Raw genomic sequence first — 57,547 nt, 5'->3', positions numbered from 1 at the left:
GGGCCGGAGGACGGGCGCTGCCGCTGGCGGGCTTGGCCGGCTCGGGCGCGAAGCGCCGGAGGGTCAGCGACATGAGGGTCGTGGTGATCACCAGCACGGTAAGAAAAACAAAAACAAACCCCATGCCGAGACCCATCAGGGCCAGGCCCTCGTGTAGAAGCTCGATATCCTGCATCCAGCGGTCTCCTGATTCTTGTCGCCACCTTGCGCCGATCGTTCAGCAACAGGGTGGATTGCGCATTTTTTCGGATGGTATAACCTGCCACATTCACGACAGATTGCAATGGGGACATGGTGGAAGTCAGAGTTGTTAATTTACTACAAGGAGCACCGGGTCGCATCGGCCTCGCCCCGATGGAGGGGGTCATCGACGCCCATACCCGGGCGCTGCTGACCCGCCTGCCGGGCTTCGACTGGGCGGTCACCGAGTTCGTGCGCGTCGTCGATGCCCGGCTGCCGCCCCGCGTCTTCCACAAGCACTGCCCCGAGCTGACACTGCCCGAAGTCGCCACCCCCAGCGGCGTGCCGGTGCACCTGCAGCTGCTCGGCTCCGACCCCGAGGCGCTGGCCGCCAACGCCCGCCAGGCGCTGCGCCTGGGCGCCGTGAGCCTCGACCTCAACTTCGGCTGCCCCGCCAAGCTGGTCAACCGCCACGACGGCGGCGCCTCGCTGCTGCGCGACCCTGGCCGCGTGCATGACGCCGTGGCAGCGGTCCATGACGCCGTGGGCCAGGCGATCCCGGTGACGGCCAAGGTTCGCCTGGGCTTCGCGGATCGCCGCCTGGCGCTGGCCTGCGCCCTGGCGGCCCAGGAGGCCGGCGCCCGTCAGCTGGTCGTGCATGGGCGCACCCGCGACGAGGGCTACCGCCCGCCCGCCCACTGGGAGTGGATCGGCCGCATCCGCCGGCGCCTCTCGATTCCGGTCGTCGCCAATGGCGATATCTGGAGCCTGGAGGACTACTGGCGTGCCCGCACCCTCTCGGGGTGCGACGACGTGATGCTGGGGCGCGGGGCCCTGGCCGACCCCTGGCTCGCCCACCGCATCCGCCACTGGCAGGCCACCGGCGAGACCCTGCCCGCGACGCCCTGGCGGGCACGGGCCGAGATCCTCGCCCGCTTTGCTGCATTGCAGCGTAGCACACTTCCCGAGCGCGTGGTCGCCTCGCTGGTCAAGCAGTGGCTCAACCAGATGCGCGCCCGGGATGCCGAGGCGGCACGCCGCTTCGCCTCGCTGAAGCGTCTCACCCGGCTGGACGACCTGCTGCTCGGCCTGGCGGCCGATGACGCGCGCCAGGCAAACGCTGCGCAGCCCGCCTGAGCCGGGGCGCTGGGAGACGATGAAGAAAAAAAAGAGGCGCACGTCACGGAAGTGACGGCGCCTCAAACGATCGCGGAATCGACCCGTGCGCTCGCACGCCGTCGATCCAGCTAGCAGAAAGGGGTGGGCCCGGCTCGAGCCCGAAAGCAGAAGACCCGCCCTCGCGAGGAGGACGGGTCGAAATCTGGCGCGCCCGGGAGGATTCGAACCTCCGACCACCTGATTCGTAGTCAGGTACTCTATCCAGCTGAGCTACGGGCGCGTAGAGCGAGGGTTAGCGTGAATCGCCATCACGTGGAACCTGGAGGAAGATGGCGCGCCCGGGAGGATTCGAACCTCCGACCACCTGATTCGTAGTCAGGTACTCTATCCAGCTGAGCTACGGGCGCTTGATCTTCATGCGTCGAAAATGGCGGAGAGGGAGGGATTCGAACCCTCGATGAGGCTATAAACCCCATACTCCCTTAGCAGGGGAGCGCCTTCAGCCACTCGGCCACCTCTCCCTCATCGACACGGCGCATATCTTACCGTTTCTGAAGGCCTTTGTCCAGCGACCCCGGCGTCTTTTTTCAGCAGGGCCGTTGCGCCGGCAGGACATTCACCCTTCCTGGCCGCCGCTGCCCTCCTCGGCCTTCTCGCGCTGGATGCGCTGGTAGATCTCCTCGCGATGCACGGCGACGTCCTTGGGGGCGTTGACGCCGATACGGACCTGGTTTCCCTTCACACCCAGGACCGTAACGGTGATGTCATCTCCGATCATCAGGGTCTCGCCGACTCGGCGGGTCAGGATGAGCATGGCTGATCTCCTTCTCAGGCTTGTTCTAAGGCTTTCCGGCAACGGGATACACGCCGATGGAACCGCGCCGCCTCATTATGTGGCATGACGTCCTCCGTGACCAATGCATCGGAGCCATGACACACCGGCGCCCCTGCAGAAGGGAAGCGCCGTGCACGGCGCGTCACGGGTTTCCCTGTCAGCGTAGATGGTGCCGGCGCCCCGGGGCAGGCCTTATTCGCTTTCGATATCGCTCTTGTCGAGGCCGAAGGCCTTGTGCAGCGCCTTGACCGCCAGCTCCATGTGCTTCTCGTCGATCACCACGGAGATCTTGATCTCGGAGGTGGAGACCATGCGGATGTTGATGTTCTCGTCGGCCAGCACGCGGAAGAACTTCGAGGCGACCCCGGCATGGGAACGCATGCCCACCCCCACCAGGGAGACCTTGGCGATGTTGTCGTCGCCACGCAGTTCGCCGCCGCCCAGGTCGGGAATCACCTGCTCCTGGAGGATCTTCATGGTCTGCTTGTAGTCGCCCTTGGCGACGGTGAAGGTGAAGTCGGTGTAGTCACCGGCCGGCGCCACGTTCTGGACGATCATGTCGATCTCGATGTTGGCATCGGCGATCGGCCCGAGGATGCGCGAGGCCACGCCCGGCACGTCGGGGGTGTTGAGCAGGGTCAGCTTGGCTTCGTTGGCGGTGAAGGCGATGCCGGAGATCAGCGGTTCTTCCATGGAGTCCTCGTCTTGGTCGGAGTCTGCAACGATCAGGGTGCCGGGGCCATCCTCGAAGCTGGACAGCACGCGCAGCGCGACATTGTACTTGCCGGCAAATTCGACGGCGCGAATCTGCAGGACCTTGGAGCCCAGGCTCGCCAGCTCCAGCATCTCCTCGACGGTGATGGTGTCGAGGCGCTGGGCCTTGGAGCAGACGCGGGGGTCGGTGGTGTAGACGCCATCCACATCGGTGTAGATCTGGCACTCGTCGGCGCCCAGGGCCGCGGCCAGGGCCACGCCGGTGGTATCGGAACCGCCACGGCCGAGGGTGGTGATGTTGCCCTCCTCATCCACCCCCTGGAAGCCGGCCACCACCACCACCTTGCCCTCGTCCAGGTCCTCGCGCATCTCGTCGGTCTCGATACGCTGGATACGCGCCTTGGTGTGGGCGCTGTCGGTGAGGATGCCCACCTGGGAACCGGTATAGGAGGTAGCCGGCACGCCGAGCTTGTGCAGGGCCATGGCCAGCAGCGAGATGGTGACCTGCTCGCCGGTAGAGACCAGCATGTCCATCTCCCGCGGCGTCGGCTCGTCGTTGATCTCGTTGGCCATGCCGATCAGGCGGTTGGTCTCGCCGCTCATGGCGGAGACCACGACCACGACCTGGTGGCCGTTGTCGCGGAAGCCCTTGACCTTCTCGGCCACGGCCTTGATGCGCTCCACGGAGCCCACCGAGGTGCCGCCGAATTTCTGTACGTATAGTGCCATCTGCGATTTTTCCCTCGTGAGTCGGGCGCGTGCGCCCGGATGAGTGAAAGGTGACTCTCTACGAACAGGGCCGGCGCCCTGCGGCGACCGGCCCTGCAACATCTCTTACGCGAGGCGCTCCTCGACCCAGCCGGGAACGCTCTCCAGGGCCCCCGGCAGGGCCGCCACGTCGCTGCCACCGGCCTGGGCCATGTCGGCACGGCCGCCGCCCTTGCCGCCGACCTGGGAGGCCACGTGGTTGACCAGCTCGCCGGCCTTGACCCGGCCGGTGAGGTCGTCGGTGACGCCGGCGATCAGGCTGACCTTGCCGGCCTCGGCGTCCGCCACGCCGAGCACCACGATGCCGGAGCCCAGCTTGTTCTTGAGCTGGTCCAGGACGTTGCGCAGTTCCTTGCCGGAGACGCCCTCCAGGCGGGTGGCCAGCACCTTGACCCCGGCGACCTCGCGGGCCTGGCTCAGCATGTCGCTGCCGGCGGCGCTGGCCAGCTTGGCCTTGAGCCGCTCGAGCTCCTTCTCCAGGCCGCGGTTGCGCTCCACCAGCGACTCGACGCGCTCCTCGACCTGCTCGGGCTTGGCCTTGAGGCGCTCGCCGATGCGGGCGAGCCGGGCCTCCTGCTCGCGGAACCAGGCCAGCGCCCCCTCGCCGGTGATCGCCTCGACGCGACGCACGCCGGAGGCGATGCCCTGCTCGCTGACGATATGGAAGCAGCCGATGTCGCCGCTGCGAGCCACGTGGGTGCCGCCGCACAGCTCGATGGAGAAGTCGTCGGCGCCGATGGTCAGCACTCGCACATTGTCGGCGTACTTGGCCTCGAAGAGGGCCGCCGCTCCCTTGGCCTTGGCCTGGTCCAGGCTCATCTGCTCGATCTTCGTGGCCGCATTGGCCAGGATCTGCTCGTTGACCAGGCGCTCCACCTCGGCGAGCTGCTCCGGGGTCATCGGCTCGAAGTGGCTGAAGTCGAAGCGCAGGCGCTCCGGGGTCACCAGCGAGCCCTTCTGGGCCACGTGGTCGCCCAGCACCAGGCGCAGCGCCTTGTGCATCAGGTGGGTGGCGGAGTGATTGCGGATGGTGGCACCGCGCAGCTCGGCGTTGACCTCGGGACGCACCTCGTCGCCCATGGCAAGCGTGCCCTCGAGCAGCACGCCGTGGTGCAGGTGGTGCCCGGACTGCTTCTGGGTGTCAGTGACCAGGAAGCGGCCACCGCCCGACAGGTGCAGGTAGCCGGTGTCGCCCACCTGGCCGCCGGACTCGCCATAGAAGGGGGTGCGGTCGAGCACCACGATGCCGCGCTGCTCGGGCGCCAGCCCCTCCAGGGCGTGGCCGTCGCGGTCGACGAGGGCCGTCACGCTGGCACGGTCCTCGAGGCGGTCGTAGCCGGTGAAGGTGGTCTCGCCCTCGAGCTCGAGTGCCGCCCCGTAGTCGGCGCCGAACTGGCTGGCGGCCCGGGCACGCTCGCGCTGGGCCTCCAGGGCACGCTCGAAGCCGATCTCGTCAAGGGTCACGCCGCGTTCGCGGCAGACGTCGGCGGTCAGGTCATAGGGGAAGCCGTAGGTGTCGTAGAGCTTGAACACCGTCTCGCCGGGCAGCACCTCGCCATCCAGGCCGGCCAGGGCCTCCTCGAGCAGGCCCATGCCGTGCTCCAGGGTGCGGGCGAACTGCTCCTCCTCCTTGAGCAGCACCCGCTCGATCTGCTGGCGCGCCTCGCGCAGCTCGGGATAGGCGGCGCCCATCTCGGCGTCCAGGGCCCCCACCAGCCGGTGGAAGAAGTTGCCCTGGGCGCCCAGCTTGTGGCCGTGCCGGATGGCGCGGCGGATGATCCGGCGCAGCACGTAGCCGCGCCCCTCGTTGGAGGGCAGTACGCCATCGGCAACCAGGAAGGCGCAGGAGCGGATATGGTCGGCGATGACCCGCAGCGACGGGTTGCGGGTGTCGGCGTGGCCGGTATGACGCGCCGCGGCCTCGAGCAGGTTCTGGAACAGGTCGATCTCGTAGTTCGAGTGCACACCCTGCATCACCGCGGCGATGCGCTCCAGGCCCATGCCGGTATCGATGGAGGGCTTGGGCAGCGGATGCAGGGTGCCTGCGGCATCGCGATCGAACTGCATGAACACCAGGTTCCAGATCTCGATGTAGCGATCGCCGTCCTCCTCGGGGCTGCCCGGAGGACCGCCCCACACCTCGGGGCCGTGGTCATAGAAGATCTCGGAGCTCGGGCCGCAGGGGCCGGTGTCGCCCATCTGCCAGAAGTTGTCCTCGTCGAGCTTCGAGAAGCGCGCCGGGTCAATGCCCATCTCCTCCTTCCAGATCGCCTCGGCCTCGTCGTCGCTGACGTGGACCGTGACCCACAGCTTCTCCCTGGGCAGGCCCAGGGTCTCGGTGAGGAAGGTCCAGGCGAAGCGGATGGCGTCGCGCTTGAAGTAGTCGCCGAAGCTGAAGTTGCCCAGCATCTCGAAGAAGGTGTGGTGGCGGGCGGTGTAGCCGACGTTGTCCAGGTCGTTGTGCTTGCCGCCGGCGCGCACGCAGCGCTGGGACGAGGTTGCCCGCACGTAGGGACGCGGGTCACGGCCCAGGAAGACGTCCTTGAACGGCACCATGCCGGCGTTGGTGAACAGCAGGGTCGGGTCGTTGCCCGGTACCAGGGAGCTGGAGGGCACGACGGTGTGGCCGTGCTCCTCGAAGTAACTCAGAAAGGCCTGTCTGATGTCTGCGCTTTTCATGGGGTATCCGTGGCGATGGGCGGGGTGGCCGTCGCAACGAGGCCACCCGGGGCGTCCGCAAAGGGACCCATTATAGCGCAGCTGTCAAGGGACTGAAGAGGCAACACCCGCAAGAACGGGGCGGATCGTGCAACTAGCCGAGATCCGGCGCCGAGTCCCAGGCGTGATCCAGGGCGTGGCGCACCTGCTCGAAGTCGAAGCCGCGACCGGCCAGGAAGCGCTCGCGGCGGGCGCGCTCGCGGGGGGTGTCGCCGGGGCCGGAGAAGCGCCGGGCGAGGGTCTCACAGGCCAGGGCGTGCCAGTCGGCCTCGCCCGCCGCCTCGGGCGCCGCGGCGGCCTCGTCGAGGGCGGCGCGGATGAGCTCGCGGTCGATGCCGCGCCGCTCGAGCTCGGCACGGATCTTCAGCGGCCCCTGGCCGCGCAGGAGGCGCGAGCGCAGGAAGCCCTCGGCGAAGCGGGCGTCGGACTGCAGGCCCTGGTCGGCCAGGGCATCGAGGCACTCGGCGATGGCCGCCGCCTCGTGCCCCCTTGCCGCGAGCCGGGCGGCCAGCTCGGCGCGGGAGTACTCGCGCCGGGCCAGCAGGCGAATGGCGTCATCCCGCGGCGTGGCATCGTGGTTGGCGACCCTGTCGAACATGGCTTACAGCAGGTCGTCCTCGCGGTCGCTCCCGGCGGGGACCGCTTCCTCGGCCTCCTCCTTCGGGGCCGGGGCGGCGAGCAGCTGGGCGCGGATCTGGCTCTCGATCTCTTCCATGATGGCCGGGTTGTCCTCGAGGAACTGGGCGGCGTTGGCCTTGCCCTGGCCGATCTTGTTGCCCTGGTAGCTGTACCAGGCGCCCGCCTTGTCGACCAGGTTGCACTGCACGCCCAGGTCGATCACCTCGCCGGCGTGGTAGATGCCCTTGCCGTAGAGGATCTGGAACTCGGCCTGGCGGAACGGCGGGGCCACCTTGTTCTTGACCACCTTGACGCGGGTCTCGTTGCCGGTGACCTCGTCGCCCTGCTTGACCGAGCCGGTGCGGCGGATGTCCAGGCGCACGCTGGAGTAGAACTTGAGGGCGTTGCCGCCGGTGGTGGTCTCCGGGCTGCCGAACATCACGCCGATCTTCATGCGAATCTGGTTGATGAACACCACCAGGCAGTTGGCGTTCTTGATGTGGCCGGTGATCTTGCGCAGCGCCTGGGACATCAGGCGCGCCTGCAGGCCGACGTGGGAGTCGCCCATCTCGCCCTCGATCTCGGCCCTGGGCGTCAGCGCCGCCACCGAGTCGATGATGATCACGTCGACGCCGCCGGAGCGCACCAGCATGTCGCAGATCTCCAGGGCCTGCTCGCCGGTGTCCGGCTGGGAGACCAGCAGGTCGTCGAGGTTGACGCCGAGCTTCTCGGCGTAGCTGGGGTCCAGGGCATGCTCGGCGTCGATGAAGGCGCAGGTCTTGCCCTGCTTCTGGGCCTGGGCGATCACCGACAGGGTCAGCGTCGTCTTGCCCGAGGACTCCGGGCCGAATATCTCGACCACCCGGCCGAAGGGCAGGCCGCCGATGCCCAGCGCGATGTCGAGCCCCAGCGAGCCGGTGGAGACCGAGGGCATGACCACCCGCGGCGCATCGCCGAGGCGCATCACGGTGCCCTTGCCGAACTGGCGCTCGATCTGGGAAAGCGCGGCGCTCAGCGCCTTGGAGCGGTTGTCGTCCTGAGCCATCACGGGCCTCCTGATCAGGTCGTTGGGGTGTCTATGTACTGTATGACTGCACAGTAGTATGGCGAAAAAAATCGCGCTCGCCTAGGGAGAAGAGAGGAAAGTCACCGCCCCCCCCCCGGGTCAGTGCGCCTCGAGCCGGCGCAGCAGCCCCACCAGGGCCTCGCGCACCGCCTGCTCGCGCACGGCGCGGCGGTCCCCCGGATAGCGGTGGCGCTCCGCCTGCTGGCCCTCGGCATCGCCCCAGGCGAGCCACACGGTGCCGACCGGCTTCTCGGCACTGCCGCCGCCCGGGCCGGCCACGCCGCTGATGGCCACGCCGAGCCCGGCACCGCTGTCGCGGCAGGCGCCGGCCACCATGGCCTCGACGACCTCGCGACTCACCGCGCCATGGGCCTCGAGCAGCGCCTCGGGCACGCCCAGCAGGCGGCGCTTGGCGGCGTCGGAGTAGGTGACATAGCCGGTCTCGAAGTAGTCGGAGCTGCCGGCCACCGCGGTGATGGCGCTGGCCACCCCGCCGCCGGTGCAGGATTCGGCGCAGGTGATCGTCACGCCCTGCTCGCGGCAGCGGCGTCCCAGGCGCTCGGCCAGGGTGGCCAGGTCGAGGTTGGCAAGGCTGGCGGGGGAATGGGGCATGGGCAAGACCTCCTGAGTCATCTGCAATCGCTCCTGACGGAGCCGCTGCCTGGACGCTAGAATACTGGCTTTTGCCAGCGAGTGCAGAGCCCCAACAGGATCCCCGATGTCACAGGCCGCCAGCCCCCAACACACGCCGATGATGGCCCAGTACCTGACGATCAAGCGCGAGCACCCCGAGGTGCTGCTCTTCTATCGCATGGGCGACTTCTACGAGCTGTTCTTCGACGATGCCAGGCGCGCCGCGGCGCTGCTCGACATCACCCTGACCCAGCGCGGCCAGTCCGCCGGCAAGCCGATTCCCATGGCCGGCGTGCCCTATCACAGCGCCGAGGGGTACCTGGCGCGCCTGGTGGCCGCCGGCGAGTCGGTGGCGATCTGCGAGCAGATCGGCGACCCGGCCACCAGCAAGGGGCCGGTGGAGCGGCGCGTGGTGCGCATCGTCACCCCGGGCACCCTCTATGACGAGGCGCTGCTCGATGCCCGGCGCGACAACCTGCTGGTGGCGATCCACCCGACCGCGGAGCGCTGGGGACTGGCCTGGCTGGAGCTCTCCAGCGGCCGCTTCAGCGTGCTCGAGGTCGAGGGCGAGAGCGAGATGCTCGCCGAGCTCCAGCGCCTCGACCCCGCCGAGCTGCTGGTCCCCGAGAGCCTGGCCCTGCCGGCCCCCCTGGAGGGCCGGCGCGGACTGCGCCGCCAGAGCGACTGGCTGTTCGATCTGGAAACCGCCACGCGCCTGCTGTGCGACCAGTTCGAGGTCCAGGACCTGCGCGGCTTCGGCTGCGCCCACCTCACCGTCGCCATCACCGCCGCCGGGGTGCTGGTCGAGTACGCCCGGGACACCCAGCGCTCGCGGCTGCCCCATGTCACCGCCATCGGCGTGGAGAGCCGCGACGACGCCGTGGTGATCGACGCCGCCAGCCGCCGCAACCTGGAGATCGACGTCAACCTCGGCGGCACGGGGGACAACACCCTGGCCAGCGTCCTCGACACCACCGCGACGGCCATGGGCTCGCGGCTGCTCAAGCGCTGGCTCAACCGGCCGCTGCGCGACCGCGAGCAGGTCGGGGCCCGTCAGGCCGCCGTGGCCCTGCTGCTGGAGGACGAGGGTTTCGCGGCACTGCGCGACGCGCTCAAGGCGATCGGCGACGTGGAGCGCATCCTGGCCCGGGTGGCCCTCTACAGCGCCCGTCCGCGGGACCTGGCCCGGCTGCGCGATGCCTTCAATGCCCTGCCCGAGCTCGAGGCCGCGATCGCCCCCTACCCCGCAGGGACGACGCTGGACGAGCTGCGCCGCCATGTCCGCCCCTATCCGGCACTCGCGGATACCCTGACCCGCGCCCTGGTGGAGAACCCGCCGGTGGTGATCCGCGACGGCGGCGTGATCGCCGAGGGATTCGACGCCGAGCTGGACGAGCACCGCGGGCTCGCCGAGCACGCCGGCGACTACCTGGTGAAGCTGGAGGCCCGGGAGCGCGAGCGCACCGGCCTGCCCGGCCTGAAGGTGGGCTACAACCGGGTCCACGGCTACTACATCGAGATCCCCCGCGCCCAGGCACGGGACGCACCGGTGGACTACGTCCGCCGCCAGACCCTGAAGAACGCCGAACGCTTCATCATTCCCGAACTCAAGGAGTTCGAGGACAAGGCGCTGTCCGCCAGGTCGCGAGCCCTCGCCCGGGAGAAGCTGCTCTACGACGGGCTGCTCGACACCCTGAATGCCGAGCTTCCGGCGCTGCAGGCCACCGGCCGGGCGCTGGCGGCGCTGGACGTGCTGTGCGCCTTCGCCGAGCGCGCCCAGGCCCTGGACTTCGTGCGTCCGCGGCTGGCCGAGGCGCCGGGCATCGCCATCCGCGGCGGCCGTCATCCGGTGGTGGAGCGGGTCTCCGATGCTCCCTTCGTGCCCAACGACCTGGTCATGGGCGATGAGCGGCGCATGCTGGTGATCACCGGCCCCAACATGGGCGGCAAGTCCACCTACATGCGCCAGGCGGCACTGATCACCCTGCTCGCCCACACCGGCTGCTTCGTGCCGGCGGACGAGGCCGAGATCGGGCCGGTGGACCGCATCTTCACCCGCATCGGCTCCTCGGACGACCTGGCCGGCGGGCGCTCCACCTTCATGGTGGAGATGACCGAGACCGCCAACATCCTGCACAACGCCACCGACCACAGCCTGGTGCTGATGGACGAGATCGGCCGCGGCACCAGCACCTTCGACGGCCTCTCGCTGGCCTGGGCCAGCGCCGAGCACCTGACCCGTAGCCGTGCCTTCACGCTGTTCGCCACCCACTACTTCGAGATGACCGCCCTGGCCGAACAGGCCGAGGGGGTGGCCAACGTGCACCTGACGGCCGCCGAGCACCGCGACGGCATCGTCTTCATGCACCGGGTGGAAGAAGGCCCGGCCAGCCAGAGCTATGGCCTGCAGGTGGCGCAGCTGGCCGGCGTGCCCCAGGGGGTGATCGCCCGGGCCCGGGAGAAACTCGCCCAGCTGGAGCAGCAGGAGATCGACCAGGGCAGCCGACCGGCCTCGGGCGCCGCCCCGGCACCGCTGCAGAGCGACCTCTTCGCCAGCGCTCCCCACCCGCTGGTGGAGGAGCTCGGCGGCCTGGCCCTGGACGACCTGACCCCGCGCCAGGCCCTGGCGCTGCTCTACCGCTGGCGGGAATCCTTATAGTTAGGCGTATCACGAGGCGCTCCGGGGGCAGGCTGAAGAGGAGGTACTATGCCAGGGATGGCATCGGTAGCGCCCAGGGATGGGTCCACAGCGCCTCCTCGCAGGCCTGCCGACGGATCAGCGCCGAGACGGAGCCCAGCACCGCTTGCGGGGCCATGGGGCCACGACTAGAATGGTCTGATTCACCGCCGCCTTAGCATAAGAAACTCGGCTTTTATAACCGTTTCATCAACTATCCACAGTGGCCGAGCGACGCCGGCCCGAGGAAGGGAGAGTGGCATGACGTTCGTCGTCACCGAGAACTGCATCAAGTGCAAGTACACCGACTGTGTCGAGGTCTGCCCGGTGGACTGCTTCTACGAGGGCCCCAACTTCCTGGTCATCCACCCCGACGAGTGCATCGACTGCGCCCTCTGCGAGCCGGAGTGCCCCGCCGAGGCGATCTTCTCGGAGGACGAGCTGCCCGAGGGCCAGGAGCCCTTCATCGAGATCAACGCGGAGCTCGCCGAGGTGTGGCCCAATATCAGCGAGAAGAAGGATCCGCTGCCCGACGCCGAGGAGTGGGATGGCAAGCCGGGCAAGCTGGAACAGCTCGAGCGCTGAAGCGACTTCACCCACGGGCAAACGACAGCGCCGAATGTCGAGAGACATTCGGCGCTGTCGTTTCTGACCGTGCGAAGAAGGAGAACACCGGGTCAAAAAAGGCGGCCCGCAGGCCGCCCGCTCCCAGCCATTCCTTGAGCGGATCCTTCCGCCCGACTCCCGTGATGTCTTCCCTGCCCGGAAGCGGCCTCCTGCCGCACCGGACGCATCACTTCAAGCATCCCGTTGCATCCTGCCGGAGGTCCATCGCTGCACCTCCTTGTCCCGAGTCCATTGTGGCAGAGCTGCATTGCAACACAAGCGCGCCACGCGGCGAGTCGTCGTCAGTCGCCCCTTCAGGTCGCATGGAAGAAATAAAATAAAACACTTTAAAAACAATGATATAAAAAAAGACCGACGCCATAAGCATCGGTCTTCTCGGCTGACACGAGCCAATATCGTCGGCCAGATGTCAGCAATTTCCTACAAGGGTTCCCGCGAAAGACAACAGTGTTCGCTTACTGGCCCTTGATGGCCGAGAGCCCCGGATAGGCCACGCGGTCACCCAGCTCCTGCTCGATCACCAGCAGGCGGTTGTACTTCGCGACCCGGTCGGAGCGGCAGAGCGAGCCGGTCTTGATCTGGCCGGCACAGGTGCCCACCGCGAGGTCGGCAATGGTCGTGTCCTCGGTCTCGCCGCTGCGGTGGGAGATCACCGCGGTGAAGCCGGCATCCTGGGCCATGCGGATGGCATCGAGGGTCTCGGAGAGCGAACCGATCTGGTTGAACTTGATCAGGATCGAGTTGCCGATCTGCTCGTCGATGCCGCGCTTGAGGATCCGGGTATTGGTGACGAAGAGGTCGTCGCCGACCAGCTGCACGCGGTCGCCCAGCTTGTCGGTCAGCGCCTTCCAGCCGTCCCAGTCGGACTCGTCCATGCCGTCCTCGATGGAGACGATGGGATAGTCGTCGCACAGGCCGGCCAGGTAGTCGGCGAAGCCGGCGGCGTCATACTGCTTGCCCTCGCCGGCGAGGTCGTACTGGCCATCCTTGAAGAACTCCGAGGAGGCGCAGTCCAGGGCCAGGGTCACGTCGCTGCCCAGCTGGTAGCCGGCATCCGACACGGCCTGCTTGATCACCGCCAGGGCCTCGGCGTTGGACTCGAGGTTGGGCGCGAAGCCCCCCTCGTCGCCCACCGAGGTGGAGAGGCCGCGGGCGGAGAGCACCTTCTTCAGGGCGTGGAAGATCTCCGCCCCCATGCGCAGGCCCTCGCGGAAGTTCGGCGCGCCCACCGGCTGGACCATGAACTCCTGGATGTCGACGTTGTTGTCGGCATGCTCGCCACCGTTGAGGATGTTCATCATCGGCACCGGCATGCGGTACTGGCCCGGCTGGCCATAGAGCTCGGCGATATGGGCGTAGAGCGGCATGCCCTTGGCATTGGCCGCGGCCTTGGCGGCGGCCAGGGACACCGCCAGGATGGCATTGGCGCCGAGCTTGGCCTTGTTGTCGGTGCCGTCGAGCGCCAGCATGGCGTCGTCGAGGCCCCGCTGGTCGCGGGCATCCATGCCGACCAGGCGCTCGCGAATGGCGCCGTTGACGGCCTCGACGGCCTTCAGCACGCCCTTGCCGAGATAGCGGCTCTTGTCGCCATCGCGCAGCTCCAGGGCCTCGCGGGAGCCGGTGGAGGCTCCGCTGGGCGCGCAGGCCACGCCCACCGCACCACTCTCCAGACGCACCTCGGCCTGCACGGTCGGGTTGCCGCGGGAGTCGAGCACCTCGAGGGCGCGAATGTCGACGATCTTGGTCATGCGAGTTTCCTTTTGTCGTGTCAGCGTGAAGAGTCGTTATTGGATCTCGAGCGGCGCGAAGCCCTTGACCAGCCGGTCGATGGCCTGGAGCTGCGCCAGGAAGGGCTCGAGCCGGTCAAGGGGCAGCGCGCAGGGGCCGTCGCACAGGGCGGCATCCGGGTCCGGGTGGGCCTCCAGGAAGAGGCCCGCCAGCCCCACGGCCACGCCGGCCCGGGCCAGCTCGGCCACCTGGGCGCGCCGACCGTCGGCGCTGTCGGAGCGTCCGCCCGGGCGCTGCAGCGAGTGGGTGACGTCGAAGAACAGCGGATAGCCGGTCTGCTTCATCTCGCCGAAGCCGAGCATGTCCACCACCAGATTGTTGTAGCCGAAGCTTGCGCCCCGCTCGCAGAGGATCAGGCGGTCGTTGCCGGCCTCCTCGCACTTGCGGATGATGTGGCGCATCTCGTGGGGGGCCAGGAACTGCGGCTTCTTGATGTTGATCACCGCACCGGTGCGGGCCATGGCCACCACCAGGTCGGTCTGGCGCGCCAGGAAGGCCGGCAGCTGGATCACGTCGGCCACCTCGGCCACCGGGGCGGCCTGCCAGGGCTCGTGGACGTCGGTGATGATCGGCACGTTGAGGCGCGACTTCACCTCGGCCAGGATCTCGAGCCCCTTCTCCAGCCCCGGGCCGCGGAACGAGTGGATGGAGCTGCGGTTGGCCTTGTCGAAGCTCGCCTTGAAGACATAGGGCATGCCGAGGCGGCCGGTCACCTCGACGTAGGCCTCGGCGACCTCGAGGGCCATCTCGCGGGACTCCAGCACGTTCATGCCGCCGAACAGCACCAGGGGCAGCGAGTTGCCGATGGTGAGGTCGGCCACCTCGATATAGCGCTCGGGCACGGTCGGGGTCGTGGCTGACATGGGCCTCACTCCTGGTGGGAGGACTGCGCGCGGGTGCGCGCCGCCTTGTGCTCCAGCGCCGCGTTGACGAAGCCGGTGAACAGCGGGTGGCCGTCACGGGGCGTGGAGGTGAACTCCGGGTGGAACTGGCAGGCCACGTACCAGGGGTGGTCGGGCAGCTCGATCATCTCCACCAGGGAGTTGTCGACGCTGCGGCCGGAGACCACCAGGCCCGCCTGCTCGAGCTGCTCGACGAACTGGTCGTTGACCTCGTAGCGGTGGCGGTGGCGCTCGACGATCTCGTCGCTGCCGTAGGCCTCGCGGGCCTTGCTGCCGGCCTTCAGCTGGCAGACCTGGCCACCCAGGCGCATGGTGCCGCCCAGGTCTGAGGCCGCATCGCGCAGCTCGATCTTGCCCTCGGGGGTGATCCACTCGGTGATCAGGCCCACCACCGGGTGCTGGGTGTCGTGGGTGAACTCGGTGGAGTCGGCGTCCTCCCAGCCGGCCACGTGGCGGGCGAACTCGATCACCGCGACCTGCATACCGAGGCAGATGCCGAGATACGGAATGCCGTTCTCGCGGGCGAAGCGCGCGGTGGCGATCTTGCCCTCCACGCCGCGCTCGCCGAAGCCGCCGGGGACCAGGATGGCGTCCTTGCCGGCCAGCCGCTCGGTGCCGTGGCGCTCGATGTCCTCGGAGTCGATGTAGTCGACGTTGACCTTGACCCGGGTCTGGATGCCGGCATGGATCAGCGCCTCGTTGAGGGACTTGTAGGCGTCGAGCAGCTCCATGTACTTGCCGACCATGGCGATGTTGATCGACTTGAGCGGGTTGAGCTTGGCATCGAGCACCTTGACCCACTCCGAGAGGTCGGCCTCGTCGGCCGTGAGGCGCAGCTTGTCGCAGACGATCTCGTCCAGGCCGTGCTCGTGGAGCATCAGCGGAATGCGATAGATGGTGTCGGCATCCTGCAGCGGAATGACCGCGCGCTCTTCCACGTTGGTGAACAGGGCAATCTTGCGGCGCTCGGTCTCCTCGAGTTCCACCTCGCTGCGGCAGATCAGGATGTCCGGCTGGATGCCGATGGAGCGCAGCTCCTTGACGCTGTGCTGGGTCGGCTTGGTCTTGGTCTCGCCGGCGGTCTTGATATAGGGCACCAGCGTCAGGTGCATGAAGATCGCCCGGTTGGCCCCGAGCTCGCTCCTGATCTGGCGGATCGACTCCAGGAAGGGCAGCGACTCGATGTCGCCCACGGTGCCGCCGATCTCCACCAGGGCCACGTCGAAGCCCTCGCCACCGGCATAGACCCGGCGCTTGATCTCGTCGGTGATGTGCGGGATCACCTGCACGGTGCCGCCCAGGTAGTCGCCGCGGCGCTCCTTGCGCAGCACGTGCTCGTAGACCCGGCCGGTGGTGAAGTTGTTGCCCTGGGTCATCTTGGTGCGGATGAAACGCTCGTAGTGGCCCAGGTCGAGGTCGGTCTCGGCGCCATCTTCGGTGACGAACACCTCGCCATGCTGGAAGGGGCTCATGGTTCCCGGGTCCACGTTGATGTACGGGTCGAGCTTGAGCATGGTGACCTTGAGGCCGCGCGCCTCGAGAATCGCCGCCAGCGAGGCCGACGCGATGCCCTTGCCGAGGGAGGACACAACGCCGCCGGTCACGAAGATATATCGTGTCATGGAGAACCTGTCGAAACGTGATCATGAGGCTCGGCAGGAAGCCGCGCCAGGATGGGACGACAGACTAGCAGAATACGACCAATGGCTCAATTTCAGGTCGGCGGCCTGATCCGCGGCCTACCCGGCGACAGGCCTGTTCGGTAAGTTCAACGTTGACGACGCTCTAACCCGGGCCACTGTAGGAGGGAGGCTCTGCCTCGCGACTGGAGGCCGAAGGCCTCCCATCGGCAGCCCAACCAGGACAACACCGCCGGGCGCCTGACGGCGCCAGTCGCGCAGCAGAGCTGCCCTCCTACTGGCTCTCAGCGTCCCCCGTCCTTACACCCCCAGGTAATCGAGGATTCCCTCGGCGGCCTGGCGACCCTCGTAGATGGCGGTGACCACCAGGTCGGAGCCGCGCACCATGTCGCCGCCGGCGAAGATCTTCTCGTGGCTGGTCTGGAAGGGGAAATCGCCCTGATCCGGCGCCTTGACCCGGTCGCGCTCGTCGAGCTCGATGCCGGCATCGGCAAACCAGGGGGCCGGGCTCGGCTGGAAGCCGAAGGCCACCACCACGGCATCGGCCGGAATCACCTCCTCGGAGCCCGGCACCACCTCGGGGCGGCGGCGGCCGTTGTCGTCGGGCTCGCCCAGGCGGGTGCGCACCACCTTCACCCCCTCGACCTTGCCCTCGCCCACCACGGCCACCGGCTGGCGGTTGAACAGGAACTCCACGCCCTCCTCCCGGGCGTTGGCCACCTCGCGGCGCGAGCCCGGCATGTTCTCCTCGTCGCGGCGGTAGGCGCAGGTCACACCGGTCGCCCCCTGGCGGATCGCGGTGCGGTTGCAGTCCATGGCGGTATCACCGCCGCCCAGCACCACCACGCGCTGCCCCTTGAAGGAGATGTAGTCGCCGGGATCCTTCTCGAAGCCCAGGCAGTGGTTGACGTTGGCGATCAGGTAGTCGAGGGCCTTGTGAACTCCCGGGAGGTTCTCGCCGGGGAAGCCGCCCTCCATGTACTTGTAGGTGCCCATGCCCATGAAGACCGCATCGTACTCCTCGAGCAGGCGCTCGAAGTCGATGTCGCGACCGATCTCCACGTTGAGGCGGAACTCCACGCCCATCTCCTCGAAGACCGCGCGACGGCGTTCCATGACGGTCTTCTCGAGCTTGAACTCGGGGATGCCGAAGGTCAGCAGGCCGCCGATCTCCGGATTGCGATCGAACACCACCGGCTTCACGCCGTTGCGCACCAGGATGTCCGCGCAGCCCAGGCCCGCCGGGCCGGCCCCGATGACGGCCACCTTCCTGTCGGTCCAGGTGACCCGGGACATGTCCGGGCGCCAGCCCATGGCGAAGGCGGTATCGGTGATGTACTTCTCCACCGAGCCGATGGTGACGGCCCCGAAGCCGTCGTTGAGGGTGCAGTCGCCCTCGCAGAGGCGGTCCTGGGGACAGACCCGCCCGCACACCTCGGGCAGCGAGTTGGTCTTGTGGGAAAGCTCGGCGGCCTCGAGGATGTTGCCCTCGCTGACCAGCTGCAGCCAGTTGGGAATGTAGTTGTGGACCGGGCACTTCCACTCGCAGTAGGGGTTGCCGCAGTGCAGGCAGCGGTGCGCCTGGCTGGCCGCCTCCTGGGGCTTGTAGGGCTCGTAGATCTCGGCGAACTGCCGCGCACGGGTGCGGGCGTCCTTCTTCTGCGGGTCCTGGCGACCCACGTCGATGAACTGGAAGTCGTTGCTCAGACGGTTGGCCATGGTGTCTCTCCTGGAATCCTGTTGGCGGCCCCGGTGCGGGCCGGGATCCGCCGGGGCGATGCTCACCTGTTGTCGAGGGCGTCAGTCCGGCTGCCGCCGGGGCTCACTCCTTCCGGCTGACGCCGCCGCTGTCTCTATTCCGGCTGACGCCGCCTCTTATTCCGGCTGACGCCGGGATTGGGCCAACAGGCTGTTCAGGCTTGCCGCCTTGGGCTTCACCAGCCAGAAGTGGCGAATGAAGTCGCTGAAGTCCTCGAGAATCGCGTGGCCACGCGGGGAGTCGGTCTCGGCGACGAACTCCTCGATGACCTCGCGCAGGTGGCGCCGGTAGGCCTCCATGGATTCGGTGTTCACCCGGTGGATCTCCACCAGCTCGTGGTTGTACTTGTCGACGAAGGAGCGGTCCTCGTCGAGCACGTAGGCGAAGCCGCCGGTCATGCCCGCCCCGAAGTTGACGCCGGTCTCGCCGAGCACGCAGACCATGCCGCCGGTCATGTACTCGCAGCAGTGGTCGCCGGCGCCCTCGATCACCGCGTGGGCGCCGGAGTTGCGCACCCCGAAGCGCTCGCCGGCGGTGCCCGCGGCAAAAAGCTTGCCGCCGGTGGCGCCGTAGAGGCAGGTGTTGCCGACGATGGCGGTCTCGTGGCTGGCGAAGCGGCTGGCCCTGGGCGGCGTGATCACCACCTTGCCGCCGTTCATGCCCTTGCCGACGTAGTCGTTGGCGTCGCCCTCCAGGTAGAGGTGCAGGCCGCGGGCGTTCCACACGCCGAAGCTCTGGCCCGCCACGCCGGTAAACCGCGCCGTCACCGGGGCGTCCTCGAGCCCCGCCTCGCCGTAGCGCTTGGCGATGGCGCCGGAGGTCAGCGCGCCCACGCTGCGGTCGCAGTTGGTGATGGTGAAGGCGAACTCCCCGCCGGACTTCGCCTCGATGGCATCCGCCAGCGCCGCCAGCACCTCCTGGTTCTTGGCGCCCGGGTCGTGGGGCACGTTGCGGCTCACCTGGCAGAACTGCGGCGCGTCCGCCGGCACGAAGTCGTTGGCCAGCAGCGGGGTGAGGTCGAGCCTGCGCTGGGAGGCGGTGACGCCCTCGAGCACCTCGAGCAGGTCGGTGCGGCCGATCAGGTCGGTGAGCTGGCGCACGCCCAGCATGGCCATCAGCTCGCGCACCTCCTCGGCGATGAAGCGGAAGTAGTGCTTGACCATGTCCACGGTGCCGCGGAAGTGCTCGCCCCGCAGGTAGTCATCCTGGGTAGCGACCCCGGTGGCACAGTTGTTGAGGTGACAGATGCGCAGGTACTTGCAGCCCAGGGCGACCATCGGCGCGGTACCGAAGCCGAAGCTCTCGGCACCGAGGATCGCCGCCTTGACCACGTCGAGGCCGGTCTTCAGGCCGCCGTCGGTCTGCAGGCGGATCTTGTCGCGCAGACCGTTGATACGCAGCGCCTGGTGCACCTCAGGCAGGCCCAGTTCCCAGGGGCTGCCGGCATGCTTGATGGAGGTGATGGGGCTCGCCGCGGTGCCGCCGTCATAGCCGGAGACGGTGATCAGGTCGGCATAGGCCTTGGCCACGCCGGTGGCGATGGTGCCGATGCCGGGCTCCGAGACCAGCTTCACCGAGACCTGGGCGTCCGGGTTGACCTGCTTGAGGTCGAAGATCAGCTGGGCCAGGTCCTCGATGGAGTAGATGTCGTGGTGCGGCGGCGGCGAGATCAGGGTCACGCCGGGCACCGAGTAGCGCAGCCGGGCGATCAGCTCGTTGACCTTGCCGCCGGGCAGCTGGCCGCCCTCGCCGGGCTTGGCGCCCTGGGCGACCTTGATCTGCAGCACCTCGGCGTTGACCAGGTAGGCCGGGGTCACGCCGAAGCGCCCCGAGGCGATCTGCTTGATCTTGGAGGAGCGGATGGTCCCGTAGCGGGCGGGATCCTCGCCGCCCTCGCCCGAGTTGGAGCGCCCACCGGCCTCGTTCATGGCCTGAGCAAGGGCCTCGTGGGCCTCCGGCGACAGCGCCCCCAGCGACATGCCGGCGCTGTCGAAGCGCGGGATCAGGTCCTCGACCGCCTCGATCTCCTCCATCGGCAGCGGCTCGGCGGCGGGCTTGAGCCTGAGCAGGTCGCGGATGGTGGCCGGCGGACGCTCGTTGACCAGCGCCGCAAGCTTCTTCCACTTGGCGTAGTCGCCCTCCTGCACGGCCTCCTGCAGCGCCATGACCACGTCGGGGTTGTAGGCGTGGTACTCGTGACCGTGCACGTACTTGACCAGGCCGCCCTGGCTGATGCCCTTGCGGGGGGTCCAGGCGTCGCGGGCCAGCCACTCCTGCTGCAGCTGAAGCTCGCTGAAGCCGGTGCCCTGGATGCGCGAGGCCATGCCGGTGAAGCAGAGCTCCATCACCTCGTCGGCCAGGCCCACCGCCTCGAACAGCTGGGAGCCACGGTAGGAGGCCAGGGTCGAGATCCCCATCTTGGAGAGGATCTTGAAGAGCCCCTTCTGCAGGCCCTTGCGGTAGTTCTCGCGGGCGTCGGCCGGGTTGCCGACCAGCTCGCCGGTGTGGTGCATGTCGGCCATCACCTGGTAGGCGAGCCACGGGAAGACCGCGGTGGCCCCCACGCCGAACAGCACCGCCATCTGGTGGGCGTCGCGAGCGTAGCCGGTCTCCACCACGATATTGGCCCGGGGGCGCAGCGCCAGCCTGCCCAGGTGGTGGTGCACGGCGCCCACGGCCAGGGCAGCGTGGATCGGCAGCTCGCCCCGTTCGAGGTCGGCATCCGACAGCACCAGCACCACCTTGCCGTCGTTCACGGCCTGCTCGGCCTGGCGGCAGAGCTCACGGATCGCCGCCTGGAGCCCCAGGCTCTCCGGGTCGTAGGCCATGCGCAGGCGATGGGACGCGAAGGCCGGATCCTCCTGCTCCACCAGGGCGGTGAACTTTCGCGGAGAAAGCACCGGCGTGGTGAGGATGATGCGGTGGGCGTGCTCCGGGGTCGCCTTGAAGACATTGCGCTCGGCGCCGATACAGGTCTCCAGCGACATCACGATCGCCTCGCGCAGCGGATCGATGGCCGGGTTGGTGACCTGGGCGAACTTCTGGCGGAAATAGTCGGTCAGCAGGCGCTGCTTGCCGGAGAGCACCGCCATGGGGGTATCGTCACCCATGGAGCCCACCGCCTCCTGGCCGCTCTCGGCCAGCGGGCGCAGCAGCTGGTCGCGCTCCTCGAAGCTAACCTGGAACATCTTCTGGGCCACCGCCAGGTCGTCGGCGTCCATGTTGTGGAAGCTGGCCAGCTCCGTAAGCGCCGACTCCAGGTAGTGGGCCTCCTGCTTCAGCCAGCGCTTGTAGGGGTAGGCGGACTTGAGCCGCTCGTCGATGTCACCGGTATGCAGCACCTCGCCGGTCTCGGTGTCGACGGCCAGCACCTGGCCCGGGCCGACGCGACCCTTGGCCACCACGTCCTCGGGCTGGTAGGCATAGGTGCCGATCTCCGAGGCGAGGGTGATGAAGCCGTTCTTGGTGATCACCCAGCGCGCCGGGCGCAGGCCGTTGCGGTCGAGCATGCAGAGCGCCTGGCGGCCGTCGGTCATCACCACGCCGGCGGGGCCATCCCAGGGCTCCATGTGCATGGAGTTGTATTCGTAGAAGGCGCGCAGGTCGCCATCCATCAGCTCCACGTTCTGCCAGGCCGGCGGCACCATCATGCGCACGGCGCGATGCAGCTCCATGCCCCCGGTGAGCAGCACCTCGAGCATGTTGTCCATGCTCGAGGAGTCGGAGCCCACGGTGTTGACGATCTCGTCGAGCTCGACGATCTCGGGCAGGCGCTCGCAGACGAAGTTCTCCTTGCGCGAGTTGGCCCAGCCGCGGTTGGCCTCGATGGTATTGATCTCGCCGTTGTGGGCCAGCAGCCGGAACGGCTGGGCCAGCGGCCAGCGCGGCGCGGTGTTGGTGGAGAAGCGCTGGTGGAAGACGCAGATGGCGGTCTCCAGGCGCTCGTCACCCAGGTCCCGGTAGAAGGCCGGCAGGTCCACCGGCATCACCAGCCCCTTGTAGGAGATCACCTTCTCGGAGAGCGAGCAGACGTAGAAGTCCTCCTCGTCGCGCAGGGCCTGCTCGGCCAGGCGACGCGCCATGAACAGGTCGACCTCGAAGGTCTCGACGCTGCCGTTCTTGCCCGGCTCGACGAACAGGTGACGGATCCGCGGCAGGCATGCCAGCGCCATGGGCCCGCAGACACTCGGGTCCACCGGCACGTCGCGCCAGCCGCGGATCACCAGGCCGCGGGCGCGCAGCTCGCCCTCGAGGGTGTCGCACGCCTTGCCGGCACGAGCATCGTCGTCGGGCAGGAACACCGCCCCCACCGCGAAGCGCTCGCCCAGGCTGACGCCCAGCGCCTCCTCGGCCACCTGACGCATAAAGGCCTCGGGCATCTTCAGCAGCAGGCCGCAGCCGTCGCCGGTCTTGCCATCGGCGGCGATGCCGCCGCGGTGGGTCATGCAGGTGAGCGACTCGATCGCGGTCTTGAGCAGCTCGTGGCTGGCCCGCCCCTCCATGTGGGCAATCAGGCCGAAGCCACAGTTGTCACGGAACTCGCCGGGCTGGTGGAGACCTCTGTTCATGGGCGTGCCTCGAAATGTGGGGTATTTTTTCTGCAGCCGATTCATGTTATTTTAGTCGGTTTACTTATTTTTATGGATCACCCGACGGGGCGGCTCGGCTGCGCGACAAAAGGCCGCCCAGCATAGCCAGCCCCCCGGTATCACGCAACGCCACTCCTGCCCATCGAAACAAAAACCCTCGTCAAATCCGTGACTTGCAAAATCTTCCGCGGCAAAAAAAGCCCGTAACTCAACGACTTGCACACCGCATTGACGGTGGTTCAACGAACCCCGTCGAGTACTAGACCTTGGTCTATAAACATGCCAGCACCCCATGCCGATACGGCATGGGACATGCAAATTGCCCGGACAAGAGGGCCTCGCGCCAGACCCCCGGTGCCACATCCCCACCAACGACGACGCCCGCACCAGGGTGCGGGCGTCGGAAGCCGGGAGCGCGGCGGGCAGGGTCAGGCTCGCGGGAAGCTGGCCAGCAGGTCACCTAGCAGCTCGGGAGGGGTGGCGTCATGGACGCAGGCCTCTCCCAGCTCGCGCAGCAGGATCAGGCGCAGACGGCTGTTGATGTTCTTCTTGTCCAGGCGCATGCGAACCAGGAAGTCCTCCGCCGACATGTCGGCCGGGGCAGTCAGCGGCAGCGCCGCGGCCTCGATGATCGCCCGGGTGCGCGCCACCTGCTCGGCACTCAGCCAGCCCAGCCGGGCGGAGAGTTCGGCGGCCATCAGCATCCCGGCGCCCACCGCCTCGCCGTGCAGCCAGATCCCGTAGCCCTGGTGGGCCTCGATGGCATGCCCGAAGGTGTGGCCCAGGTTGAGCAGCGCCCGCACCCCCTGCTCGGTTTCGTCCTCGGCGACGATCTCGGCCTTGAGCGCGCAGCTGCGTTCGATGGCGCGGGTCAACGACGGGGTCTCCAGGGCGCGTAGGGCGGGCATCGATTCTTCCAGCCAGGCCAGGAACTCGGCATCGCGGATCAGCCCGTACTTGATCACCTCGGCAAGCCCCGCCGAGAGCTCACGGGGTGGCAGGGTGGCCAGCGTATCGGTATCCACCAGCACCGCACGGGGCTGCCAGAAGGCCCCGATCATGTTCTTGCCCAGCGGGTGATTGACCCCGGTCTTGCCGCCCACCGAGGAGTCCACCTGGGCGAGCAGGGTGGTGGGCACCTGGATGAAGGCCACGCCGCGCTGGTAGCAGGCCGCGGCGAAGCCGACCATGTCGCCGATCACCCCGCCCCCCAGGGCGATCAGGGTACAGCGGCGATTGAAGCCGGCCTCGAGCAGGGCATCCCAGATCCGCTCGACGCTGGCCAGGCTCTTGGTGGCCTCGCCGTCCGGCAGCACCAGCTCGCGCACCTCGAGGCCGGCCGGCAGGCCGGCCCGGCAGCGCTCGAGGTAGAGCGGCGCCACCGTCTCGTTGGTGACGATCATCACCTGCTGACCGGCCAGGTAGGGCGTCAGCCGGCCGGGATCTCCCAGCAGGCCGGGGCCGATATGGATGGGATAGCTGCGGCTGCCCAGCGCCACCTCGAGGGAGCGCGGGTCTGTCAGAGTCTCGCTCATGGGCCTCATGCCTTGCATTGCAGGGGGTCGACCAGCCGGGTGACGCGCCGCACGATATCGTTGACCACGGCCCGCGGGCCGCGGCGATCGGTGCGCACGGTGACGTCGGCAGTGGCCCGATAGAGGGGGTCGCGCACGCCGAACATCTCGCGCAGCACCGCCTCCCTGTCCGGCCGCTGCAAAAGCGGCCGGTTGCGATCCTTGGCGGTGCGCCTGAGCTGCTGCTCGACGGTAGTGTAGAGGTAGATGACGGTGCCGCGCTCGCGCAGCATGCGGCGGTTCTCCTCACGCAGCACGGCGCCGCCACCGGTGGCGATCACCACGCCCTCGCGGCGGGTCAGCTCGTCGATCATCTGGGTCTCGCGATCGCGGAAGCCCGCCTCGCCCTCGACGTCGAAGATCCAGGGAATGTCGGCGCCGCAGCGCGCCTGGATCTCGTGGTCGCTATCAAAGAAGTCACGAGAAAGCTCGGCCGCCAGGAGGCGGCCGATGGTGCTCTTGCCGGCCCCCATGGGGCCGATCAGTATCAGGTTGGGTAGTGCCTGCATCAGCGAAGGGCCACGCCGTCGTCCAGTATTCGGGGAGTGATGAATACCAGCAACTCTACCTTCTCGTTGCTCTGTTGGGTATAGCGGAAGAGGTGGCCGAGCACAGGCAGGTCACCCAGGAAGGGGGTCTTGACCAGGTTCTGCAGCTCCTCGGTCTGCAGGATACCGCCCAGCACCACGGTCTCGCCGTTGTCCACCAGCACCTGGGTCTCGATCTCGTTCTTGTTGATCGGCGGCTCCTCGCCCGGGTTGAATTCGCCGAAGGTGTCGTTGGTGATGGCCACGTCCATGATGATGCGGTTGTCCGGGGTGATCTGCGGGGTCACCTCCAGCGACAGCACCGCCTCCTTGAAGTCGACGGCCGAGGCACCGCTGGCCGCCGCCTCGCGGAAGGCGCGCTCCTGGCCCTGCTTGATCACCGCGGTGCGCTGGTTGGCGGTGATCACCCGCGGCTGGGAGATGGTATAGCTCTTGCCCTCGCTCTCCATGGCGCGCAGCTCCAGGTCCAGCAGCACGTCGCCGGAGAGGTAGCCGAAGGCGAAGCTGGTCATGCCGCCCACGCCGCGGTCGGTGGAGCCGAAGTCCACCGCCAGGCCGCCCAGCCCGGAGATGGGGGTCCCGTCCGAGGCGCCGCCGAGATCCAGGCGCCCGCCGGCACGACGATCCGGCGAGGAGACCCCCCAGTTGACCCCCAGCTCGCGGGAGGCGCTGTCGCTGGCAATGACGATGCGCGCCTCGATCTGCACCTGGCGCACCGCCACGTCGAGGCGCTCCAGGGTGCGCATGATCTCGTCGATCTGGTCGGCGGTGTCCTGGATCAGCAGGGTGTTGGTGCGCTGGTCGATGGCCACCCGGCCGCGATCGGAGAGCAGGCCGAACCCCTGGCCGCCGCGCAGCAGGGCCGCCAGGTCCGAGGCCCGCGCATAGCGCACCTGGATGTACTCCGTGACCAGCGGGGCCAGGGTCTCCATCTGCTCGCGGGCCTCGAGCTCCTGGCGCTCGATGTTGGCCAGCTCGCTGGCGGGCGCCACCACGATCACGTTGCCCTCCTGGCGGCTGGCCAGGCCGTGGCTCTTGAGCACCAGGTCCAGCGCCTGGTCCCAGGGAACGTCCTCGAGGTTGAGGGTCACCCGCCCCTGGACGCTGTCGCTGGCGACCAGGTTGAGCCCGGTGAAGTCGGCGATGATCGCCAGCACCGAGCGCACCTCGATGTCCTGGAAGTTGAGGGTGATGCGCTCGCCGGTGTAGGGGAACTGTTCGCGGACCCGCTGCTCGCGCTCCTGCTGGGTCACCGGCTGGGCCTCGATGGTCAGCTGGCGACCGCTCTGGGTGGAGACCATCGCGTACTCGCCGGCGCCTTCGATGTCCAGGGTCACGCCGTCTCGACCCAGCCGCGGGGTGACGCGCCGCAGCGGGGTGCCGAAGTCGCTGACGTCGTAGACCTGGTCCAGGGAGGCGGGGAGTTCCACGCCGCGCAGCTCGGCGGTGATGCGGTTGCGGCCGCTCTCGCGCACCCGGGCATCCACGCCGGCGCGGTCGAAGGTGACCACCAGCCGCCCGGCGCCCGCCTCGCCGCGGCGGAAGTCGATGTTCTCGACGCTGGGACCGCTGCTGGCCACCCGGGTCGGGGCCGGCTGCGCTGCCGGGGAGGTCGCCGCCGGGGCGGCCTGGGCGGCCTGAGCCACTCCGGTATCGGCGGCGCCGCCGCCGATGGCCAGGCGCAGGCGGTTGCCCTGTTCACGGGTGTTGTAGGGCAGCGGCCCCTCGAGGTCGAAGACCAGGCGGGTGCGCGAGCCGGCCTCCAGGGCGGTCACCTGCTGGACGCCGCCGATGCCCAGCGCGTAGCGCCGCTGGTCGAGGCGGTTGGCGGTCTCCATCAGGTCGATGGTCAGCCGCGCCGGGTCATCCATGCGATAGCCCCTCACCTCCGGCACCGGGCCATCGAAGCCCAGGTCCACCTCCAGCTCGCCGCCGCTGCCCTGGCGGAAGCTCAGCTCGTCGAGGCTCGACGCCGCCAGGGCCGCCGACGAGACGGCCAGCAGCAAGAGTGTCGCGATTCCACGCTTCATGATCGGTAGCATTGTTCCCTTCCCCCGCTTGACGCCGCGCCGCCCCTGCCGACGGCACGGCGATTCGCTTTCTAGTCGTCCAGCGTCAGCTGCGTCGTGCGTTCGATCCAGCCGCCTCGCCCGGTGGGCACCACCTCGACCAGCTGCACCGACGACGCGGTGATGCTGACGATGCGGCCGAAATCCGTTCCCATGTGATTGCCGACCCGCAGCCGGTGCACCTGGCCATCCGGCGAGCGCACCAGCGCCGAGGGCTGTCCGCCGTGGGTGAGAGTCCCCACCAGGTCGAGCTGGCCGAGCCCGAAGGCCTCGAGCGTCTCACGCGGGCGGGTCAGATCCGGCGCCAGCTCCTCCGAGCCCTGCGGCGGCTGCTCGGTCTCGGGCAGCCGGGCGATGAACGGGCTGCGCCGGTCGGCCTCGTCGTAGGGCACCGGCTGGTACTCCGGAATGTCGGGGAGCTCGACGCTGGGCGTCGGCCCCGGGTTGCTGCGGATCGAGGCCAGCTCTCGGTCCAGCGCCCCCAGCTGCGGATCGGCACAGCCGGCCAGCCCCAGCAGCAGCGCAGCACCGGCCATGCCGAGAGTCCTGCGTGTCGGCATCATGGCACGCCCTCCTCGCTCGGCCGGTAGCTGTAGGTCCGCGCCAGCATCGACAGACGCAGCCGCTGGCCGCTGCCGCCCTCGGGCGACAGGGTCATGTCATGCAGGGTGACGATGCGTGGCAGCCCGGCCACCCCGGCCAGGAAGGCGGCAATGCGGTGGTAGTCCCCCTGGACCTGGATATCGAAGGGCTGCTCGATATAGTGCTCGCGGGTCGCCGGGCTGCGCAGCCGGATGAAGTCGATGGAGAGCTGGTTGTCGATGGCGGTCTCGCTGATGTTGTCGATCAGCGACGGCACCTCGGCACCGGTGGGCAGCATCTCGCGCAGCTCGCCCATGCGACCCTCCAGCACGCTCATCTGCTCGCGCATCACCTCCAGGTTGGCGGCCTGGGCGGCCTTGCTGCGGTAGTCACGGACCAGCCCGTCCTCCTGGCCCCGCACCCGGTCCAGCTCCTCCTTGGCCGGGGCAGCCAGGTACCAGTGCATCCCGGCGAAGGTCAGCCCCAGCACCAGCAGGCAGCTGAACAGCTGCAGTGACCAGGGCCAGCCGCCCGCCTCCTTGATATCCAGCTCGCGCCAGTCCAGCTCGCGCAGGCGGCGCATCTCTCCCTTGAGACTCATGTTCCCTCCCCTGCCGACTCGCTCCCCGACGCGTTCTCCTCGACGCTCTCCGGCAGCCGCTGGCTCATGCTCAGGCTGAACCGGCGACGCTCGCCGCCGCCTTCGGCCTCCACCTCGGAGAGCACCGGCACCGTGAACGACCCCGCCGCGGCCAGCGCCCGCAGCTGGTCGGAGACCTGGCGGTTGTCCTCCGCCTGTCCGGCCAGGCGCAGGCTGTCGCCCTGACGGCTGAACTGGGTGTAGTGCACGCCGTCGACCAAGCTGGTGGTGAGATCGCTGAACACGTGGACGGTCTGGGTCCGCCCCATCTGCAGCTCGGTGAAGATCCGGACCTGCTCGAGCATCTGCTCGCGGATCGCCTCGAGCTCGCTGATCTCGCGGATCGCCGCATCGAGTTGGCGGCTCTGGGCCTGGATATGGGCGTTGCGCTGCTGCTGCGCCTCGCGCTCCTGCTCGTAGTACCAGGTCATCCCGTAGCCGCCGCCCAGGCCGACCACGGCGGCCAGGGCCAGGGCCAGGTAGAAGCGCTTGCTGCGACGTGCCCGCAGCTCCTCTCGCCAGGGCAGCAGGTTGATCTCGATCGTCATGAGCGGGACCTCATTGCCAGGCCGCAGGCCGTGAGCATGGCCGGCGCGTCACCGGACAGCGTCTGCACGTCGATGCGGGTATTGACCTTCATGCGCTGCAGGGGGTTGGCGATCGACACCTCCATGCCGCTCTCCCGGGCCAGGCGCTCTGCCAGGCCGGGGATGACGCTGGAGCCGCCGGCCAGCACCATGTGCCGCACCTCCTGCTTGCGACCGGCCGTATAGTAGAGCTGCAGCGAGCGTCCCACCTGCTGCACCAGGGTATCGAGGAAGGGGTCGAGCACGCTGCGCTGGTAGTCCTCGGGCAGCCCGCCGCGCTTCTTGGCCAGGCCCGCCTCGTCGAGGCTCAGCCCGTAGCGGTTGCGGATCTCATCGGTGAGCTGGCGCCCGCCGAAGACGGTGTCGCGGCTGTAGACCACGCGCCCTTCCCTCAGCACGTGGAAGGTGTTCATGGTGGCCCCGATATCCACCAGGGCCACGCAGTCCTGCTCGTCGCTGAGCGGCGGCAGCTGATGGCGCACCTCGGTGAAGGCCCGCTCCATGGCGAAGGTCTCCACGTCGACGGCCTCGGGCGACAGCCCGGCCTGCAGGACCGCGTCGGTCAGCTGGCTGACGTCCTGCTGCCGGCAGGCCACCAGCAGCACATCCTGCTGGTCGGCATAGCGCGCGTTGAGGCCCAGTCGCTGGAAGTCGAAGGCGACCTCGTTGAACGGAAACGGGATGTGCTTGTCGGAGTCGAGTTGAATGCGCGCCTCGATCTCGTCGTCGGTAAGCGAGGCGGGCAGCGTAAGGGTCTTGGTGATGGCCGCGCTGGCCGGCACCGCCACCACCACGCGCCTGGAGTGTGGCTTGGCCTGCTGCACGGCGCGGGAAATGGCGTCGACCACCTCGCCCATGTCATGGATGCGCCGCTCGACCACGGCGCCCTCGCGCAGCGGCCGGACGGCGTAGCTCTCGACCTGGTAGCTGGCGCCAGCGCGCCGGAGTTCCACGAGCTTGACGGTGGCCGAGGTGATATCGACACCGATCAGTCCCTTGCTGGATGCCCTGAGTCGCATCTCGGTCATGCCCCTGCCTGATCCATGCGGCTTGCCGCTTGTTATATCGCCCATCCTCCTCGACCGAGGAGCCTGAGCCTCGGGGTTGATCCCCACCCTGTAAGCAGAGGTTACATGATATTGCTGGATCTCACACGGCAATCCTCATACCTGCACGGTCAACGCTGGTGACCACCCGCCGGGCTTCCTATAATGGCGGCGCAACCGGACGTGACCTCCATCGCCCCCGTTCCGCTCCAGTTCCCTGCATGGATACCGCGATTTCATGACGTTTCTCAGAACACTCCTCTTTTCCATCGCCTGGCTGCTGGTCTCGTTGACGGCGGCCACGGCGCTGGGGGTGGTGGGTGCCGCCCTCTACTTCGCCCCCGGCCTGCCCGATGTCCGCCAGCTGCAGGATTTCGAACTGCACTCACCGCTGCGCGTGTTCACCCGCGACGGCAAGTTGATCGGCGAGTTCGGCGAGGAGCGCCGCATGCCGGTGGACTATGACGAGATTCCCGAGGAGTTCATCCAGGCCCTGCTGGCCGCCGAGGACGCCGGCTACTTCGAGCATCGCGGCGTCGACCCCCGTGGCCTGGCCCGTGCCGGCCTCGAACTGGTCGCCAGCGGCGGCGACATCCAGTCGGGCGGCTCCACCATCACCATGCAGGTGGCGCGCAACTACCTGCTGACCCTGGACCGCACCTTCACCCGCAAGATCCGCGAGATCCTGCTCGCCCTGCAGATGGAGCAGCTGCTCAGCAAGGAGGAGATTCTCGAGCTCTACGTCAACAAGATCTTCCTCGGCAACCGGGCCTACGGCATCGCGGCCGCTGCCGAGATCTACTACAACCGCCCGCTGGCCGAGCTGACCCTGGCCGAGAAGGCGATGATCGCCGGCCTGCCCAAGGCCCCCTCGGCCTTCAACCCGCTGGCCAACCCGGAGCGCTCGCTGATCCGCCGCAACTGGATCCTCTACCGCATGCGGGAGCTGGGCCATATCGACCAGGCCGCCTACGAGGAGGCCGTACAGGCGCCGATCACCGCCCGCCGCTACATCGCCCAGACCGAGGTGGATGCCGACTACGTGGCCGAGATGGCCCGCCAGTTCGCCGTGGAGCGATTCGGCGACGAGGCCTATACCGGCGGCTATCGCATCCACACCACCCTGGACAGCGAGCTGCAGCCCTTCGCCCGTCGCGCCCTGGCCGATGGCCTGGTTGCCTACGACACCCGACACGGCTGGCGCGGGGCCGAGCAGCGCGACATCCCGCCGAGCCTGGTGGAGGCCCAGGAGCGCACCGAGCGTCGCGGCCTGGAGGAGGAGCTGGACGAGTCCCCCGAGGTGCTCGAGACCGCCCGTCGCGCCGCCGAGCGCAGCCAGACCGAGGTCGAGGGGATCGACGGCGACGTCAGCAACTGGCTCCAGGTGCTGGAGCGCACGCCCGGCTTCGGCCCGCTCCAGCCGGCCATCGTGGTGGCGAGCGAGGGCCGCGAGATGCGCGTCATGACCCGGGGTGGCGAGCTGCACACCCTCGCCTGGGACGGCCTCAGCTGGGCCCGCGCCTATCGCAGCCCGCGCTCGCGCGGCCCCGAACCCGGCTCCGCGGCCGAGATCGCCACCCCCGGCGACCTGGTCCGTGTGCTGGAGCGCGAGGACGGCAGCCTGCGGCTGGCCCAGCGCCCCGATGCCGAGGGCTCGCTGGTGGTGATGCACCCCGACACCGGCGCCATCCTGGCCCTGCAGGGAGGCTTCAGCTTCCAGGCCAGCAAGTTCAACCGGGCCGTGCAGGCCCAGCGCCAGTCCGGCTCGATCTTCAAGCCCTTCGTCTACCTCGCCGCGCTGGACAGCGGCCTGATGACGGCGGCCAGCGTGGTCAACGACGCCCCCGTGGTGCTGCAGGACGGCAGCAGCGAGATCTGGCGCCCGGTCAACTCCAGCGGCGACTTTCTCGGCCCGACCCGCCTGCGCGTGGCCCTGGCACGCTCGCGCAACCTGGTGACCATCCGGGTGCTGCAGCAGGTGGGCCTGGATGCCACCATCGACTTCCTGGAGGGCTTCGGCTTCGCCGAGAGCCGCCTTCCCCGCGGCCTGTCGCTGGCCCTGGGCAGCGCCGACCTGACGCCGCTGGAGATGACCAATGCCTACGCGGTGCTGGCCAACGGCGGCTTCCAGGTGGCCCCCTGGTTCATCGAGCGGATCACCCGCGGCGACGATGCCAACGTGCTGGAGGAGGCCCTGCCGGCGGTGGCCTGTCGCGAGTGCCGCGAGGGCCAGACCGAGGTGGAGATCGACGGACGCCGGCACCCCGTGGCGCCGCGGGTCGCCGACCCGACCGCCGTCTACATCCTGCGTGACATGCTGCGTGACGTGATCGAGAGCGGCACCGGCCGCGCCGCCCTGGAGCTGGGCCGCGAGGACATCGTCGGCAAGACCGGCACCACCAACGGGCAGCGCGACGCCTGGTTCGCCGGCTACAACAGCGACCTGGTCGCCACCGTCTGGGTGGGCAAGGACAACAACGAGACCACGGCGGAGTACGGCGCCAACGCCGCCCTGCCGATCTGGATCGGCTTCATGCGCGACGCCCTCGACGGGCGGCCCGAGGCGCGCCCCGACGCCCCTGCCAACCTGGTGACCGCCCGGGTCGATCCGGACACCGGCCGCCGGCTCTCCGACGGCCAGGGCGGCGGCATCAGCGAGATCTTCCACCCGGACCACCTGCCCAGCGTCCAGCCCCGCCGCGTCGATACCGAGGTGGAGCAGCGCAGTGGCTCCCAGGGCACCGGCTCCTACGAGGCGATCTTCTAGCGCCCCGGCATCCCGGGCGGCAGGGACGCCGCCCGTCTCGTCTGCCAACCGCGACGGCCGCTCCGGCGGCCACCGTCAACCGGCAACTCCAGGAAGCGAGACATGCACCATTTCGCCCCGTCACTCCGATCCCTGCTGGTCGGGCTGGCCCTGCTGACCGGCGGCGCCCAGGCGAGCCCGTTCTATGCCCCGCCGCCGCCGGCCGAGGATGCCAGCACCTTCAGCGGCGACACCGAACTGGGCTTCACCCAGCTCAGCGGCAACACCGACAGCCAGACCCTGATCGCCAAGGGCCGCCTCACCTGGCTGACCGGCCACTGGACCCACACCCTGCGCGGCGAGGTCCGCCACGTGGCCCGGGACGGCGAGACCAGCGCCGAGCAGTACCTGCTGGCCGGGAGAGAGCGCTACGACCTGGAGGGGCCCCACTACCTGTTCGGCTTCGCCCGCTGGGAGAAGGACCGCTTCGGCGGCTATGACCAGCAGTTCACCACCATCGCCGGCTATGGCCGCGACCTGATCGACAGCGAGGCCCAGCGGCTCTCCCTGGAGGCCGGCCCGGGCTATCGCCATGACCGCATCGACCAGGAGGAGAACCTGTCACTGGCGGTCGCCTATGGCGCCCTGGCCTGGGAGCTGGAGGCCACCGATACCACCACCCTGGCCCAGGAGCTGTCGGTGGAGGCCACCGACGACAACACCACGTCTCGCTCGCTGTCATCGCTCACCGCACGCCTCAACTCACGCCTCGCCCTGCGCCTCTCCCACGAGATCAAGCGCAACTCCCAGCCGCCCGATAGCGCCGAGGCGCGCACCGACCACACCACCAGCGCCTCGCTGCTCTACCGCTGGTAGCTCACTCTCCTCGACCCACGCCCCGGACACGACGACGCCGGCCCGAAGGCCGGCGTCGCGAAGGGTGGTGATCCGTGTCGTTACACGCCGTCGTTACACGCCGTAGACGTCATCCACGCTCTTCAGCGGGTAGTGGGACGGGTAGGGGCGGCGTGCCACGCCGGAGTCCACCGCCGCCTGGGCCACCGCCGAGGTGATGCGCTCGAGCAGGCGCACGTCCACCGGGGTCGGGATGATGTAGTCGCGACCGAAGGCCATCGACTCCATCTCGTAGGCATCCAGCACCTCCTGGGGCACCGGCTCGCGGGCCAGGTCCTTGAGGGCATGCACCGCCGCCACCTTCATCTCCTCGTTGATGCGGGTGGCACGGACGTCCAGGGCCCCGCGGAAGATGAAGGGAAAGCCCAGCACGTTGTTGACCTGGTTCGGGTAGTCGGAGCGCCCGGTGGCCATGATCACGTCGGGACGGGTCTCGCGGGCCAGGTCCGGATGGATCTCGGGGTCCGGGTTGGTGCAGGCGAAGACCACCGGATTGGGGGCCATCTTGCGAATGTGGTCGGCCGTCATCAGGCCCGGGCCGGAGAGCCCGACGAACACGTCGGCACCGTCGATGGCATCATCGAGGGTGCGCCTGTCGGTGTCCGCGGCGAACATCGCCTTGTACTGGTTGAGGTCCTCGCGACCGGTATGGATCACGCCCTTGCGGTCGAGCATCACGATGTTCTCGGCGCGGGCGCCGCAGGTGACCAGCAGCTTCATGCAGGCAATGGCCGCGGCACCGGCGCCCATGCAGACGATGCGGGCCTCGTCCAGCGCCTTGCCGGCAATCTCCAGGGCGTTGAGCATGCCCGCCGCGGTGACGATGGCGGTACCGTGCTGGTCGTCATGGAACACCGGGATGCTGCACTGCTCGATGAGCGCCTGCTCGATCTCGAAGCACTCCGGGGCCTTGATGTCCTCGAGGTTGATGCCGCCCCAGGTGTCGGCGATGCGCGCCACGGTGTCGATGAAGGCCTGGGGGCTCTCGGCGTTCACCTCGATGTCCACCGAGTTGATGCCGGCGAAACGCTTGAAGAGCACGCCCTTGCCCTCCATGACCGGCTTGCTGGCCAGGGCACCTAGGTTGCCCAGCCCCAGGATCGCCGAGCCGTCGGAGATCACGGCGACCAGGTTGCCCTTGCCGGTGTAGCGGTAGGCGTTCTCGGGGTCCCGCGCGATCTCACGACACGGCTCCGCGACGCCCGGGCTGTAGGCCAGGGCGAGATCCTTCGCCGTGGCGGTGGGCTTGGTCAGCTCCACCGACAGCTTTCCGGGGATGGGTTTCGCGTGATAGTCCAGCGCCGCCTGTCGTGCATCAGTCATGCTGAAGTTCCGGGTCAGAGTGAAGGGAGTCCCTCCAGAATATAGAAAAAACTTCCATATCTCAACTGCGCACCACTTCCCGCCTGTTGTACGCTCGTTTGACGCCGTTCGTCGACATTTGCTGCAACTTATGCATGAGGCGCCAGCCATAATGCATTGCTTATCGACCCGCCGGCATCACCCGATACCACCGTGATGAACCCGGGCCGAAAGCCCGGACAACAAAGCCCGGACAACAAAGCCCGGACAAAAAGAGACCCGCCATGGTGGGCGGGTCTCTTCGACGGTCGCTAGCGACGAGAGTCGACGGTCGCGGGCGACGCGGAGCGGGCGGTGATCAGCCCCGCTTCATGGCGGCACCGAAGCGCTTGTTGAAGCGCTCGACGCGGCCACCGGTGGTCGCCTGCTTCTGCTTGCCGGTGTAGAAGGGGTGGCACTGGGAGCAGACGTCCAGAGAGAAGTCATGGCCCGAGGTGGTGCCGACCTCGAAGCTGGCGCCACAGGAGCAGGTCGCGTTGACCGTCTTGTATTCCGGATGGATACCTTGTTTCATCTTGAGCCTCATGATGCTGTATGCCGCCACCTGATCGTCTGCCAGGCACCGCATACGGGTTGTCTATCGGTTGACTGTGAACCGTAACATGCAAACCGGTCTGGCTCCCGGCCACGCTCGACATGGCGGGGAGGCGCAGCATTCTAGCAGTTCCGACGCCGGAGGCCAATTGCCCACATCCCTGCCACCCGCCCCCCGAGTGCTGGGCATCGCGATCCCCTCACCCCTGCGCCGACTGTTCGACTATCGCCCCTGCCGGGAGGGGCCGCCCGACGGCTGGCTACCCGGCCTGCGGGTGCGCGTGCCCTTCGGCCGGCGCCAGGTCGTCGGCGTGGTGATGGCCTGCCGGGAGAGCAGCGAACTGCCGCTCGCCGAGCTCAAGCCGGTATCGGCCTGCCTCGACAGCCTGCCGCTGCCCGAGGACTGGCTGTGGCTGTGCCGCTTCACCGCCCGCTACTACCAGCACTCCCTGGGCGACACCCTGCAGCAGGCCATGCCGGTGCTGCTGCGCCAGGGCCGCCCGCTGGAGGCCCGCACCCGGGAGCGCTGGCGGGTCACGCCGGCCGGCCGGGGAGAAGCGCCGCCGGCGGTGGCTCGGGCCCCACGCCAGGCCGAGCTGCTGGCCATGCTGTGCCAGCACCCCCACGGCCTGGGGAGCCAGGCCGTGCTCGCCCAGTCCTTTACCCGCGAGCAGCTCCGCGCCCTGGCCGACAAGGGACTCGTCGAGCGCCTCGAGGAACCCCGCACCGCCCGCTGGCAGGGCGACCCCGACCACCTGCTGGCCGAACCGGCCCTGCCCCTCAACCGCGAGCAGGCCGTGGCCCTGGCCGCCCTCCACGAGCACCTCGATGCCTACCACCCCTGCCTGCTGGAGGGCGTCACCGGCAGCGGCAAGACCGAGGTCTACCTGCAGCTGATCGAGGCGGTGGTGGGCCGGGGCCGGCAGGCCCTGGTGCTGGTGCCGGAGATCGGCCTCACCCCCCAGACCCTGGCCCGCTTCCGCCAGCGCTTCCGGGTGCCGGTGGTGGCCCTGCACTCGGGGCTCACCGACCACGAACGCCTGGATGCCTGGGAGGCCGCCGCCAGCGGCCGTGCCCCCATCGTGATCGGCACCCGCTCGGCGATCTTCACGCCCCTGGCGAGTCCCGGCGCGATCATCGTCGACGAGGAGCACGACGGCTCCTACAAGCAGCAGGACGGCCTGCGCTATCACGCCCGGGACCTGGCCGTGGCCCGCGCCCATCGCCACGGCATCCCGGTGCTGCTGGGCAGCGCCACGCCGTCGCTGGAGAGCCTGGCCCGGGCCCGCAGCGGCGACTGGCGTCACCTCCACCTGACCCGGCGCGCCAGCCGCCACCCCCCGGCCAGGCTCGAGCTCGTCGACCTGCGCGGCCGCCCCCGCCAGGGCGGCCTGATTCCCCCGGTGATCGAGGCCGTCCGCGAGACTCTGGCCGCCGGCCACCAGGTGCTGGTCTTCATCAATCGCCGCGGCTTCGCCCCGACCCTGGCCTGCCACGCCTGCGGCTGGCTGGCCGAGTGCGACCACTGCGACGCCCGTATGACCCTGCATCGCCAGCCGCCACTGCTGGCCTGCCACCACTGCGATCGGCGCCGCGCCCTGCCGGACGCCTGCCCCGAGTGCGGCAGCATCGACCTGCGCCCGCTGGGCAGCGGCACCGAACGCACCGAGGAGACCCTGGCGGCACTCTTCCCCGAGGTCCCGGTGCACCGCATCGATCGCGACAGCACCCGGCGCCGCGACGCCTTCGAACGCGTGCTCGGCGAGGTCCACCGCGGTGAGCCCTGCCTGCTGGTCGGCACCCAGATGCTGGCCAAGGGACACCACCTGCCCCATGTCACCCTGGTGGTGGTGGTCAACGCCGACGCGGGCCTCTATGCCAGCGACTTCCGCGCCCTGGAGCAGAGCGCCCAGCTGCTGGTCCAGGTGGCCGGGCGAGCCGGGCGCGCCGCCCACCCCGGCCGAGTGCTGGTGCAGACCCTCCACGGCGACGACCCGCACCTGCGCCTGCTGGCCGAGCGCGGCTATGCCGCCCTGGCCGAGCGGCTGCTGGAGGAGCGCCGCGCCGCCGGTCTGCCGCCCTTCCGCTTCCTGGCCCTGCTGCGCCTGGAGAGCCCCCGGGAGGAGGCGGTGGCGGCCCTGGCCGGGCGCGCCGCCGGCGCCCTGCGCGGCTGGCTGGCCGAACGCGAGCTGCCGGTGGACTGCCTGGGTCCGGTGCCGGCCCCCATGGAGCGCCGCCAGAATCGTTACCACCTGCAGCTGATGCTGGCCAGCGAGCGCCGCAGCCACCTCCACGAGGCCGGCGCCTGGCTGACCGGCTGGCTGGAGGCGACCCCCGAGGCGCGCCGTACCCGCTGGTCGCTGGATATCGATCCCCAGACGCTCAGCTGAAGCCCGCCCTTTAAAGCCGCGCCACAATTGCCGATAATGGCCGGCCGTGCCCATCCAGGCTCCGTTTCATGCCCGCGCCGCGGGCGAGCGCTCGTCACCGCCGGCTCATCGGCCGCTCGCCCCGTCCGGCGCCACAGGACATCCGACGCTCCATGAAAGAGACCATCGTTGCGCTGCTCGAGGACGCCCTCGACAGCCTCAAGCAGCAAGGCATCGTGCCCGCCGACCTGGCCCCGACCATCAAGGTCGATCCGACCCGCGACAAGTCCCATGGCGACTACGCCACCAACCTGGCGCTGATGCTGGCCAAGCCCGCCGGGCGCAAGCCCCGCGACCTGGCCGAGGCGCTGGTGGGCGCCCTGCCGGCGAGCGATGCGGTGCAGAAGGTGGAGATCGCCGGGCCCGGCTTCGTCAACTTCTTCGCCGCCACCGACGCCGCCGCCCAGGTGATTCGCCAGGTGCTCGATTCGGGCGACGCCTTCGGCCGCAGCCTTACCGGCCAGGGCCGCAAGGTGCAGGTGGAGTTCGTCTCCGCCAACCCCACCGGCCCGCTGCATGTGGGCCACGGCCGTGGCGCGGCGATCGGCGACTGCATCTGCCGCCTGCTCGAGGCCACCGGCTTCGATGTGACCCGCGAGTTCTACTACAACGACGCCGGCGCCCAGATCAGCAACCTGGCGCTGTCGGTGCAGGCCCGGGTCCGGGGCCTCGACCCGGACGACGCTGGCTGGCCGGCCGACGGCTATCGCGGCGGCTACATCATCGACGTGGCCAATGCCTACCTGGCCGGCGAGACCGTGCATGCCGATGACCGCCACGTCACGGCCAAGGCCGACCCGGAGGACCTCGACGCCATCCAGGAGTTCGCCGTGGCCTACCTGCGCCGCGAGCAGGACCTCGACCTCAAGGCCTTCGGCGTCCACTTCGACGTCTACTTCCTGGAGTCCTCGCTCTACCAGGACGGCAAGGTCGAGGCCACCGTCGAGCGGCTGATCGAGAAGGGCCACACCTTTGAACAGGATGGCGCCCTGTGGCTGCGCACCACCGACTTCGGTGACGACAAGGACCGGGTGATGCGCAAGTCCGACGGCCAGTACACCTACTTCCTGCCGGACGTGGCCTACCACCTGGACAAGTGGCAGCGCGGCTTCGAGACGGTGATCAACGAGCAGGGGGCCGACCACCACTCCACGGTGACCCGGGTGCGTGCGGGGCTCCAGGCCCTCGAGGCCGGCATCCCGACCGGATGGCCCGACTACGTGCTGCACCAGATGGTGATGGTCACCCGCTCCGGGGTCGAGGTGAAGCTCTCCAAGCGCGCCGGGAGCTACGTGACCGTGCGCGACCTGATCGACGAGGTGGGCCGCGACGCCACGCGCTTCTTCCTGGCCGCCCGGCGGGCGGACTCCCAGCTCACCTTCGACATCGACCTGGCCCGCTCCCAGTCCAACGACAACCCGGTCTACTACGTGCAGTATGCCCACGCCCGGGTCTGCAGCATGCTGCGCCGCGCCGAGGCCGACGGGATGCCCTTCGACCACGGCCTGGCCATGCAGAGCCTGGCGCTGCTCGAGGAGGACCAGGAGAAGGCGGTGATGAATCGCCTGGCCCGCTTCCCCGAGGTGGTCGAGCACGCCGCCGCCTCCCGGGAACCCCAGCAGATCGCCCAGTACCTGCTCGACCTCGCCGCCGAGTTCCATACCTGCTACAACGCGGTAAAGGTGATGGTCGAGGACGATGCCCGGCGCAACGCCCGCCTGGCCCTGGGCCTGGCCACTCGCCAGGTGCTGCGCAACGGCCTCGACCTGATGGGAGTCGGCGCGCCGGAGGAGATGTAGCCATGGCCACCCGCAAGCAGCCGCCGAAGCGACGCGGCGCCACCACCAGCCGTCGAACGACCCGCAGCGCCCCGCGCCGGGAGTGGCGCCTGCCGGGCTGGCTATGGGGCCTGGCCGGCCTGGTGGCCGGCTTCCTGCTCTCCCAGCACCAGCACGGCGTCGCCCCCTGGCAGGTGGAGGACTCGCCGCTGGCCACCGTGCTGCCCCGCTCGGCCCCGCCGTCCGAGCCCGCGGCGCCGGCGGCTCCCAGCGAGCCGAGGATGCCGACCTTCGAGTTCTACACCCTGCTGCCGGAGTCCGAGGTCATCGCCCCGCGGGGGGAGATGCCCGCCTCCACGGCGCGCCCCCCGGCGCCCCCCGAGGAGCCGGCGGTGGCCGAGGCCGGCGAGGACCCCATCGCCCAGGTCATCGCCGCCAACCTTGCCGTGGAGCGCAACGAGCCGGCACCGGCGGCCGCCGAGCCCGCCCCCGCCAGCGCTGCCGGCCATCGCTACATGCTGCAGGCCGCCTCCTTCCGCGAGCCCGGCGATGCCCAGCAGCTGCGCGGCCGCCTGCGTGACTTCGGCCTGCTGGCCCAGATCAGCGAGGTCAAGGCGGGCGGCGGAGAGACCTGGCACCGCGTGCAGGTCGGCCCCTACGAGGACGACCGCGAGCTCAGTCGCGCCCAGGACCTGATGGTGACCCAGGGCATCGAGCCGCTGCTGATCCGGCTCAACAACTGAGCGCCCCCGGGCGGGCAAGCTTGAATTCCCGACGCCCCGCCCGCACCTCCCCTGAAAGCCCACTCACGGCGCCTGGGCCACCCCCGAGGCGCCGACAGTCATCGGGAGCCACCCGCTCCCCCAAGGAGTCCCCTCCATGACCACGATCGTTTCCGTGCGCCGCGGTGACCAGGTAGCCCTGGCCGGCGATGGCCAGGTATCCCTGGGCAACACCGTGATGAAGGGCAATGCCAGCAAGGTGCGCCGCCTCTATCGCGGCGAGGTGCTGGCCGGCTTCGCCGGCGGCACCGCCGACGCCTTCACCCTCTTCGAGCGCTTCGAGGCACAGCTCGAGAAGTACCAGGGCAACCTGGTGAAGGCCGCCGTGGAGCTGGCCAAGGACTGGCGCACCGACCGTGCCCTGCGCCGCCTGGAGGCGCTGCTGGCCGTGGCCAACAAGGACGCCTCGCTGATCATCACCGGCAACGGCGACGTGGTGGAACCGGAGCGCGGCATCATCGCCATCGGCTCCGGCGGCAACTATGCCCTGGCCGCCGCCCGCGCCCTGCTGGAGAACACCGACCTCTCGGCGAAGGAGATCACCGAGAAGTCGCTGGAGATCGCCGGTGACATCTGCGTGTTCACCAACCACCACGTCACCCTCGAAACGCTCTGAAGGCCGCCCCCATGACCCAGATGACCCCCCGCGAGATCGTCCACGCCCTGGACCAGTTCATCATCGGCCAGCAGGACGCCAAGCGCGCCGTGGCCATCGCCCTGCGCAACCGCTGGCGGCGCATGCAGCTCGACACCGACCTGCGCCACGAGGTGACCCCCAAGAACATCCTGATGATCGGCCCCACCGGGGTGGGCAAGACCGAGATCGCCCGGCGCCTGGCCAAGCTGGCCCGCGCCCCCTTCATCAAGGTGGAGGCCACCAAGTTCACCGAGGTGGGCTATGTGGGCCGCGACGTCGACTCGATCATCCGCGACCTGACCGAGGCCGCCATCAAGCTGGTGCGCGAGCAGGCCAAGGAGGAGGTCGGCCACCGCGCCGAGGACGCCGCCGAGGACCGCATCCTCGACGCCCTGCTGCCGCCGCCCCGCGGCCAGGAGGATGAGCCCCGCCAGGACAGCTCGACTCGCCAGATCTTCCGCAAGAAGCTGCGCGAGGGTCAGCTCGACGACAAGGAGATCGACATCGAGCTGACCCAGCAGGGGCCCAACGTCGACATCATGACCCCGCCGGGCATGGAGGAGATGACCCAGCAGCTCTCCAGCCTCTTCTCCGGCATGGGCAAGCAGAAGACCGAGACCCGGCGGGTGGCGGTGAAGGATGCCTTCGCCCTGCTGCGTGACGAGGAGGCCGGCAAGCTGGTCAACGAGGAGGAGATCAAGAGCCGCGCCATCGAGGCGGTGGAGCAGCACGGCATCGTCTTCCTCGACGAGATCGACAAGGTGGCCAAGGGCAGTGGCCAGAGCAGCGGCGGCGAGGTCTCCCGGGAGGGCGTGCAGCGCGACCTGCTGCCGCTGATCGAGGGCTCCACGGTCTCCACCAAGTACGGCATGGTCAAGACCGACCACATCCTGTTCATCGCCTCCGGCGCCTTCCACCTGTCGCGCCCCTCGGACCTGATTCCCGAGCTGCAGGGCCGCCTGCCGATCCGCGTGGAGCTCAACGCCCTGACGCCGGAGGACTTCAAGCGCATCCTCACCGAGCCCTCCGCGGCGCTGACCAAGCAGTACCAGGCGCTGCTGGCCACCGAGGGGCTCGAGATCGCCTTCACCGACGACGGCATCGAGCGCATCGCCCAGATCGCCTGGCAGGTCAACGAGGGCACCGAGAACATCGGTGCACGACGCCTGCACACCGTGATGGAGCGCCTGCTGGAGGAGGCCTCCTTCCGCGGCAGCGACATCGGCAGCCCGCTGACCATCGACGCCGCCTACGTGGACTCCCAGCTCGGCGAGCTGGCCATGGACGAGGACCTGTCGCGGTATATCCTATGAGCGCCCCGATCCCCACCCGAGTGCACTACCACCGCAAGGCCCGCGAGCTCGAGCTCGGCTACGGGAACGGCGAGAGCCACCGGCTGGCGGTGGAGTACCTGCGGGTCTTCTCCCCTTCCGCCGAGGTGCGCGGCCACGGCCGCGATACCGCCACCCTCCAGGTGGGCAAGAAGTTCGTCGGCCTCAAGGACATCACCCCGTCCGGGCGCTATGCGCTGAAGCTGCACTTCGACGACGGCCACGACAGCGGCCTGTTCAGCTGGGACTACCTGTGGTGGCTGATCGAGCGCCGCGAGGCCAACTGGGCGGACTACCTGAAGCGCCTGGAAGAAGCCGGCGCCAGCCGCGAGCCGCTGGGCATCGAGGTGAAGCAGCTGTAGTCGGCCTCGCGTCAAGACAATCGCCGCCGCGGAAGGCTACAATGGCGCCCATCCGAGGCAGCGGCCTCGCCCATGCAGCGATTCGGGAGCCCCATCGCATGAGCGCCAACCCCAGCTCCAGGGACCAGCAGACGACCCACTTCGGCTACCAGGAAGTCCCCGTCGAGGAGAAGGCCTCCCGAGTGGCCGACGTCTTCCACTCCGTGGCGGCCCGCTACGACGTCATGAACGACCTGATGTCGATGGGTATCCACCGCCTGTGGAAGCGCCTGACCATCGAGCGCGCCGGGGTGCGCCCCGGGCACAGCGTGCTCGACATCGCCGGCGGCACCGGCGACCTGACCCTGAAGTTCTCGCGCCTGGTGGGTCACCGCGGGCGCGTGGTGCTGGCCGACATCAACGAGTCGATGCTGCGCGTGGGCCGCGACAAGCTCCTCGACCGCGGCGTCGGCGGCAACGTCGAGTATGTCCAGGCCAACGCCGAGTGCCTGCCCTTCCCGGACAACACCTTCGACTGCATCACCATCGCCTTCGGCCTGCGCAACGTCACCGACAAGGACGCCGCCCTGCGCTCCATGGCCCGGGTGCTCAAGCCCGGCGGACGCCTGCTGGTGCTGGAGTTCTCGAAGCCGCCCAGCGCCCTGCTCTCGAAGGTCTATGACGAATACTCATTCCGGCTGCTGCCGAGGATCGGCCAAGTGGTGGCCAACGATGCCGACAGCTACCGCTACCTGGCGGAGTCGATCCGCATGCACCCCGACCAGGAGACCCTCAAGGGGATGATGGAAGCCGCCGGCCTGGAGCGCGTGGAGTACACCAACCTCACCGGGGGCATCGTCGCCCTGCACCGCGGCATCAAGTTGTAATGTTGTTGCTGGCTGGCCTCGAGCGCACCCTGAACACCCTGCTCGCCCGGGACCCCGCGGCGCCGGCACGGCTGGCGCGGCTCGCCGGGCACCGACTCCTGCTGCGCCTCGAGCGGCCCGAGCTGGCCCTGGCCGTCCACTTCCACCCCCGCGGCCTCGACCTGCTGCGTCCCGATGACCTGGCGGAGGAGGCCTTCGATGCCGTGGTGGAACTGGACGCCGAGACCGCCGGCGCCCTGCTCGGCGGCGCCGACCTGGAGCGGCTGATGTTCCAGGGCCGCCTGGCGGTGCGCGGCCGGATCCACCTGCTGGAGCAGACCCGCGACCTGCTGCTCGACCTCGACCTGGACTGGGAAGGCGAACTGGCCCGCTGGCTGGGCGACCTCCCCGCCCACAGCCTGGCCGAGGGACTGCGTCGCCTGGGCCGCTTCGGGCTGCGCACCCGCGACGAGTTCTGTGCCGATCTCTCCGAATATCTCTTCGAGGAGGCCCGCCTGCTCCCGGGACGCCACCAGCTCGAGGTACTGCGTGACCACCTCACCGAGCTGGAGGTGGCCGCCGACCGTCTCGAGGCGCGCCTGGCCCGGCTGCACCGCCACCTGGCGGCGCAGCGGGACGCGAGGGTGGCACCATGATGATGCTGCTGCGGCTGCTGCGCATCGTCTGGGTGATCACCCGCTTCCGGCTCGACACCCTGCTGCCGCTGGAGCGGCTCCCCTGGGCGCTGCGGACGCTGTTCCGACTCTCGCCGCTGCGCCTGGTGCCGATCGGCGAGCGTTCCCGCGGGGCACGGCTGCGCCTGGCGCTGGAGGCCCTGGGCCCGATCTTCGTCAAGTTCGGCCAGGTGCTCTCCACCCGCCGCGACCTGCTGCCCGAGGACATCGCCGACGAGCTCAAGCGGCTCCAGGACCAGGTGCCGCCCTTCCCCGGCCCCGAGGCCCGCGCCGTGGTCGAGTCGGAGCTCGGCGTGCCGGTGGCGCTGGCCTTCGCCCGCTTCGACGCCGATCCGCTCGCCTCGGCTTCCATCGCCCAGGTGCACGGCGCCCGGCTGCATACCGGCGAGGAGGTGGTGGTCAAGATCATCCGCCCCGGCATCGAGCGGGTGATGCGCCAGGACATGGCGCTGATGTACCGCTTCGCCCGCATCCTGACGCTGGTGCCCGAAACGCGGCGGCTGCGCCCGGTGGAGGTGGTGCGCGACTACGAGGCGACGCTGTTCGACGAGCTCGACCTGCACAAGGAGGCCGCCAACACCTCCCAGCTCAAGCGCAACTTCAAGGATTCGCCGCTGCTCTACGTGCCGGCCATCCACTGGGAACTGACCCGCCAGCGGGTCATGGTCCAGGAGCGCATCTACGGCGTGCCGGTGGCCGACGTGGCGGCCCTGCAGGCCCAGGGCACCGACCTGAAGAAGCTCGCCGAGCGCGGCGTGGAGATCTTCTTCACCCAGGTGTTCCGGGACAACTTCTTCCATGCCGACATGCACCCCGGCAACATCTTCGTCGCCCGGGAGCACCCCCACGACCCCCAGTACATCGCCATCGACTGCGGCATCGTCGGCAGCCTGACCCGCGAGGACCAGGACTACCTGGCCCGTAACCTGCTGGCCTTCTTCCACCAGGACTACTACGAGGTGGCGGCCCTGCACATCGAGTCGGGCTGGGTCGGCGAGCATACCCGGGCCAACGAGTTCGCCGCGGCGATCCGCACGGTGTGCGAGCCGATCCTCGAGAAGCCCCTCAAGGACATCTCCTTCGGCCAGGTGCTGCTGGGCCTGTTCCAGACGGCGCGGCGCTTCGACATGGAGGTGCAGCCCCAGCTGGTGCTGCTGCAGAAGACCCTGCTCAACATCGAGGGGCTGGGCCGCCAGCTCTATCCGGACCTCGACCTGTGGAAGACCGCCAAGCCCTTCCTGGAGCGCTGGATGAAGGAGCGGGCCGGCGCCCTGGGCTTCTGGGAATCCCTGAAGCGCCAGGCCCCGGAGCTCTCGCGCCAGCTCCCCGAACTGCCGGCGCTGGCCCACCGGGCCCTCGCCCAGGCCGAGCAGGACCAGCGCCAGCAGCGTCGCCAGAGCGCGGCCGTCGCCGGCATTCACCAGCAGCTGACACGCCAGGGCCGCCGCAGCCGTCGGCTGCGCCTGGGGCTGCTGCTGGTGGCCCTGGCCGTCGCCTGGCAGCCGCTGGCCGGGTGGGCCGGCGGACAGCCATGGCCGGTACTGGTCGCCGCCGCCCTCGGCCTGCTGCTGCTGGCCTGGCACTGATGCCGAGCCCCACGCCCCACTGCAACGGAACCTTCATCCATGAGCGATATTCTCGACCGTCTGCAAGCTGTCCTGGATCAACGCCGCCAGGCGGCACCGCAGGAATCCTACGTGGCCGCCTTGCATCACAAGGGCCTGAACAAGATACTCGAGAAGGTGGGCGAGGAAGCCACCGAGACCCTGCTGGCGGCCAAGGACGCCGAGCACGGGGGAGAGGCCGAGCGGCAAGCGTTGATCGCCGAAACGGCAGACCTGTGGTTTCATAGCCTGGTGATGCTGTCACATCTCGACCTCGACCATCGCGACGTGCTCGACGAGCTGGCGCGCCGCTTCGGCGTCTCGGGACACGACGAGAAGGCCGCGAGGCCGCAATAGATCACCCCACAAGATCACTGGCCGTTCCGGATGCGCCGGAACCCCAATCAGAGGAAGCACACATGTTAGGTGGTATCAGTATCTGGCAGCTGCTGATCGTACTCGGCATCATCATCCTGATCTTCGGCACCAAGAAGCTGCGCAACGTCGGCACTGACCTGGGCGGCGCCGTGAAGGGCTTCAAGAAGGCCATGAACGAGGAGGAGAAGGGCGAGGAGAAGACTGAGGAGCCCCAGGCCCGCGTCAGCCACGAGGACGAGACCAACACCTACGACGTCCAGGCCGAGCGGAAACCCGAGGAACAGGAAGAGCGCAAGTAAGCCACCATGTTCGACATCGGCTTCCTAGAACTGCTGTTCATCGGCGTGGTCGGCCTGCTGGTGCTCGGCCCCGAGCGGCTGCCCAAGGCGGCGCGCACCCTCGGGCTGTGGATCGGCAAGATCAAGCGCAGCGTCTCCGGCATGCAGCGCGAGATCAGCGCCCAGCTGGAGGCCGAGGAGCTGCGCCAGAAGCTCAACGAGCAGCAGCAGAAGCTCGACGAGAGCGTCCGCCAGGTCAAGCGCGGGGTGGAGAGCATCGCCGAGGATGACTCGCCGGGCGACAGCGCCCGCGGCACCTTCCGGGCGGGTGACGGCGATGCCGCGCGCCAGGAGGCCGCCCCCCGGGAGAGCGCACCGCCCGAGCAGCGCCTGGACGACGCCCTCGCCCGGGCTCGACTGGACCAGGGGGCCGATGAAGGCCCCGAGCCCTCCGTTGCCGACAAGGACGCCTCCTCACGATGAGCAAGACCGGTGACGCCCCGGAACAGCCCCAGGCCCCGCTGATAGAACACCTGATCGAACTGCGCTCGCGACTGCTGAGAGCCGTGGTAGCGATCCTGGTGATCTTCCTCGGCCTCTATGCCTTCGCCAACGACATCTATACCTTCGTGGCCCAGCCGCTGATGGCGCTGCTGCCGGAAGGCTCCCAGATGATCGCCACCGAGGTGGCCTCGCCGTTCCTGGCCCCCTTCAAGCTGACCCTGGTGGTGGCGGTCTTCATCGCCGTGCCCTACGTGCTGCATCAGGCCTGGGCCTTCGTCGCCCCGGGCCTCTACGACAACGAGAAGGCGCTGGCACTGCCGATACTGGCCTCCAGCGTGATGCTCTTCTACGCCGGGGCCGCCTTCGCCTACTACGTGGTCTTCCCGCTGCTGTTCCAGTTCTTCACCCAGACCGGGCCCGAGAACGTTGCGGTGATGACCGACATCAACGCCTACCTGAACTTCGTCCTCAAGCTGTTCTTCGCCTTCGGCGTGGCCTTCGAGATCCCTATCGCCACCTTCCTGCTGATCGCCTCGGGCGCCACCACCGTGGAGAGCCTGTCGAAGAAGCGGCCCTACATCATCCTCGGCTGCTTCGTGGTGGGCATGCTGCTCACCCCGCCGGACGTGATCTCCCAGAGCCTGCTGGCCGTGCCCATGTACCTGCTCTACGAGGTGGGCCTGCTGTTCGGTCGCCTGGCACGCCGCAAGAAGCAGCAGCGCGAGGAGGAGGAAGAGTAGCGCCGAGCACCGCAAGATACTGTAGGAGGCTGGCTCTGCCAGGCGAATGGAGGCCGAAGGACTCCTCGGCGGAACCTGCCGACGTGAGCAACACCGCTGTTCGCCCGGCAAAGCCGGCCTCCCACCGTAAACACCAGAGCCCCCGGCAGGTTTCACCCGACGGGGGCTCTCGCTATCTGCCTCAACACGCACCGTCCGTTGCTGAGCAGCTCGGCGCTGCCCGTAGGGCCTGGCGCTTACAGATCCATCAGCTCGTCGATGCGGTCGACCAGCTTGAAGATGCCGGTGGCGGCCTCGCTGATACGGGTCGCCAGCATGTAGGCGGGGGTGGTCACCACGCGATTCTCGAAGTCCACCACGATCTCCTCCACGCCACAGCTGCGATGCAGCCCCCCCATGGCGCTGATGGCGCCGGAGACCCCCGGGTCGTGGCCGACGGTCACCGCGATGCCGTCGCCGAGCAGGCGCGGCACCATCACCGGCGCGATGCACATCAGGCCGATGGGCTTGCGCTGCTCGCGGAACCCCTTGAGCACCTCGGCCAGGGGTTCGTGCACCCGCATGTCGGCGCCGGCCTCGGCGAAGTTCGAGAGGTTCTTGGCGGCGCCGAAGCCGCCGGGCAGGATCACCGCATCGAAGTCGTCGGCCGCGAGCTCGGTCAGGGTCGAGATCTCCCCGCGGGCCAGGCGGGCGGACTCGGTGAGCACGTTGCGGGCCTCGCCCTCGGCCACCTCGCCGCTGCGATGGTCGATGACATGGTGCTGGTCGATGTCCGGGGCGAAGCAGCGATAGCCGATGCCGAGCTGGTCCAGCCGCAGCAGGGTCAGGGTGGTCTCGTAGATCTCGGAGCCATCATAGACGCCACAGCCCGAGAGGATGACCGCCACCTGTTTGCTCATGCCTGTCTCCTTGAAGGTATCCGCCTGCCGCCGGGCAGGACCACTGATCGAACCCATCACTCTAGAGCCATCGCCCGGGTGCGACAAGGCGAGACTTTCGGCGCACGGAGGCGCTGATATACTCGGAGTCAGCCGAGTGCCGCTGTCATGCGTCTGTCATCATCGGCCGCCACACTGCCCCCCGTGGCGGCGTCCACCGCTGGAGAGAACCCTTGAGCTTCATGACCACACGCCAGTTTCCCGCGACCCGCCTGCGTCGCATGCGTCGCGACGACTTCTCGCGCCGCCTGATGCAGGAGAACACCCTGACCCCGGCCGACCTCATCTGGCCGGTGTTCGTGCTGGAGGGCGAGGGACAGCGCGAGGCCGTGCCCTCGATGCCCGGCGTCGAACGGCTGTCGCTGGACCTGCTGATCGAGGAGGCCCGCGAGGCCGTCGCGCTGGGCATCCCCGCCCTGGCCCTGTTCCCGGTGGTCGACGCCTCGCTGAAGAGCGAGCTGGCCGAGGAGGCCTACAGCGCCTCGGGACTCGTCCAGCGCAGCGTGCGGGCCCTCAAGGAGGCCCTGCCCGAGCTCGGCATCATCACCGACGTGGCGCTGGACCCCTACACCAGCCACGGCCAGGACGGGATCATCGACGCGCAGGGCTACGTGCTCAACGACCGCACCGTGGAGACCCTGCTCAAGCAGGCGCTCTCCCACGCCGAGGCCGGCGCCGACGTGGTGGCCCCCTCGGACATGATGGATGGCCGCATCGGCGAGATCCGCCGGGTGCTGGAGCAGGAGCACCTGGTCAACACCCGCATCATGGCCTATAGCGCCAAGTATGCCTCGCGCTACTACGGCCCGTTCCGCGATGCCGTGGGCTCTGCCGCCAACCTGGGCAAGGCGGACAAGCGCACCTACCAGATGGACCCGGCCAACGGCGACGAGGCGCTGCACGAGGTGGCACTGGACCTGGCCGAGGGCGCCGACATGGTGATGATCAAGCCGGGCATGCCCTACCTCGACGTGGTGCGCCGGGTGAAGGACGAGCTCCGGGTGCCCACCTACGCCTATCAGGTCAGCGGCGAGTACGCCATGCACATGGCGGCCTTCGAGAACGGCTGGCTGGAGGCCGACAGCGTGATCCTCGAGTCGCTGCTCTGCTTCAAGCGCGCCGGTGCCGATGGCGTGCTGACCTACTTTGCCAAGCGGGCCGCCCGGCTGCTCGCGAAGTGACGAACGGGACTGCGCGCCTTTCCTGCATCCCGTCGAGCCTCCTGCCATCGAGAGTGTGACCATGGAAGACCGCAGTCCCCGCCCCCCTTCGGACCCCACCTCCCCCGCCCCGGCCGACAGCGGGCCGGCCGCCCGGGGGGAGGAGACGCCGGCCGAGCTCCCCGCACCGCGCCTCAACCAGACGCGCACCGGCATCAAGCCCAAGGCCCTGCCCGAGGCCGAGGCCGACCTGAGCGACCCGTCGCTCTACTTCAACCGCGAGCTCTCGCACTTGCAGTTCAACATCCGGGTGCTGGAACAGGCCCTGGACGAGGCCCATCCGCTGCTCGACCGGCTGATGTTCCTGCTGATCTTCTCCTCCAACCTGGACGAGTTCTTCGAGATCCGGGTGGCCGGCCTCAAGCACCGGGTGGCCCTGGGGGACGATGCCACCGGCTTCGACGGCCGCTCGCCGAGCTCGGTGCTCGGCGAGATCTCGCAGATCGCCCACGAGCAGATCGAGCGCCAGTACCGCATCCTCAACGAGATCCTGCTGCCGGCCCTGAAGGAGAAGGGGCTGCGCTTCCGGCGCCGCAGCGAGTGGACCGACGCCCAGCGCGACTGGGTGCACGAGTACTTCGATGACGAGATCATGCCGGTGATCAGCCCCATCGGGCTGGACCCCTCCCACCCCTTCCCGCGGCTGGTCAACAAGAGCCTCAACTTCATCGTCCAGCTCGAGGGCAAGGACGCCTTCGGCCGCGAGGGGGGGCTGGCCATCCTGCCGGCGCCGCGCTCGCTGCCCCGGGTGATCAGCCTGCCCCCCGAGCTGTGCGAGGCGGGCTTCAGGGAGGCGGTGTTCCTCTCCTCGATGATCCACGCCCACGCCGAGGAGCTCTTCCCGGGGATGACGGTGCGCGGCTGCTACCAGTTCCGGCTGACCCGCAACGCGGACATGACCGTCGACCCTGAGGAGGTCTCCGACCTGGCCTCGGCGCTGCGCGGTGAACTGCTGGCCCGCCGCTACGGCAGCGGCGTGCGCCTGGAGGTGGTCGATACCTGCCCCGACGAGCTGGCCGGCTTCCTGCTCAGGGAGTTCGCCCTGGGACAGGAGGACCTCTACCGGGTCAACGGGCCGGTCAACCTGACGAGGATGATGTCGCTGATCGCCGAGGTGGAACGCCCGGACCTCGTCTATCGCCCCTTCACCCCGGGGCTGCCGAAGAACCTGAAGAAGGGCGGCAGCCTGTTCGATGCCATCGCCGCCGGCGACATCCTGCTGCACCACCCCTTCCAGTCCTTCGCCCCGGTGGAGGAGCTGCTCGCCGAGGCGGCCCGCGACCCCTCGGTGCTGGCCATCAAGCAGACCCTCTACCGCACCGGGGCCGACTCGCCGATCGTCAACTCGCTGGTGGAGGCGGCGCGCGGCGGCAAGGAGGTGACGGTGGTCATCGAGCTGCGCGCGCGCTTCGACGAGGCCGACAACCTGGCGCTGGCCTCGCGCCTGCAGGAGGCCGGAGCCATCGTCATCTACGGGGTGATGGCCTACAAGACCCACGCCAAGATGGTGCACATCGTGCGCCGCGAGAGGGGGCGGCTTAGCCACTACGCCCACCTGGGCACCGGCAACTACCACTCCCGGACGGCCAAGCTCTACACCGACTACAGCCTGCTCACCGCCGACGAGGTGCTCTGCGAGGACGTCCACCAGGTGTTCCAGCAGCTGTCGGGGATGGGCCGCGCCCGGCACATCGAGACCCTGCTGCACGCCCCCTTCACGCTCCACGAGCGGCTGGTGGCGATGATCGACCGCGAGGCGGAGCATGCTCGCCGCGGGCGCCGCGCCCACCTGATCATCAAGTGCAACTCGCTGACCGAGCCCAAGCTGATCCAGGCCCTCTACCGCGCCTCGCGCGCCGGCGTGGAGTGCGACCTGATCATCCGCGGCATGTGCTGCCTGCGGCCCGGCGTGCCGGGGGTCTCGGAGACCATCCGCGTGCGCTCGATCATCGGCCGCTTCCTGGAGCACACCCGGGTCTTCTACTTCCATAACAACGGCAAGCCCGAGGTGTGGGGCTCCAGCGCCGACTTCATGTCCCGCAACATGTTCCACCGGGTCGAGACCTGCTTCCCGCTGCGCGACCGCAAGCTGGCCGCCCGGGTGCGCAAGGACCTGGAGACCTACCTGGTGGACAACTGCCAGAGCTGGCGCCTCCAGGCGGACGGCACCTACGTCAAGCAGACCCCCGGGGACGCCGCGCCGATCAGCGCCCAGGAGACGCTGCTCTACGCCTACGCCGCTCGGGCCTGACGCCCTCTCTTGCACCTCCACCGCCGCGGCGGCGGGCGTCCTGCACCCGCTTCCCACCGCGACACCATGACGAAGCGAGGGCCCTGCAGGAGGGCCCTCGTGTGGCGGTAACGGGTCCGGCAGGGAGCGTCAGACGGCGATCGGCCCGCCATCTTCCCGCTGGATCACCACCGTGGCAGCCCGGGGACGCACGCTGCCCTCGGTTTCCCGGGAAGCATCCACGGCGGCCGGCCAGTTGCCCGGGTGCTGGATATTGATGAACAGCGCAGTCTTGTCCGGCGTGGCGAAGATACCGGTCACCTCGCAGCCGTTGGGACCCACCGCGAAGCGCTTCAGCTGCTGCTGGTTGCTGGCGTTCACCACGGCGGTATCGCCGTCGCCACGCTCCAGCGCGGCAGGCACCACCGCCAGCACCTGATCGTTGGTGTAGCTGGTGACGTTGGAGTAGCCATTGTCGGTCTGGATCCACAGGATGCCATCACCGTTGCCGCGATCGTCGAACCACAGGCCATCGGGGCTGGCGAACTGGTTCAGTTCGGTCAGGCCGGAGAGGTTGTCGGTATCCGACGCCGCGGCACCGAAGACGAACACCTCCCAGTCGAAGTGGACCCCGTCGGCCCCCTCGCGCCAGCGAATCACCTGGCCGGCGCGGTTGGACTCGCGGGGGTTGGGGCCATTCACCGGCGCCGTGCGGAAGCCTACCCCCAGTTCGTCGACGTCGCTGCCGCCGTTGGTATAGGTCGGCGCGGTGCCCTCGGCGGTGCGCTGGGTGTTGTTGGTCATCGTCATGTAGACGTCACCCGATGTCGGGTCCACGGCCCCCCACTCGGGGCGATCCATGGGCGTCCCGCCCATCAGGTCGGCGGCATCACAGGTATGGATGATGATGCCCGCCTGGTCATCGGCGGCCAGTCCCAGGGCCTCGTGGAGGCGACGGCCGTCCCTGGTGATGGCATCCGGGGTGAGCGGCAGCCACTCGCCACGGCCATCCTCGTCGAACCGCGCCACATGGAGGATGCCGTCATCCAGGTACTTGGCACCGATCGCCAGGCGGTCGATGTTGGCACCCGGCCGGTTGGCATCCGCCGGGCTCCAGGCGGCCCGGGAGACGTACTTGTAGATGTACTCGTTGCGGGCATCATGGCCGGAGTAGAAGACCACCGGCTTGCCCGGCTCCAGCTTGCCCGGCCAGCAACCCTCGTGGCGGAAGCGGCCCATGGCGGTACGCTTGACGGCGCGCCGGCCCGTGTAGGGGTCGATCTCGACCTGGTAGCCGTAGGCGCGTGCCTCGTTGCGGTAGTCACCGGTGGCGTCGGCGGCGTAGGGCGTGGTGTCGAAGCGAGCGAACTCGTCGTCCTGCTCGGAGGGGTCACCCGCGGCGGTTTCCCAGCCGTAGCGACCACGACCGGTGGAGACCCCCAGGCGATCGTCGTCCAGCTGCCGGTCGCTGTTGCGCACGAAGTAACCCGGCCAGTTCTCCTCACAGGCCAGGTAGGTACCCCAGGGGGTATAGCCGTTGCCGCAGTTGTTGGTGGTACCGCGCGCCAGGCGACCGTCGGGAGAGAACCGGGTCTTGGCGTAGTCGCTGCCGGCCACCGGGCCCGCCAGCTCCATCTCGGTCGCATTGGTGTAGCGACGGTTGTAGCGGGAGTCGAGCACGGTCGACCAGGTGCCATCTTCCTGCTTCTTCACATGCACCACGGCCACGCCATGGGCATTGATTTCGGTGCGAACCTCGTCGGCGGGACGGTTGCCGGAACGGGCATTGGTCGGGCCACCCTGCGGGGCCCACAGGGCGGACTGCTCGATATACTCATGGTTGATAGCGAGCAGAAATTCCCGGGATTCGCTGCCCGGATTCAGGGGAAAATGGTACATCCCGTCATGGTTCATCCCCAGAGAGTTCGCCTGGATCTCCGGCGTCATCTCCAGCCCTTCGCTCCACTCCACCACGCTGCTGTTGAGGCGCTCACCCCAGGGAATCAACACCTGGGCCTTGTAGCCCTCCGGCACCACCACGGCATCCGTCTTCGAACCCAGAATGGACTCGAAGGCCAGCGTCAGCGGCTTCTTGCTTCCCGGCGCGGCCGCCCCGCGCATTCCCGTCCGCGCGTCGGGGGCCGCCAGTGCACCGCCGGACATCCCGAACCCCATCACCGACATGGCGGCCAGCCCGAGGCTTCCGCGCATGATCCCGCGCCGGGTGACATGCTTGTCGAGAATCGACGCGAACGGCTCATTGCCGCTGTTGTTGTGAATCCGATGATCTTCGATCGCCTTGCTCATTTTCCCCTCCTCACATGCAATGGACCAGAATCTTGGCACCCGACTTGCGTCCTGGTGCCCATGCAAGCTAGCGGGGAATAGTGACAGGGCGGTTAACAAAAAAAGACGGAAAGTGACCGGCCAAGACCACCTCTATCGGCAGACATCGCCGTCACACTACCGTCATGATTCATTCACTATCATGCGCTCCTCAAGGCCACCCTGGCGCTCCCCGCCGGCTTCATGACGGGCGACGCAGGTGCCTGTACAGCCTCCATGGACCCACCAGCCAGGCCAGTCGCCACATGATGCCCAAGCGCAGATCCGCCCCCGACGAGTCCCGCCCCTGCCCGGGTCCCGCTCTCTCCCGACGCTCCCTGCTCTCGGCCTCGGGTTCCGGCATGCTGGCGCTGCTGGGCGGGTGCGCCATCACGCCCTCCACCGCCCCCTCCTCCCCGCGTCCTCCCGCCACTGCCAGTGTCGACCTGCTCTACTTCGCCGACACCCTGGATGCGCGATCCCCCTCCCCGGCGATCAGGCGCGCCACGCACCTGGGCCCGGCCGGCTACCCGGGGCACCCGCCCTGGCTGACGTCAGCGTCGGCGAACACCGTCGCTGGCCCGCTGGAGCCGGCCGTGCGCAGGCTGGTGACCGGCGCGGCGTCAGGCGAGGAGCCGCCGGTCGGCGGGCTGGCCCTGATGGCAGCCCGCCTGGCCACCTTGCGGGCGTCGCTGGGCGAGGCGCGGACCCTGACCCTGGAGAACGGGCAGTGCTGGAACGGCAGCGGGCTCTGCCACCTCACCCGAGGAGCTGCCGGCCTGGCGGCCAGTCAGCTGATGGGCGCCGAGGCGCGTGTCAGCAGTGACGAGCGACTCCTCTGGCCCACCCGGGCGGCTGGCCTCTACCGCGATTTCCCCGGGCAGGTCCTGGGAACCCTCGACGGCGAGCGCAACCCGGGCAGCATCATCAAGCCACTGGCTCTCTTCGACCGGGGTGGCGCCCGGATTGCCGTCGTCGGCGTGACCGACCCCCACGCCTTCGATGAACGGCGGACGCTCGACACCTGGTTCGACGAGGTGAGACAGCGGGCCGCGGAGGCCCGCCAGCAGGCGGATCTGGTGGTGCTGCTCGCCGATACCGGCACCGGCCCCGGCCTCTGGCTGGCCGAACGCCTCGAGGATGCCGACCTGCTGCTCTGCGCCCGGGGGCAGGATTTCTGGCCGAGCCTGATCGAGGTTCGCCAGGCCAGCGGCCGCCCCCTGCCGGTATGCCTGCCGGGCTGTCGTGGCAGCGGCATCTTCCAGATCACCTGCCGCGGTGGCAGCCAGCGCTGGGAGATCGCCGCGCGCTTCCACCCCATCGCTCCCGACAGCATCGATGCCGCCACCCGGCAACAGGCCGCTCGCCTTCAGCCAGTGCTGGATCGCGCCAGGACCCCCTATGCAGGATGGCTGGATGCCCCTCTCGCCAGTGCACCGGCATGGCTATGGCGACGCGACACGGTGGGGGGAAGCTGGGATGGCCTGCTGCTCGACGCCATGCAGCGACACACCGGGGCGGAGGTCGCGCTGTCACCGGGTTGGCGACATGACGTGGTGCTGCCCCCGGGGTCGCCCATCACCCGGGACCACCTGATCACGCTGACCGGCAGCCATGAGGCACGGATCGTCGAGCTATCGACCGACCAGGGCGACCTCCACGCCCTGCTGGAGCGCGCCGCCGACCACTGCTTCGGCACGCCGCTGCTGCTCGATGACGCCCTCGACCTGCCACGCCTGAAGGGCGTGGAGTGGACCTGCCGCTACACCTCCGATACCGGCCGGCGCATCGACCTGGCGCGGGTCACGGGGAATCGGCTCGCCACCTGGAGCCACCGCCCCGAGGCCGCAGGCGGGGATTCGCTGTGGCAGGTCATGGAAGCCTTCCTGGCCGACCAGCCCGAGGCGTGGTCGCTGCCCGCCCTGCCGGGGCCCACCCTGCGCTTCGTCGATGGCCATCCGGGATGGCATCCGGAGGGGCGGCGGGGATGAGCCGCGCGCTGATCCGCTCGCCGTGGCTCGGCCGCTGGCTGGTGATCGCCCTGCTGCTCGGGCTGTCGGCCCGGATCGCCATGCGCCTCCTGGCACCCGCCCCGCCACCGGTCACCGGCACGCAGCTGCCGGCGGATGCCCTGCCCCCGCTGCCGACGGCGAACTGGCATCTCCCTGCCTCACCGCCTGGCGACGCCCCGGCCGCGGCCCGACTGCCTCTCTCCATCGTCGGCACGCTACGCGGCCGCGAGGAGAGCGACACGATACTCGTGATGGAGACCCCCGAGGGCCAGCGCGTCGTGGCACTCGGCGAGCCGATCCTGGACGACGTCCACCTGCATGCCCTCACTTCCGAAGGAGCCGTCGTGCGCCACGCCGGACGACAGGAGCAGATCCCCTGGCCCACGGGTCCGCTGCCCGGGCCGGGTGTCATCACCCTCACCACGGCCCCTTCATGCTGCCCTGCAGACGCCCCCTGATGCCGCCACTGGAGTCCCTTGCATGAATCCCCGCCACCTGATTGCCGTCCTCTGCCTGGCGACCCTGGCCTCCACGGCACTGGCCCAGCCCGCCTTGCCCGAAACGGGCGCGGATCGCTACGACGTCGACTTCCGGAATGTCAGCATCGGGGAGTTCATCGAGAGCATCGGGCGCATCACCCAGCGCCGCTTCGTGGTCGACCCCAGGGTCCAGGGCACCATCAGCCTGACCAGCCAGCGCAGCCTCGATGCCGAGGAGCTCTACCGGGTCTTCCAGGACGAGCTGCAGGTGAACGGCTTCGCCACCGTGCCGCTCCCCGACGGCCAGGTGCGGGTCGTACCGGACGAGCTCGCCAGGACGCAGCCACTGCCGCTCCTCGACGAGGCGCGAGACGGCCACACGATCGCCACCACGGTGATCGAGACCCGTCAGCTGGACGCCGCCACGCTGGCGACCATCCTCGAACCCCTGGTGGATGCCCGCACCGGCACCATCACGCCCTACCCGGAGAGTCGGCTGGTGGTGATCACCGACTGGCAGGACAACCTGGAGCGCCTGACACGGCTGGCCAGGCTGATCGACTCCCGACAGGAGGCGCGCGCCGAGATCATTCCGCTCCGGCACGCCCGTCCGGAGGACCTCAGCGAGACCCTGGACGGCATCCTGCAGTCGGGCGGGGCCGGGAACGCCAGGGTGATCGCCGCGCCCAACGCCGGTGCCCTGGTGGTATTCGGTGACCGCAGTGACCGTCAGCGTGCCAGGGC

Annotated in this window: 46 protein-coding genes and 3 tRNA genes (2 of these 49 cut by a window edge); 23 read left to right on the top strand and 26 right to left on the bottom strand. The window is 68.9% G+C overall.

Going from position 1 to position 57,547, the window contains the following annotated elements:
* A protein-coding gene (locus BDK63_RS07700) for an OadG family protein (RefSeq protein ID WP_183330781.1) crosses the window boundary here: on the bottom strand, positions 1-175 show its 5' portion. The gene continues 77 nt to the left of window position 1, outside the view; the window shows 175 of its 252 coding nt (coding positions 1-175); its start codon is at positions 173-175; the stop codon falls past the left edge of the window.
* Between the two features lie 179 nt (positions 176-354).
* On the opposite strand from BDK63_RS07700, the gene BDK63_RS07695 reads away from it, so the two are divergent.
* Complete coding sequence (locus tag BDK63_RS07695; protein ID WP_183330830.1) at positions 355-1,317, top strand: tRNA dihydrouridine synthase; 963 nt, start codon at positions 355-357, stop codon at positions 1,315-1,317.
* Positions 1,318-1,502: 185 nt separating this feature from the next.
* Here the strand turns inward: BDK63_RS07695 and BDK63_RS07690 are convergent.
* From BDK63_RS07690 to BDK63_RS07650, 9 genes are all read right to left on the bottom strand, one after another.
* Positions 1,503-1,579: transfer RNA gene (locus BDK63_RS07690), tRNA-Arg, on the bottom strand.
* 50 nt (positions 1,580-1,629) lie between these two features.
* Positions 1,630-1,706: transfer RNA gene (locus BDK63_RS07685), tRNA-Arg, on the bottom strand.
* 21 nt (positions 1,707-1,727) lie between these two features.
* Positions 1,728-1,820 (bottom strand) — tRNA-Ser (locus BDK63_RS07680).
* A 95-nt stretch (positions 1,821-1,915) separates the two neighbouring features.
* Positions 1,916-2,113, bottom strand: coding sequence for a carbon storage regulator CsrA (csrA, locus tag BDK63_RS07675; RefSeq protein WP_183330780.1), 198 nt, complete (start codon positions 2,111-2,113; stop codon positions 1,916-1,918).
* A gap of 213 nt (positions 2,114-2,326) precedes the next feature.
* Positions 2,327-3,577, bottom strand: coding sequence for an aspartate kinase (locus BDK63_RS07670; RefSeq protein WP_183330779.1), 1,251 nt, complete (start codon positions 3,575-3,577; stop codon positions 2,327-2,329).
* Between the two features lie 105 nt (positions 3,578-3,682).
* Positions 3,683-6,295, bottom strand: a complete 2,613-nt coding sequence (gene alaS / locus BDK63_RS07665; protein WP_183330778.1) for an alanine--tRNA ligase — start codon at positions 6,293-6,295, stop codon at positions 3,683-3,685.
* 133 nt (positions 6,296-6,428) lie between these two features.
* Positions 6,429-6,932, bottom strand: coding sequence for a regulatory protein RecX (locus tag BDK63_RS07660; protein WP_183330777.1), 504 nt, complete (start codon positions 6,930-6,932; stop codon positions 6,429-6,431).
* A gap of 3 nt (positions 6,933-6,935) precedes the next feature.
* On the bottom strand, positions 6,936-7,997 hold the full coding sequence (gene recA / locus BDK63_RS07655; RefSeq protein WP_183330776.1) for a recombinase RecA: 1,062 nt from the start codon (positions 7,995-7,997) through the stop codon (positions 6,936-6,938).
* A gap of 120 nt (positions 7,998-8,117) precedes the next feature.
* Complete coding sequence (locus BDK63_RS07650) at positions 8,118-8,630, bottom strand: CinA family protein (protein WP_183330775.1); 513 nt, start codon at positions 8,628-8,630, stop codon at positions 8,118-8,120.
* A gap of 106 nt (positions 8,631-8,736) precedes the next feature.
* Here BDK63_RS07650 and mutS point away from each other — a divergent pair, with 106 nt between their 5' ends.
* Together mutS and fdxA are read left to right on the top strand one after the other, a co-directional pair.
* Positions 8,737-11,310 carry a DNA mismatch repair protein MutS gene (mutS, locus tag BDK63_RS07645; protein ID WP_183330774.1) on the top strand — a complete coding sequence of 858 codons (2,574 nt, stop codon included), beginning with the start codon at positions 8,737-8,739 and terminating at the stop codon, positions 11,308-11,310.
* A 279-nt stretch (positions 11,311-11,589) separates the two neighbouring features.
* On the top strand, positions 11,590-11,913 hold the full coding sequence (gene fdxA, locus BDK63_RS07640; RefSeq protein ID WP_102627034.1) for a ferredoxin FdxA: 324 nt from the start codon (positions 11,590-11,592) through the stop codon (positions 11,911-11,913).
* Positions 11,914-12,410: 497 nt separating this feature from the next.
* Here fdxA and eno read toward each other — a convergent pair whose 3' ends face one another.
* From eno to pilM, 12 genes are all read right to left on the bottom strand, one after another.
* Entirely contained in the window at positions 12,411-13,703 is a 1,293-nt protein-coding gene (gene eno, locus BDK63_RS07635) for a phosphopyruvate hydratase (protein WP_183330773.1), read from the bottom strand.
* Between the two features lie 36 nt (positions 13,704-13,739).
* Positions 13,740-14,606: a 3-deoxy-8-phosphooctulonate synthase gene (gene kdsA / locus BDK63_RS07630; RefSeq protein ID WP_183330772.1), complete on the bottom strand. Its 867-nt coding sequence runs from the start codon at positions 14,604-14,606 to the stop codon at positions 13,740-13,742.
* A 5-nt stretch (positions 14,607-14,611) separates the two neighbouring features.
* Positions 14,612-16,267 (bottom strand): CTP synthase, encoded by a 1,656-nt coding sequence (gene pyrG / locus BDK63_RS07625; protein ID WP_183330771.1) that lies wholly within the window; start codon positions 16,265-16,267, stop codon positions 14,612-14,614.
* Between the two features lie 318 nt (positions 16,268-16,585).
* Positions 16,586-18,004 (bottom strand): FAD-dependent oxidoreductase, encoded by a 1,419-nt coding sequence (locus BDK63_RS07620; RefSeq protein WP_183330770.1) that lies wholly within the window; start codon positions 18,002-18,004, stop codon positions 16,586-16,588.
* A gap of 156 nt (positions 18,005-18,160) precedes the next feature.
* Positions 18,161-22,612, bottom strand: coding sequence for a glutamate synthase large subunit (gltB, locus tag BDK63_RS07615; RefSeq protein ID WP_183330769.1), 4,452 nt, complete (start codon positions 22,610-22,612; stop codon positions 18,161-18,163).
* 449 nt (positions 22,613-23,061) lie between these two features.
* Entirely contained in the window at positions 23,062-24,168 is a 1,107-nt protein-coding gene (gene aroB, locus BDK63_RS07610; RefSeq protein ID WP_183330768.1) for a 3-dehydroquinate synthase, read from the bottom strand.
* Positions 24,169-24,173: 5 nt separating this feature from the next.
* Entirely contained in the window at positions 24,174-24,716 is a 543-nt protein-coding gene (gene aroK / locus BDK63_RS07605; RefSeq protein WP_183330767.1) for a shikimate kinase AroK, read from the bottom strand.
* Positions 24,716-26,785, bottom strand: coding sequence for a type IV pilus secretin PilQ (locus BDK63_RS07600; protein ID WP_246385935.1), 2,070 nt, complete (start codon positions 26,783-26,785; stop codon positions 24,716-24,718). Before BDK63_RS07600 ends, aroK begins: the two co-directional genes overlap by 1 nt.
* Positions 26,786-26,856: 71 nt before the next feature.
* Positions 26,857-27,387: a pilus assembly protein PilP gene (locus tag BDK63_RS07595; protein WP_246385933.1), complete on the bottom strand. Its 531-nt coding sequence runs from the start codon at positions 27,385-27,387 to the stop codon at positions 26,857-26,859.
* Positions 27,384-28,007 (bottom strand): type IV pilus inner membrane component PilO, encoded by a 624-nt coding sequence (locus BDK63_RS07590; RefSeq protein ID WP_183330765.1) that lies wholly within the window; start codon positions 28,005-28,007, stop codon positions 27,384-27,386. The genes BDK63_RS07595 and BDK63_RS07590 overlap by 4 nt, the downstream gene beginning before the upstream one ends.
* A complete protein-coding gene (locus BDK63_RS07585) occupies positions 28,004-28,594 on the bottom strand; it encodes a PilN domain-containing protein (protein WP_183330764.1) in 591 nt (196 codons plus the stop codon). Before BDK63_RS07585 ends, BDK63_RS07590 begins: the two co-directional genes overlap by 4 nt.
* Positions 28,591-29,652, bottom strand: coding sequence for a type IV pilus assembly protein PilM (gene pilM, locus BDK63_RS07580; RefSeq protein WP_183330828.1), 1,062 nt, complete (start codon positions 29,650-29,652; stop codon positions 28,591-28,593). Before pilM ends, BDK63_RS07585 begins: the two co-directional genes overlap by 4 nt.
* A 265-nt stretch (positions 29,653-29,917) precedes the next feature.
* Between pilM and BDK63_RS07575 the strand changes: the two genes are divergently transcribed.
* The gene (locus tag BDK63_RS07575) at positions 29,918-32,446 is read left to right on the top strand and encodes a penicillin-binding protein 1A (protein ID WP_183330763.1); all 2,529 of its coding nucleotides are present in this window, start codon (positions 29,918-29,920) and stop codon (positions 32,444-32,446) included.
* Between the two features lie 102 nt (positions 32,447-32,548).
* A complete protein-coding gene (locus BDK63_RS07570) occupies positions 32,549-33,301 on the top strand; it encodes a DUF481 domain-containing protein (protein WP_183330762.1) in 753 nt (250 codons plus the stop codon).
* A gap of 93 nt (positions 33,302-33,394) precedes the next feature.
* Here BDK63_RS07570 and BDK63_RS07565 read toward each other — a convergent pair whose 3' ends face one another.
* Positions 33,395-34,663, bottom strand: coding sequence for a malic enzyme-like NAD(P)-binding protein (locus tag BDK63_RS07565; RefSeq protein WP_183330761.1), 1,269 nt, complete (start codon positions 34,661-34,663; stop codon positions 33,395-33,397).
* A gap of 337 nt (positions 34,664-35,000) precedes the next feature.
* A complete protein-coding gene (gene rpmE / locus BDK63_RS07560; protein ID WP_183330760.1) occupies positions 35,001-35,216 on the bottom strand; it encodes a 50S ribosomal protein L31 in 216 nt (71 codons plus the stop codon).
* A gap of 169 nt (positions 35,217-35,385) precedes the next feature.
* Between rpmE and BDK63_RS07555 the strand changes: the two genes are divergently transcribed.
* The 13 genes from BDK63_RS07555 to tatC all read left to right on the top strand — a co-directional run bounded on the left by BDK63_RS07555 (position 35,386) and on the right by tatC (position 47,599).
* Complete coding sequence (locus BDK63_RS07555) at positions 35,386-37,626, top strand: primosomal protein N' (protein ID WP_246385931.1); 2,241 nt, start codon at positions 35,386-35,388, stop codon at positions 37,624-37,626.
* Between the two features lie 152 nt (positions 37,627-37,778).
* On the top strand, positions 37,779-39,464 hold the full coding sequence (gene argS, locus BDK63_RS07550; RefSeq protein ID WP_183330758.1) for an arginine--tRNA ligase: 1,686 nt from the start codon (positions 37,779-37,781) through the stop codon (positions 39,462-39,464).
* A gap of 2 nt (positions 39,465-39,466) precedes the next feature.
* Positions 39,467-40,186, top strand: a complete 720-nt coding sequence (locus BDK63_RS07545; protein ID WP_183330757.1) for an SPOR domain-containing protein — start codon at positions 39,467-39,469, stop codon at positions 40,184-40,186.
* A gap of 136 nt (positions 40,187-40,322) precedes the next feature.
* Positions 40,323-40,841 (top strand): ATP-dependent protease subunit HslV, encoded by a 519-nt coding sequence (hslV, locus tag BDK63_RS07540; protein WP_181513609.1) that lies wholly within the window; start codon positions 40,323-40,325, stop codon positions 40,839-40,841.
* A gap of 11 nt (positions 40,842-40,852) precedes the next feature.
* Positions 40,853-42,175 carry an ATP-dependent protease ATPase subunit HslU gene (gene hslU, locus BDK63_RS07535; RefSeq protein ID WP_183330756.1) on the top strand — a complete coding sequence of 441 codons (1,323 nt, stop codon included), beginning with the start codon at positions 40,853-40,855 and terminating at the stop codon, positions 42,173-42,175.
* Positions 42,172-42,555 carry a gamma-butyrobetaine hydroxylase family protein gene (locus BDK63_RS07530; RefSeq protein WP_183330755.1) on the top strand — a complete coding sequence of 128 codons (384 nt, stop codon included), beginning with the start codon at positions 42,172-42,174 and terminating at the stop codon, positions 42,553-42,555. The genes hslU and BDK63_RS07530 overlap by 4 nt, the downstream gene beginning before the upstream one ends.
* Before the next feature lie 98 nt (positions 42,556-42,653).
* Positions 42,654-43,421 (top strand): bifunctional demethylmenaquinone methyltransferase/2-methoxy-6-polyprenyl-1,4-benzoquinol methylase UbiE, encoded by a 768-nt coding sequence (ubiE, locus tag BDK63_RS07525; RefSeq protein WP_183330754.1) that lies wholly within the window; start codon positions 42,654-42,656, stop codon positions 43,419-43,421.
* Positions 43,421-44,056 (top strand): ubiquinone biosynthesis accessory factor UbiJ, encoded by a 636-nt coding sequence (locus tag BDK63_RS07520; protein WP_183330753.1) that lies wholly within the window; start codon positions 43,421-43,423, stop codon positions 44,054-44,056. Before ubiE ends, BDK63_RS07520 begins: the two co-directional genes overlap by 1 nt.
* Before the next feature lie 2 nt (positions 44,057-44,058).
* The gene (ubiB, locus tag BDK63_RS07515) at positions 44,059-45,681 is read left to right on the top strand and encodes a ubiquinone biosynthesis regulatory protein kinase UbiB (RefSeq protein WP_183330827.1); all 1,623 of its coding nucleotides are present in this window, start codon (positions 44,059-44,061) and stop codon (positions 45,679-45,681) included.
* Positions 45,682-45,720: 39 nt separating this feature from the next.
* The gene (locus BDK63_RS07510) at positions 45,721-46,056 is read left to right on the top strand and encodes a phosphoribosyl-ATP diphosphatase (protein WP_183330752.1); all 336 of its coding nucleotides are present in this window, start codon (positions 45,721-45,723) and stop codon (positions 46,054-46,056) included.
* A 62-nt stretch (positions 46,057-46,118) separates the two neighbouring features.
* Positions 46,119-46,376 carry a Sec-independent protein translocase subunit TatA gene (tatA, locus tag BDK63_RS07505; RefSeq protein ID WP_183330751.1) on the top strand — a complete coding sequence of 86 codons (258 nt, stop codon included), beginning with the start codon at positions 46,119-46,121 and terminating at the stop codon, positions 46,374-46,376.
* A gap of 6 nt (positions 46,377-46,382) precedes the next feature.
* Positions 46,383-46,838, top strand: a complete 456-nt coding sequence (gene tatB, locus BDK63_RS07500) for a Sec-independent protein translocase protein TatB (RefSeq protein ID WP_183330750.1) — start codon at positions 46,383-46,385, stop codon at positions 46,836-46,838.
* Positions 46,835-47,599, top strand: a complete 765-nt coding sequence (tatC, locus tag BDK63_RS07495) for a twin-arginine translocase subunit TatC (protein ID WP_183330749.1) — start codon at positions 46,835-46,837, stop codon at positions 47,597-47,599. The genes tatB and tatC overlap by 4 nt, the downstream gene beginning before the upstream one ends.
* Positions 47,600-47,835: 236 nt before the next feature.
* Here the strand turns inward: tatC and elbB are convergent, their stop codons facing one another.
* Positions 47,836-48,498 (bottom strand): isoprenoid biosynthesis glyoxalase ElbB, encoded by a 663-nt coding sequence (gene elbB, locus BDK63_RS07490; protein ID WP_183330748.1) that lies wholly within the window; start codon positions 48,496-48,498, stop codon positions 47,836-47,838.
* Between the two features lie 221 nt (positions 48,499-48,719).
* Here elbB and hemB point away from each other — a divergent pair, with 221 nt between their 5' ends.
* Positions 48,720-49,718 (top strand): porphobilinogen synthase, encoded by a 999-nt coding sequence (gene hemB / locus BDK63_RS07485; RefSeq protein WP_425485947.1) that lies wholly within the window; start codon positions 48,720-48,722, stop codon positions 49,716-49,718.
* 61 nt (positions 49,719-49,779) lie between these two features.
* Entirely contained in the window at positions 49,780-52,008 is a 2,229-nt protein-coding gene (gene ppk1 / locus BDK63_RS07480) for a polyphosphate kinase 1 (RefSeq protein WP_183330746.1), read from the top strand.
* Between the two features lie 129 nt (positions 52,009-52,137).
* Here ppk1 and BDK63_RS07475 read toward each other — a convergent pair whose 3' ends face one another.
* Positions 52,138-54,294 (bottom strand): PhoX family protein, encoded by a 2,157-nt coding sequence (locus tag BDK63_RS07475; RefSeq protein ID WP_183330745.1) that lies wholly within the window; start codon positions 54,292-54,294, stop codon positions 52,138-52,140.
* Between the two features lie 287 nt (positions 54,295-54,581).
* Between BDK63_RS07475 and BDK63_RS07470 the strand changes: the two genes are divergently transcribed.
* The 3 genes in view from BDK63_RS07470 to gspD are tightly spaced (at most 22 nt apart) and all read left to right on the top strand, a layout consistent with a single transcriptional unit that may run on beyond the window.
* A complete protein-coding gene (locus BDK63_RS07470) occupies positions 54,582-56,303 on the top strand; it encodes a bifunctional UDP-sugar hydrolase/5'-nucleotidase (protein WP_183330744.1) in 1,722 nt (573 codons plus the stop codon).
* Complete coding sequence (locus BDK63_RS07465; RefSeq protein WP_183330743.1) at positions 56,300-56,782, top strand: hypothetical protein; 483 nt, start codon at positions 56,300-56,302, stop codon at positions 56,780-56,782. Before BDK63_RS07470 ends, BDK63_RS07465 begins: the two co-directional genes overlap by 4 nt.
* A 22-nt stretch (positions 56,783-56,804) precedes the next feature.
* Positions 56,805-57,547: the 5' portion of a type II secretion system secretin GspD gene (gene gspD / locus BDK63_RS07460; RefSeq protein WP_183330742.1), read on the top strand. It continues 1,255 nt past the right edge of the window; only the first 743 of its 1,998 coding nucleotides appear in the window; it begins with the start codon at positions 56,805-56,807; its stop codon lies off the right edge, out of view.

Origin of the sequence: Halomonas campaniensis (genome assembly GCF_014193375.1) — a bacterium.
GTDB lineage: Bacteria > Pseudomonadota > Gammaproteobacteria > Pseudomonadales > Halomonadaceae > Halomonas > Halomonas campaniensis.
Note: the sequence above shows the minus strand (reverse complement) of the source record. Positions and strands in the feature narration are given on the sequence as shown.

Bases quoted from the DNA above. Each gene is read 5' to 3' on its own strand.
- BDK63_RS07530 (WP_183330755.1), top strand. From the start codon at position 42,172: ATGAGCGCCCCGATCCCCACCCGAGTGCACTACCACCGCAAGGCCCGC.
- BDK63_RS07620 (WP_183330770.1), bottom strand. From the start codon at position 18,004: ATGGCCAACCGTCTGAGCAACGACTTCCAGTTCATCGACGTGGGTCGC.
- ubiE (WP_183330754.1), top strand. From the start codon at position 42,654: ATGAGCGCCAACCCCAGCTCCAGGGACCAGCAGACGACCCACTTCGGC.
- BDK63_RS07695 (WP_183330830.1), top strand. From the start codon at position 355: ATGGAGGGGGTCATCGACGCCCATACCCGGGCGCTGCTGACCCGCCTG.
- fdxA (WP_102627034.1), top strand. From the start codon at position 11,590: ATGACGTTCGTCGTCACCGAGAACTGCATCAAGTGCAAGTACACCGAC.
- BDK63_RS07510 (WP_183330752.1), top strand. From the start codon at position 45,721: ATGAGCGATATTCTCGACCGTCTGCAAGCTGTCCTGGATCAACGCCGC.
- csrA (WP_183330780.1), bottom strand. From the start codon at position 2,113: ATGCTCATCCTGACCCGCCGAGTCGGCGAGACCCTGATGATCGGAGAT.
- kdsA (WP_183330772.1), bottom strand. From the start codon at position 14,606: ATGTCAGCCACGACCCCGACCGTGCCCGAGCGCTATATCGAGGTGGCC.
- aroK (WP_183330767.1), bottom strand. From the start codon at position 24,716: ATGCAGGCACTACCCAACCTGATACTGATCGGCCCCATGGGGGCCGGC.
- recA (WP_183330776.1), bottom strand. From the start codon at position 7,997: ATGGCTCAGGACGACAACCGCTCCAAGGCGCTGAGCGCCGCGCTTTCC.
- ubiB (WP_183330827.1), top strand. From the start codon at position 44,059: ATGCTGCTGCGGCTGCTGCGCATCGTCTGGGTGATCACCCGCTTCCGG.
- hslV (WP_181513609.1), top strand. From the start codon at position 40,323: ATGACCACGATCGTTTCCGTGCGCCGCGGTGACCAGGTAGCCCTGGCC.
- rpmE (WP_183330760.1), bottom strand. From the start codon at position 35,216: ATGAAACAAGGTATCCATCCGGAATACAAGACGGTCAACGCGACCTGC.
- BDK63_RS07520 (WP_183330753.1), top strand. From the start codon at position 43,421: ATGTTGTTGCTGGCTGGCCTCGAGCGCACCCTGAACACCCTGCTCGCC.
- BDK63_RS07565 (WP_183330761.1), bottom strand. From the start codon at position 34,663: ATGACTGATGCACGACAGGCGGCGCTGGACTATCACGCGAAACCCATC.
- ppk1 (WP_183330746.1), top strand. From the start codon at position 49,780: ATGGAAGACCGCAGTCCCCGCCCCCCTTCGGACCCCACCTCCCCCGCC.
- elbB (WP_183330748.1), bottom strand. From the start codon at position 48,498: ATGAGCAAACAGGTGGCGGTCATCCTCTCGGGCTGTGGCGTCTATGAT.
- pilM (WP_183330828.1), bottom strand. From the start codon at position 29,652: ATGCGACTCAGGGCATCCAGCAAGGGACTGATCGGTGTCGATATCACC.
- BDK63_RS07585 (WP_183330764.1), bottom strand. From the start codon at position 28,594: ATGACGATCGAGATCAACCTGCTGCCCTGGCGAGAGGAGCTGCGGGCA.
- tatC (WP_183330749.1), top strand. From the start codon at position 46,835: ATGAGCAAGACCGGTGACGCCCCGGAACAGCCCCAGGCCCCGCTGATA.
- BDK63_RS07575 (WP_183330763.1), top strand. From the start codon at position 29,918: ATGACGTTTCTCAGAACACTCCTCTTTTCCATCGCCTGGCTGCTGGTC.
- aroB (WP_183330768.1), bottom strand. From the start codon at position 24,168: ATGAGCGAGACTCTGACAGACCCGCGCTCCCTCGAGGTGGCGCTGGGC.
- BDK63_RS07545 (WP_183330757.1), top strand. From the start codon at position 39,467: ATGGCCACCCGCAAGCAGCCGCCGAAGCGACGCGGCGCCACCACCAGC.
- gltB (WP_183330769.1), bottom strand. From the start codon at position 22,612: ATGAACAGAGGTCTCCACCAGCCCGGCGAGTTCCGTGACAACTGTGGC.
- BDK63_RS07590 (WP_183330765.1), bottom strand. From the start codon at position 28,007: ATGAGTCTCAAGGGAGAGATGCGCCGCCTGCGCGAGCTGGACTGGCGC.
- BDK63_RS07660 (WP_183330777.1), bottom strand. From the start codon at position 6,932: ATGTTCGACAGGGTCGCCAACCACGATGCCACGCCGCGGGATGACGCC.
- tatA (WP_183330751.1), top strand. From the start codon at position 46,119: ATGTTAGGTGGTATCAGTATCTGGCAGCTGCTGATCGTACTCGGCATC.
- BDK63_RS07595 (WP_246385933.1), bottom strand. From the start codon at position 27,387: ATGATGCCGACACGCAGGACTCTCGGCATGGCCGGTGCTGCGCTGCTG.
- hemB (WP_425485947.1), top strand. From the start codon at position 48,720: ATGACCACACGCCAGTTTCCCGCGACCCGCCTGCGTCGCATGCGTCGC.
- eno (WP_183330773.1), bottom strand. From the start codon at position 13,703: ATGACCAAGATCGTCGACATTCGCGCCCTCGAGGTGCTCGACTCCCGC.
- tatB (WP_183330750.1), top strand. From the start codon at position 46,383: ATGTTCGACATCGGCTTCCTAGAACTGCTGTTCATCGGCGTGGTCGGC.
- mutS (WP_183330774.1), top strand. From the start codon at position 8,737: ATGTCACAGGCCGCCAGCCCCCAACACACGCCGATGATGGCCCAGTAC.
- BDK63_RS07570 (WP_183330762.1), top strand. From the start codon at position 32,549: ATGCACCATTTCGCCCCGTCACTCCGATCCCTGCTGGTCGGGCTGGCC.
- BDK63_RS07600 (WP_246385935.1), bottom strand. From the start codon at position 26,785: ATGAAGCGTGGAATCGCGACACTCTTGCTGCTGGCCGTCTCGTCGGCG.
- argS (WP_183330758.1), top strand. From the start codon at position 37,779: ATGAAAGAGACCATCGTTGCGCTGCTCGAGGACGCCCTCGACAGCCTC.
- pyrG (WP_183330771.1), bottom strand. From the start codon at position 16,267: ATGACACGATATATCTTCGTGACCGGCGGCGTTGTGTCCTCCCTCGGC.
- BDK63_RS07465 (WP_183330743.1), top strand. From the start codon at position 56,300: ATGAGCCGCGCGCTGATCCGCTCGCCGTGGCTCGGCCGCTGGCTGGTG.
- alaS (WP_183330778.1), bottom strand. From the start codon at position 6,295: ATGAAAAGCGCAGACATCAGACAGGCCTTTCTGAGTTACTTCGAGGAG.
- BDK63_RS07470 (WP_183330744.1), top strand. From the start codon at position 54,582: ATGCCCAAGCGCAGATCCGCCCCCGACGAGTCCCGCCCCTGCCCGGGT.
- BDK63_RS07475 (WP_183330745.1), bottom strand. From the start codon at position 54,294: ATGAGCAAGGCGATCGAAGATCATCGGATTCACAACAACAGCGGCAAT.
- BDK63_RS07650 (WP_183330775.1), bottom strand. From the start codon at position 8,630: ATGCCCCATTCCCCCGCCAGCCTTGCCAACCTCGACCTGGCCACCCTG.
- hslU (WP_183330756.1), top strand. From the start codon at position 40,853: ATGACCCAGATGACCCCCCGCGAGATCGTCCACGCCCTGGACCAGTTC.
- BDK63_RS07670 (WP_183330779.1), bottom strand. From the start codon at position 3,577: ATGGCACTATACGTACAGAAATTCGGCGGCACCTCGGTGGGCTCCGTG.